Genomic DNA, 57,114 nt, shown 5'->3' on the forward strand with positions numbered 1-57,114 from the left:
GCGCAGGAACACGGCATGAAGAAGGTTGACGTCTTCGTCAAGGGACCCGGCTCCGGCCGCGAGACCGCGATCCGTTCACTTCAGGCCGCTGGCCTCGAGGTCGGCTCGATCAACGACGTCACCCCGCAGGCGCACAACGGTTGCCGCCCGCCCAAGCGTCGCCGCGTCTAAATCTCTACTCATGGTCGATTGAGCAGTGCCTGGCAGGCACTGCTCAATCGACCGTTGACGACACAACTTCATACCTCGCCATTGCAAGTGTCATATAGCGGACACTTAGCCGAAAGGAACACATAGTGCTTATTGCACAGCGCCCAACGCTCACCGAAGAGAACATCTCAGAGTTCCGCAGCCGGTTCGTGATTGAGCCACTGGAGCCCGGCTTCGGTTACACCCTCGGTAACTCACTTCGCCGCACCCTGCTTTCTTCCATCCCGGGCGCTGCTGTCACCAGCATCCGCATCGATGGCGTACTGCACGAGTTCAGCACCATCCCCGGTGTGAAGGAAGACGCAACCGAGATCATCCTGAACATCAAGGGGCTCGTTGTCTCGAGCGAGCACGACGAGCCGATCACCGCTTACCTCCGTAAGACCGGTGCCGGTCAGGTCACCGCCGCTGACATCTCGGCTCCTGCCGGTGTCGAGGTGCACAACCCGGACCTCGTGATCGCCACCCTGAACGACAAGGCGAAGTTCGAACTGGAACTGACCATCGAGCGTGGCCGTGGCTACGTTTCCGCCACGCAGAACCGCAACGAGTTCTCCGAGGCCGGCCAGATCCCGATCGACTCGATCTACTCACCCGTTCTCAAGGTCACCTACCGCGTCGAGGCAACTCGTGCCGGTGAGCGCACCGACTTCGACCGCCTGGTCGTCGATGTCGAGACGAAGGCGGCCATCACGCCTCGCGACGCCATCGCATCCGCCGGTAAGACGCTCGTCGAGCTGTTCGGCCTCGCCCGTGAGCTCAACAACGCCGCTGAAGGCATCGAGATCGGCCCAGCGCCGGTCGACGCCGTGCTCTCCAGTGAACTGTCGATCCCGATCGAAGACCTGGACCTGTCGGTCCGTTCATACAACTGCCTCAAGCGTGAGGGCATCAACACGGTGTCCGAGCTCGTCGCCCTGAGCGAGACGCAGCTGATGAACATCCGCAACTTCGGACAGAAGTCGGTCGATGAGGTTCGCGACAAGCTCGTGGAAATGGGCCTCTCGCTCAAGGATTCGGTCCCCGGATTCGACGGCGCCCACTTCTACTCGGGTTACGAAGACGAGACAAGCAACTAAGGCTCGTCCTCGACGCCTTTTCATTATTGACACTGGAGATTAACGACAATGCCTACTCCCACTAAAGGCCCCCGCCTCGGAGGCGGCCCAGCACACGAGCGTCTCATGCTCGCCAACCTGGCCGCAGCCCTGTTCACCCACAAGAGCATCAAGACGACCGAGACGAAGGCCAAGCGCCTCCGTCCGATCGCCGAGCGCCTCATCACCTTCGCGAAGCGTGGAGACCTCCACGCCCGTCGTCGCGTCATGCGTGTGATCGGAGACACCTCGGTCGTGCACGAGCTCTTCACCGAGATCGCCCCCCTTGTCGCCGAGCGTGAGGGTGGATACACCCGCATCACGAAGCTCGGTTTCCGTAAGGGTGACAACGCGTCGATGGTTCAGATCGAACTGGTTCTCGAGCCCGTCACCCCCAAGGTGAAGAAGTCGAAGACCACCACGGAGAAGGCCGCACCGGTCGTCGCCGAGGAGACCGCTGCTGACGAAGCAGCCGTCGAAGAAGCCCCTGAGGCTGAGGTCGTTGACGCAGACACCGAAGCCGCTGACGCCGAGAAGGCCGAAGACAAGTAGGCATTTCGCGATCAGCGAAGCCCCCGACATCCGCGAGGATGCCGGGGGCTTCGTCGTTGCACTCCCCATAGGCTGGAGGGATGACCTCGGTAACGCTTCCCCTCAGTAGCCGCGTCGACGCCCCACAGGAACTCCCGATTCCGAGCCACGCGGATGTCGCCAGGTGGCGTCCCGCATCCCCGGAGGACATCGACGCGATTCTCGCAACACAGGCCCTCTCGGATCGGCTCGATCACCCCGAGTGGACGACGACGAGGGAGGACCTCGAGGAGGACTTCCGGGCCGCCCACATCGACATGTCCCGCGATTCGCTCGTCGGCTTCGACGCCGACGGCGCTGTTGCCGCGTACGGATTCGTGATCCTCGGGCCGGGTCAGGACAGCCGCGTGCAGTCCTACCTGCCGGGAACGGTGCGACCCGACCTCCGCGGGCGAGGTGTCGGCCGGTGCCTGCTCGACTGGCAGCGCGGCAGATCCCGCCAGCAATTCGCCTCGTCGGAGAAGACGATCCCTGGGTGGTCGATGATCGACGTGGCGAACGGGAACGACGCGGCTCTCGCTCTCGCCCAGGACATGGGCTTCGTGATCTCGCGCTACTTCACCACCATGAACCGTGTGGCGGCGGAGCCTGTGCCCGAGATCGCCGCGCCAGACGGCATCCGAATCTTGCGTTGCACTCCCGACCTGTTCGAAGCGGCCCGACTGGCGCGCAATGATGCTTTCCGAGATCACTGGGGGAGCCAGCCACGGGTGCCGGAGGAGTGGGCGAAGTTCACGGGCAGCTCGAAGTTCCGGCCGGAGTTGTCGTGGGTGGCGCTCGAAGGCTCAGGGGCGGATGCCCGTGTCGTCGCGTTCGCCCTCACCTCGCTGAACGAACACGACTGGGAGGCGCAGGGCTTCAGCTCGGGATACATCGAGCTGATCGGCGTCGTCCGAGACTGGCGTGGACGGCGCCTCGCTCCAGCACTCATCTCCCGATTGCTGACGTCGTTCGGGGAGGCCGGGCTGGAACGCGCCGTCCTCGACGTCGATACCGCAAGCCCGACGGGAGCCAACAGCCTCTATGAACGGCTCGGATTCCGTGCGACCACGCAGGAGATCGCCCTCGTCATCGAATACTGACGGCGACCGTAAACTGTGGGGGTGACCCAGACCCAGCGATTCCGACTCGACATCGCGTACGACGGGACCGGGTTCGCAGGGTGGGCGAAGCAACCGGGGCTCCGCACTGTCCAGGGTGTTCTCGAGGATGCGATCGCAACCATCCTCGGCCAGCAGGGCGAGAAGATCCTCGTCGCGGTGGCCGGCCGGACAGACACGGGAGTTCACGCCACCGGTCAGGTGGCTCACCTCGATCTCGACGCCGACCGCGTCGAGCGTGTCCGTCGTGGCAGGGCGACGCGAGACGGGTTGCACCCGACGGGCAGTGCCCTCCGCCGCAAGGTGAACGGTGTTCTCGGCCAGTATCCCGATGTCGTGATCACGAACGCTGCTCCTGCCGCACCGGGCTTCGATGCCCGTTTCTCCGCCGTGTGGCGCCGGTACGAGTACCGGATCGCTGACAGCCTGTCGTTCAGGAGCCCCCTCGAACGAGCGCAGACCACGTGGCATCCTGCCCCGCTCGACGTGGCGCGCATGGACGCCGCCGCCACGAGTCTCACCGGGCTGCGGGATTTCGCGACCTATTGCCGTCCCAGGGAAGGGCGAACGACCATCCGTACCCTCCAGCGCTTCAGCTGGCGAAGGGATGCGCACGGCGTTCTCGTCGCGGACGTGCGAGCCGATGCGTTCTGTCACAGCATGGTGCGGGCGCTCGTCGGAGTCTGCGTCGCCGTGGGGGAGGGGAAGCTCGACGTCCAGGACGCCGAACGGTTGCGAGCGGAACTCGAGCGCTCCAACGAGTTCGCCGTCATGCCCGCGCGGGGCCTGACCCTCGCCGAGGTCGGTTATCCCTCCGATGCCCTCCTCGGGCAGCGCGCCGAGCTGACCAGGCAGCGCCGGTCGCTCGCAGACGGCCCGGACCCGTTCGCCGAGTTTGACCCTGATGATGAGGCCGGGTAGGCTTACCCCTTGGTGTCTGCGCTCCCTGCAGTGCGGCATCCGAAGTTGAGCCCTCCACCTGCGGCGTTCCAGTTCTGGAACTCCCAACGGAGCGGGATTCACGACCAACCAACTTACGACAAGAAAGCAGCACTACTGTGACGCGCACTTATACCCCCAAGGCATCTGAGATCCAGCGGGACTGGTTCATCATCGACGCCACCAACATCGTGCTCGGCCGCCTGGCCAGCCATGTCGCCATCCTCCTCCGTGGAAAGCACAAGGCGACTTTTGCGAACCACATGGACACCGGTGACTTCGTCATCATCATCAACGCCGACAAGGTTGCCCTCACCGGCCAGAAGCTCCTCCAGAAGAAGGCATACCGCCACTCGGGTTACCCGGGCGGCATCAAGGCTGTGACCTACGCCGAACTGCTCGAGAAGAACCCTTCCCGCGCGGTGGAGAAGGCTGTTCGCGGCATGCTCCCCAAGAACTCCCTCGGCGCTGCGCAGCTGCGCAAGCTGAAGGTCTACACCGGTTCCGAGCACCCGCACGCCGCTCAGCAGCCCAAGACGTACACCCTCGACCAGGTCGCCCAGTAAGCGCCGAAGAGACATAAGGATTCCTACAGTGGCGAATATTTCAGATTCCATCGCATCGGCCCCGGAGAGCTTCTCCACCGAGACGCCCAACGAAGCAGCCCCCAAGGCAGCTCGCCCGGCGCTGAGCGTTCCCGGCGCAGCCGTCGGCCGTCGCAAGCAGGCCATCGCCCGCGTGCGCCTCGTTCCCGGCTCGGGCACCATCACGGTCAACGGCCGTGAGCTCGCAGACTACTTCCCGAACAAGCTGCACCAGCAGCTCATCAACGACCCGTTCACGGTTCTCGACCTCGCAGGTGGATACGACGTCATCGCACGTATCTCCGGCGGAGGCCCCTCGGGCCAGGCGGGAGCCCTTCGTCTCGGTATCGCGCGTGCGCTCAACCAGATCGACGAAGAGAACAACCGCGCAACGCTCAAGGCAGCCGGCTTCCTCTCCCGCGACGCTCGCGTCAAGGAGCGTAAGAAGGCTGGACTCAAGAAGGCACGTAAGGCACCTCAGTTCTCGAAGCGCTAATCGCGCCTCGGTTCTGGACTGCTTGTCATGTCTCGCCTGTTTGGTACTGACGGCGTTCGCGGACTCGCGAACGTCGACCTGACGGCAGACCTCGCTCTCGGCCTTGCCCAAGCCACCGCAGTGGTGCTTGGGCAAGGCCGTAGTGCTGAGGCCCGCCGCGCCGCCGGGAAACGCCCCGTCGCCGTGCTCGCCCGCGACCCCCGTGTCTCCGGCGACTTCCTCGCAGCCGCCGTCGCCGCAGGCCTGGCGTCGAGCGGTGTCGACGTCCTCGACGCTGGAGTCATCCCGACCCCCGCCGCGGCCTTCCTCATCGCCGACATCGACGCGGACTTCGGCGTCATGATCTCGGCGAGCCACAACCCTGCGCCGGACAACGGGATCAAGATCTTCGCCCGCGGCGGTCGCAAGCTGCCCGACGACGTCGAAGCCAGGATCGAGCACTACCTCACCGAGCCGAACCTCGCGCCCACCGGGCCAGGAGTCGGCAGGATCCGCCGGTTCGCGGATGCCGAGGACCGCTACGTCGTGCATCTTCTCGGCAGCCTCCCTCATCGCCTCGACGGGCTCCACGTCGTCCTCGACTGTGCCCACGGTGCCGCTGCGGGAGTGTCGCCCGAAGTGTTCCGGGACGCGGGAGCGACGCTCACCATCATCGGGAACGACCCCGACGGGATGAACATCAACGATGGCGTCGGATCGACCCATCTCGACCTGCTGGCGAAAGCCGTTCTCGAGCACGGTGCAGACATCGGCATCGCTCACGATGGCGACGCCGACCGCTGCCTCGCTGTCGACGCCAACGGCACCGTCATCAACGGTGACCAGATCATGGCCATCCTCGCCGTCTCGATGAAGGAGCGGGGTCACCTCACCGACAACACCCTCGTGGCCACGGTGATGAGCAACCTCGGTCTGACCATCGCCATGGAAGAGCACGGCATCTCCGTCGTGAAGACCAAGGTCGGGGACCGATACGTTCTCGAAGAGATGAACGAAAACGGTTACGCCCTCGGGGGCGAGCAGTCCGGCCACGTGATCATGAGCGAATTCGCGACGACGGGTGACGGCATCCTGACCGGACTCCACCTCGTCAGCGAGATGGCGCGCACCGGTAAGACCGCCGCTGAACTCGCCGCTGTGATGGATGTGTACCCGCAGATCCTGGTCAACGTCAAGGACGTCGACCGCAACGGCATCCACACCGACGAGGTCCTCGCGGCAGCGGTGCTGTCTGCCCAGGAGGAACTCGGTGAGAGCGGCCGGGTTCTTCTGCGGCCGAGTGGCACCGAGCAACTGGTTCGGGTGATGGTCGAAGCGGCCGATCAGCCGACAGCCGACCGTCTCGCGCATGCCCTGGCGGATGTCGTGCGGGAGCGCCTCGCCGTCTGACAGCCCTGATCATGAAACAGCCCCGGCCGCTCCTTCGAGCGACCGGGGCTGTTTTGCTGTCTCACACCTTGCGGAGAAGTACCTGGCTGACCGTATGGTCTGACGCCTTGCGCAGCACGAGTTTCGCTCGTGCGCGGGTGGGACGGATGTTTTCGAGCAGGTTCGGCTCGTTGACCTCACGCCAGTAGAACCGCGCCTTCTCCCGGGCCTCATCCTCGGTGAACGACGCATACACGTTGAAGAACGAATTGGGGTTCGTGAACGCTCCGCGCTGCAGAGCCATGAACCGCTCCTCGTACCAGGTCGCGATGTCGGAGGACCTGGCGTCGACGTAGACGCTGAAATCGAAGAGGTCGCTCACCGTGAGGCGGTTCCCGTTTCCGGCCGGCTGAAGGACGTTGAGCCCTTCGACGATGAGGACGTCCGGCCGGCGAACGACCACCTGCGCGTCGGGCACGATGTCGTACTTGAGGTGCGAGTAGAACGGCGCCCGTACCTCGTGCGCACCGCTCTTGACAGCGCTCACGAAACGGAGCAGGGCGCGACGGTCGTACGACTCAGGGAATCCCTTGCGGTCCATGATCCCGCGGCGCTTGAGTTCGGCGTTGGGGTAGAGGAACCCGTCCGTGGTGATGAGTTCGACCCGCGGCGTGTCCGGCCAGCGTGACATGAGCTCACGGAGGAGGCGTGCCACCGTCGACTTACCGACGGCGACGGAGCCGGCGACGCCGATGACGAACGGCGTGCGCTCCGTCTTCTCACCGAGGAACGCGCTCGTCGATTCATGCAGCTTCTTGGCGTTGGCGACGTAGAGGCTCAGCAGCCGGCTGAGGGGCAGGTAGACCTCTTCGACCTCCCGCAGGTCCAGCCGGTCGCCCAGACCACGCAGCTGGAACACCTCGGCGTCCGTGAGGGGGGATTCGGCGGTGGGCGCGAGTCTCGACCAGTCAGAACGGTCGATTTCCACGAACGGAGTGGGCTGCGCGGTCGCGGTTGAGCCGTGGGAGGGGTCCGACATAAGGTTCCCAGTCTATTGCCGCTATCGTTGAGCCCATGTGTGGAATCGTCGGTTACGTTGGCAACAACGACAGTATTAATGTTCTTCTCAGTGGTCTCGGCCGTCTGGAGTATCGCGGATATGACTCCGCCGGCGTCGCCGTCATCGACGAGACGGGTGCGATCCGCACCCGTAAGCGGGCCGGAAAGCTCGCCGTGCTCGCCGGAGACGTCAAGGCGAGTGCCATGGAAACCAGCCACACCGGAATCGGGCACACCCGCTGGGCGACCCACGGCGCTCCGACCGACCAGAACGCTCACCCCCACCTCGGTGACGACGGCAAGCTCGCCCTGATCCACAACGGCATCATCGAGAACTTCGCGCCACTCAAGAAGGAACTCGTCGCCGACGGTTACACGTTCATCAGCGAGACCGACTCCGAAGTCGCCGCGGTGCTCCTCGGTCGCGAATACCGCAAGACCAAGAACCTCCGTGAGGCCTTCCAGCACGTCGTCGCGCAGCTCGAGGGCGCGTTCACCCTCCTCGCCGTGCACGAAGAAGAGCCGGGCCTCGTCGTCGGAGCTCGCCGCAACTCACCCCTCGTGATCGGCCTCGGCGATGGCGAGAACTTCCTCGCATCCGACGTCGCCGCATTCGTCGAGTACACCCAGAGCGCCCTCGCCATCGGCCAGGACCAGATCGTCTCCATCACCCCTGACGCCGTCTCGGTGACGGACTTCTTCGGCGAGGCCGTCGAGGTCGAGCCGTTCGAGATCCAGTGGGATGCCTCCGCTGCCGAGAAGGGCGGCTGGTCCAGCTTCATGGCCAAGGAGATCGATGAAGAGCCGGATGCCGTCGCCAACACCCTGCGCGGCCGCATCGACGAAGAGGGCCGGGTTGTCATCCCCGAACTGAACGGTCTTGACGAGCTGTTCGCCGACATCAACCGCATCGTGGTCATCGCGTGCGGTACAGCCGCATACGCCGGCCAGGTCGGCAAGTACGCGCTCGAGAAATGGGCCGGAATCCCGGTCGATGTCGAGCTCAGCCACGAGTTCCGTTACCGCGAGCCCGTCATCACGCCGCAGACCCTCGTCGTCTCCATCAGCCAGTCCGGTGAGACCATGGACACGCTCATGGCCGTGAAGTACGCGAGCGAAGCAGGCGCCAGGACGTTGTCCATCTGCAACACGCAGGGCGCGACCATCCCGCGTGAATCCGACGCCGTGGTCTACACCCACGCCGGCCCGGAGGTCGCCGTCGCGTCGACGAAGGCATTCGTCGCTCAAATCACCGCTCTGTACCTGTTCGCGCTTCATCTCGCGCGCGTCCGCGGTAGCCAGTCGAGCGAGATGCTCGCCGAGCAGTCGGCCGAACTCCTCGCGATCCCGGAGAAGATCCGCACCATCCTCGGTGAGCAGGATGTCGTCGTCCAGCTCGCCCGATGGATGAGCGACTCCCGCGCCGTTCTGTTCCTCGGCCGCCACGTCGGCTTCCCGATCGCGCTCGAAGGCGCGCTCAAGCTCAAGGAGCTCGCGTACATCCACGCCGAAGGCTTCGCCGCCGGCGAGCTCAAGCACGGCCCGATCGCGCTGATCGAGCCAGGCCAGCCGGTCTTCGTCGTCGTTCCAAGCCCGCGCGCGTCAGCGACCATCCACTCGAAGGTCGTCTCCAACATCCAGGAGATCCGTGCCCGCGGCGCGAAGGTCATCGCCATCGCCGAAGAGGGCGACGCGTCGGTTCTGCCGTTCACAGACGTGGTGCTTCGCATCCCGCTGGCCGGGCCGCTGTTCGAGCCGCTCCTCGCCGTCATCCCGCTGCAGATCTTCGCAATGGAACTGGCGAGCGCGAAGGGTCTCGATGTCGACCAGCCCCGCAACCTGGCCAAGTCCGTCACCGTCGAGTAACCGGACTCCCGGCGGGGGAGAGAGGAACAGCGTGATCGTCGGCATCGGAGTCGACCTGGTCGACCTGGCACGTTTCGAGCGTGCGGTGGACCGGACTCCCGGGTTGCGCGATCGCCTGTTCGCTCCCAGCGAACAGGACAAGCCGCTTCGCTCCCTCGCCGGCCGGTTCGCCGCCAAGGAAGCGCTGATCAAGGCCCTCGGAAGCTCTGACGGCGTGCACTGGCTCGAGATCATCGTGACCAACGACCCGCAGGGCGACCCGCGGTTCGAGTTGTCCGGCGAGACGGCAGCCGTCGTCGCCGCGCGCGGGATCACCTCACTGCATCTGTCGATGAGCCACGACGCTGGGGCGGCGATCGCCTTCGTGCTCGCCGAGCGCGCTGAAGCTCCTCTCGGCGACGCCGGGACGGATGCCGCATGACGGCCTTTCGGGAGGCGCTCGTCGATCTGGGAGCCGTGACGGCGAACATCCGCACCCTGCGCGCTCGAATCGGTACCCATCACCTCCTCGCGGTGGTCAAGGCCGACGCCTACGGGCACGGTGCTGTGCCCGTAGCGCGTGCCGCTCTCGAGGGCGGAGCGGACTGGCTCGGAACCGCCGACATCACCGAGGCGCTCGCCCTGCGGTCCGCAGGGATCGACGCGCCCCTGCTCTGCTGGCTGCACGAGGAGGGGGCGGACTTCTCCGCGGCCGTGAGGGAGGGAATCGACCTCGGCGCGTCCTCGGCCGCCCAGCTGGATGCCGTCGCTCGCGCGGCAGGCACGTCGCGCGCTGCCGTGCACCTCAAGCTCGACACGGGACTCAGCAGGAACGGTGTCGCGGAGGCCGACTGGGCTGCCGTCTTCGACCATGCCCGGCGCCTCGAAGAGGCAGGCTCGCTCTCGATCCGCGGAATCTTCTCGCACCTGTCGAACGCGTCGGCCGAGGACGACCGGGCGGCAGTCGCCGTCTTCCGCCGGGGGCTTGCCCTCGCCGAGAACGCCGGACTCCGGCCGGACCTCGTCCATCTCGCCGCGACAGCGGCGGCGATCGACCTCCCAGACGCCCGGTTCAACACGGTCCGGATCGGCATCGGCATGTACGGTCTCTCGCCGTTCGACGACCGGAGCTCCGCGGATCTCGGCCTCGTGCCCGCGATGACCCTGATGGGACGGATCGCGGCGGTCCGCCGACTGCCTGCCGGCAGTGGCGTCTCGTACAGTTACACCTACCGGACCCAGCGGGAATCCACCCTCGCGCTCGTTCCGCTCGGATACGCGGACGGGGTCCCACGCCAGGCCTCCGGCGCCGGGCACGTCGTCATCGCCGGTTCCCGGTTTCCTGTCGCCGGTCGCATCGCCATGGACCAGTTCGTCGTCGACGTCGGGGACCTCGACGTCGCCGTGGGAGACGATGTGATCCTCTTCGGCGACCCGGTCTCCGGTGTCCCGAGTGCCACCGAGTGGGCCGAAGCCGCAGGCACGATCAATTACGAGATCGTCACCCGGATCGGCGCACGCGTCGAGAGGCGGTACGTCCGGTGATCGAGCTGCCGTTCGAGGCGATGGTCGACACGTCGGACGACATGCACGAACTCGGGATCCGGCTCGGCGCCTCCCTCCAGGCGGGAGACCTGCTCGTCCTCACCGGGCCGCTCGGGGCGGGCAAGACCACTCTGACGCGCGGTATCGGTGAGGGGCTCGGTGTTCGCGGGCCGGTGACGAGTCCCACCTTCGTCCTCGCCCGCACCCATCCCAACCTCGTCGGAGGTCCGCCACTCGTGCACGTCGACGCGTACCGGCTGAGCGAGGCCATCGAACTCGACGACCTCGACATCGATTACGCCAGGAGCGTCGTCATCGTCGAGTGGGGCAGGGGGCTCGTCGACGCGATCGCCCCGGGATGGGTCGATGTCGAAATCGAGCGGCCGACCGGCGCGTCCCAAAGCGAGGTGGATGGGGACGTGGCGGATGCCGGGGACGAGCCCCGTCGCATCCGCATCACCCGGGCAACGGCCCGGTGATGCCGCACTTCCTGAGCGCGTAGGCTTGACCGCGTGCTTCTCGCCATAGATTCCTCCACCGGCACCTCCGTCGCCGTGGTCGACCTGGCTGGCGGCATCCTCGCCGAACAGGCGATCGATGACACCATGAGTCACGCCGAGGTCGTCGGCGCGCTCCTGGGCGACACCCTCCGCGAGGCCGGGGTCGTCCCCGCCGATCTCTCCGCGGTCGCCTGCGGCATGGGACCCGGTCCGTTCACCGGGTTGAGGATCGGCATCGCCGCCGCGCGCGCATTCGCGTTCGGCGCGGGGAAACCGGTCGTGCCACTCGTCAGCCATGATGCCGTCGCCTTCGCGTGGTACTCGGCAGGCAACGAAGGGGACCTTCTCGTCGAGACCGACGCGCGGCGCAAGGAACTGTACTGGTCGGCGTACGCGGGTCTGTCTGCTGCCGGCCTGCCGGTTCGCGTCGGGGGCCCAGGGCTCGCGAGGCCAGAGGATGTTCCCGAGTCCACCGGTACGCGGCTCGAGGCCGCAGCGGTGTCAGCGGGAGCCCTCGGCATGCTCGCCGAGCTGACCTGGGCTGCCGGCAACGATTTCGCAGCAGACGAACCGCTGTATCTCCGGTCACCGGATGTCAGCATCTCGTCGCGGAAACGCGTGACCTCATGACGTGGCAGTTACGCCGCGCAGTGGTGGCCGACCTGTCCCGGATCCTCGAGATCGAGCGCTCCGTCTTCGCGACGGACGCCTGGTCCGAGTCGATGCTGCGCGACGAACTCGAGTCGACGAACACCTCGTACGTTGTGGCGACGCCGATCGGTGCGCCGGAGATCGTGCAGGGCTACGCCGGGCTCATGCTCCTTCCCGGTGCAACGGAAGCCGACGTCCAGACCATCGCCGTCGCCCCAGAGGCCCGCCGGATGGGGCTTGGCCGTGTGCTGATGCATACGCTGATCCGGAAGGCTCGGGAGGCGGGTGTGCGCGACGTGTTCCTCGAAGTTCGCGCCGACAACGCCGCCGCGCAGGCGCTCTACGATTCCCTCGGCTTCGTCGGCATCGGCGTGCGCCCCGGCTACTACCAACCAGACGACGTGGATGCCATCGTGATGAAACTCGTTCTCGCCCGACCCTCGACACCGATCGGAGCACCGTGAACGGGGTCGACCGAGCTGCCCCGCTCGTTCTCGGGATCGAGACGTCATGCGACGAGACCGGGATCGGCATCGTCAGGGGGCGGTCGCTGCTCAGCAACACCATCGCGTCGTCGATGGACGAACACGCCAGGTACGGCGGCGTCGTCCCCGAGGTCGCTGCTCGAGCCCACCTCGAAGCCCTCGTGCCCGCACTCACCGCCGCTGTAGCCGAGGCGGGAATCACGCTCGACGAGCTCGACGCCATCGCCGTGACATCCGGTCCCGGCCTGTCCGGTGCGCTCATGGTCGGTGTCGGGGCGGCGAAGGCGCTCAGCGTGGCTCTCGACAAACCGATCTATGCCGTGAACCACCTCGTGGGCCACGTCGGTGCAGACATCCTCGACGAGTCAGGGACACCGTTCGAGTACCCGACCATCGCCCTTCTCGTGTCGGGAGGGCACACCTCGCTGCTCCTCGTCCGCGACCTCGTCAGCGATGTCGAACTGCTCGGCGAGACCATCGACGACGCGGCGGGGGAGGCTTTCGACAAGGTCGCACGCCTCCTCGGGCTGCCGTACCCAGGCGGCCCGGAGATCGACCGGCTCGCCGCCGTCGGCAATCAGACGGCGATCCGGTTCCCCCGTGGGCTGACGCACCCCAAGGACATGGCGAAGCACCGCTACGATTTCTCCTTCTCCGGGCTCAAGACATCGGTCGCGCGGTGGGTCGAGAAGCAGCAGGACCTCGGCAACGAGGTGCCGGTGGCGGATGTCGCGGCGAGCTTCCGCGAAGCGGTCGCGGACGTGCTCCTCACCAAAGCGATAGCGGCCTGTGCCGACCACGGCGTGCCACGCCTCCTCCTCGGCGGTGGCGTCGTGGCGAACGCCCGGGTGCGTGAACTGGCCGCCGAGCGGGCCGCGGCAGCCGGAGTCGCGCTGCGCATCCCGCCGCTGTCGCTGTGCACGGACAACGGAGCGATGATCGCCGAACTCGGCGCGCAGCTGATCATGGCGGGCCATGCGCCGTCGACGCTCGACTTTCCTGCCGACTCCACGCTCCCTGTCACCGAGATCCAGGTGCACTGAACGTCCGACGGATCGGGCGTTGCTCGGTCGACACCGGTTGATGCCGCCGCCGGAAATCCGCCAATACCGACGGAGCAATATACCGGATGCGGCGCGCATCCGGATTCACCCGAATCCTCGCGATAGGGTGTCACTCTGGATGCCCGCTGACGCCGTCGGGGGTGCCACCGGCTCAGTGCTTCGGCGACAGGAGAACCTCAGTGACAGACCCCCAGCGCCCCGAGGATCTGCCGGAGCGCCCGCCGCTTCCGCCCCGGACCGCTCCTGGCGCGGGCGAGCAGCAGTCGCCGCCCGCACCGGCACCGTATCCCGCCCAGACACCTCCGCCGAACCCGTACGGCCAGGCTCCGACCGGACGGCACGCCCCCCAGGCGCCACCCGCCCACACCGAGTTCGCACCGCCCAGCTCGCCCGGTTTCGGGCCACAGGGCTCCCCGGTCGCGCCGACGCCACCAGCCCAGCAGGGACCGTACGGACAGCCGCCACAGCACCAGCAATACCCCCAGCCACAGCCACAGCCTGAGTACGGGCAGCAGGCCAACGGCCAGCCCGCGTACCCGGCTGCCGGTGCCGCGCACCAGCAGCCCTACCCCGCTGCCGCCCCCGTCCCCGCGTCCACGCCGGCCCAGCCGGCATCCCGGCTGGGTACCACCGGGGTCGTCCTCGGCAGCATCGGAGTGCTCGGCGGGATCATCTTCGGCTGGACCCTGCCGCTGTCGATCGTCGCCATCGTCCTCGGGTTCATCGCGCGGTCACGGGAACCACATGCCCGTGGTGTCGCCCTCGCCGCCATCGTCACCGGAATCATCGGACTCCTGCTGTCCGCGGGCTGGCTGGCGTACAGCATCATCACCTGGCTCGCCCTGACGAGCTCCTAGGAAAGGAAGCGCACGTGAGCGTGAACCCTGCCATCCTCTTCACCGCCGCAACGACGAGCTACGTCGCCAACTGCGCCCTCGGCGCTGCGGTCGCCACCGGCACACTGAGGACCGGTCGCGCCCATTGGATCCACCACGCGCTCTACATCTCGACGGCAAGCCTCGCGGGGATCGCAGCGAGCTCCCTCTTCTGGAGCCGCAACCGCGCTGGTCTCCTGCTCCTGCCTGCCGCCGTCCCGCTCGTCCTCATTCCCGCCATCAGTTCACGCTCACGCAGGCACATCGTCACCGCGCTGTCCGCAGCTCCGTTTTTCGTGGCGAGCCTCATCAAAGCCTGGAGATAACCCATGGATTTTCTCGACGTCGTCCGCCGCCGCAAGACCACCAACGGGCCGTTCCTGCCCGATCCGGTGAGTGAGGAGCACCAGCGGCTCCTGATGGAACTGGCCGGGCGGGCACCGTCCCAGCTCAACAGCCAGCCGTGGCGATTCGTGATCGTCGAGGAGAAGGACACGATCGAGAAGATCGCCGCGATCAGCGGCGAGAGCATGACGGAGGCGATGTCGAACGGCACGTTCTTCGAGCGCTACAAACCATATTTCCGGTTCAGCGCAGAAGAGATGGCCACCAGGCGTGACGGGATGCTGTTCGACCGGCTCCCGGCCGCCCTGCGACCGTTCACGAGCCAGGTGTTCACCGCGCGCGGGCAGAAACTCATGAACACGATGCGTGTGCCGCAGAAGCTCGGTGAGGAGAACCGCAAGCTCGTCGCCGGGTCACCGCTGCTCCTCGGCGTCATGCTCGACCGGTCGGAATACCGGCCAGGGGAGCTCTCGTCGTTCTACTCGGTGTTCAGCATGGGTGCCGCGATGGAGAACGTCTGGCTGGCGACGGTCGAACTGGGCATGGGCATCCAGTTCGTGTCGTTCCCGATGGAGGTCCCCGGGAACTGGGCGAAGATCGAAGGCCTCCTGCAGGTGCCTGACAGCCTCGAACTCATGGCCGTATACCGTCTCGGTTACCTGCCGCCGGAACAACGCCGGCCCGCGATCGACTGGTCGAGCCACGAGCGCAAGCTGCCATCGCAATACGTCTTCCGCGGCACATGCGAAACGCCCCAGACCGGGTGGGACACCCCCGTCGAAACGGGGAACCCGGCCTGAGGCGTTGCGTCGGTTCTAGCGTCCGGTCGCGTCCGGCGAGCGGTCGACGGACCCACGCCATGCGCCGGTCTCGAACCCGTTGGACTCGATCAGTTCCTTGAACTTCTTGAGGTCCTTCTTGATCTGCATGTCGTCGACCTGGAGCAGCGCGCCGGCGGATTCGACGACACCCTGAGGGGTCCAGTCCATCCGCAGGGAGATCCGCGTCTCGGAGTCGCTCAACCGGTGGAACGTGACAACACCGGCGTGCTCTTCGCCGCTCGTGCTGTTCCAGGCAACCCGCTCATCCGGGATCTGCTCGGTGATTTCAGCGTCGAACTCGCGGGTGACCCCTGCGATCGAAACCTTCCAGTGCGTCTGGGTGTCTGACTTCTGGACGACCTCATCCACGCCGCCGAGGAACTGCGGGAAGGATTCGAACTGGGTCCACTGGTTGTAGACGCTGGAGATGGGAGCTGAAACGTCGATATCGGAGTTGACAGTTGCCATGGGGCATCCTTCTCTCTGTTCGTGTGGTGAGTCTTCAGGACACCACGCGGCCGAGAGGGATGTCGAGGGGTTGCGACGCCGTGCCCCGACGTGCCACGCACCATCCGATGAGCTCAGACCCGTTCACAGAGAAGCGCAGCGTGCCTTCCTGCCACCCGGGTGAGGAAGAGCGTTGCACTGTTGGGGCCCTTGAGGCTCATCCGCGTGCGGAACGCCGCCGGGTCGATGTCAGCCCCGCGTTTCTTCACCTCGAGGGTGCCGATGCCACGACCGCGCAGCTCTTTTTTGAGGGTGCGTTCGTCGAGCGGGAAGCGCTCGATCACCCGGAACCCGGCCGCGAACGGACTGGAGCCGGCATCGTTCCCGGTGAGATAGGCGATTCCGTCGCTGAGCATTCCGGCTCCGAGCGAACGGGCGACGTCGCCGATGAGACGGGCACGGATGATCGCACCGTCCGGCTCCCAGAGGTACTCGCCGAGCTCGACCGTGTCGACATCGTCGCTGTCTGCCACCGCGTGCAGCTCGTGGCTCCCGTCGGCGTCGAGAACCAGGGCAGAGCGACGGATGCCGTCGCGAGCGACAGCGCCGAACCACAGGCCAAGCTCCACCACCTGGCCGTCGGCACTCACCCACTGCGCTTCCGCGTCGTCCGGGATCTGGGACCGATCAAACCCCGGCCCGAGCTTGACTCCGGTGGGGCGGGAGGCCGCCGACTCGAAGACGAAGTCGAGCGACGGGGTGTAATCCGACGGGTCCGTCAGTCGTGACGTGTTCCTGTGGCCGGCCGTTCGCCGCGCCGGGTCGAAGTAGAGGCCGTCGAACCCGTCCAGGTCGACGTCGGTCGCCGATGCATGCTCCACCCGCGCCGACTCGAACGGTGCCAGGTTGTAGCTCGCGACAGTGGCTGTCACCTCGTCGACGTCGACCGCGGTCACGTCGAGTCCGAGGGCGGCGAATGCCATGGCGTCCCCGCCGATTCCGCAACCGAGGTCCGCGACCCTGCCGATCCCTGCTGAGTGGAACCGTCCGGCGTGGAGGGCTGCGACCCGGAGGCGGGTGGCCTGCTCGAGTCCTGCCTCGGTGAAGAGCATCCGTGAGGCGAAGTCCCCGAATTTCGCTCGGGCTTTGATCCGCAGTCGCCCCTGGGTCAGGGCCGTCGCGACGAGGGTGGGGGAGTGGCCGGCCGCCCGTAGTCGCGACACCGTCGCGACGACGTCGCTCCCAGCATCCGTTTCGGCGACCTCGTCGACGAGCCTCAGCCCCTCCGGCGTGAGCAATTCGACAAGTTCGGCTCTCTCCATCCCGCAAACCTACCAAGCGAAAGCACCGGAATCCGGCGCCATTGGCACTCACGTTGCGAGAGTGCCAACGGATCCCTAGACTGGCGTTAGCACTCTCGATGTGAGGGTGCTAACTCAAGTCTTAGTTTCAGAAAGAGGTCAACCGTGTCGGTCTCCATCAAGCCGCTCGAAGATCGCATCGTCATCAAGCAGGTCGATGCGGAGCAGACAACTGCTTCCGGTCTTGTCATCCCTGACACCGCTAAGGAGAAGCCCCAGGAGGGCGTCGTCGAAGCAGTAGGCCCCGGCCGCATCGACGACAACGGCAACCGCGTTCCGCTCGACGTCGCCGTCGGCGACAAGGTCATCTACTCCAAGTACGGCGGAACCGAAGTGAAGTTCGACGGGCAGGACTACCTGGTTCTCTCGGCTCGCGACGTGCTCGCCGTGGTGGTTCGCTAACACCGCAACGCACTCGAACGATATCCCGGATGGTGAAAACCGTCCGGGATATCGTCCGTTAACGGCATCGTCGGTGGGCAGGACTAGCATCAAGGGGTGCCAACAGCCTCGGACCCTCAAGACACCGGCGTCGTAACAGGCGGCATACTCTCACCGGGGGCTACCGACCCCTCGGATCGACTCAGCAGGCCGGGCCTCGCCTCCGCCGTCACCGCTTATGTGCTGTGGGGCACCCTGCCCCTGTATTTTCTGCTTGTCGCGCCGACGGGACCGTTCGAACTCGTCGCCGCCCGGGTGATCTTCTCCCTCGTCTTCTGCGCCCTCCTCCTCACGGTCACGCGGGCGTGGAAGCCATTCATCACCCTGCTCCTGACCCCCAGGATCAGTTTCACGATGGCGCTCGCCGGCGCGCTGATCTTCGTCAACTGGCAGACCTATGTCTACGGCGTCCTCACCGGACACGTCGTCGAGGCGTCGCTCGGATACTTCATCAACCCCATCGTCACCGTATTTCTTGGCGTCTTCTTCCTCCGGGAGAAGCTGCGACCCATCCAGTGGATCTCGGTCGGCATCAGTATCGTCGCGGTCCTCGTGCTCACGTTCGCGGGCAGCGGGGTGCCCTGGATCGCGCTCGTGCTCGCCTTCTCGTTCGGTTTCTATGGCTACATCAAGAAGCGTGTCGGGCCACGCGTGGACGCCGTCGCCGGGCTCACGCTCGAGACCGCGTGGCTGATGCCGGTTGCGATCGTCCAGCTGGTCGTCGTCGGACTGACGACCGGGCTGACGATCGGGACGGTGAGCCTGATGCACACCGCCCTCCTCGCCGGGACCGGTGTGATCACCGCCGTGCCGCTCCTCTTCTTCGCCGCTGCGTCGAGGCGCCTTCCTCTCGTCTGGATGGGCTTCATCCAGTTCTTCGCGCCGGTCATCCAGTTCCTCGTCGGCGTGCTCATCCTGCACGAGGAAATGCCCCCCGAACGGTGGGTGGGGTTCAGTCTGGTCTGGCTCGCTCTCGTCATTCTCACGGCCGATATGGCAATCACGGCGCGGCGATCGGTCGCGCGACGCAAGAAAATGGCTTCGACGGCTCCCTGACCGCAGCGAATCATCACGAACTGTAACGATTGCATCCCTCGTTACACGGATGTAACGCCGATGTATTGTTCCCTGACGAATGCTCGAATAGGTTGGCACAACGACAGTACAGAGCCTGTCGATCGGATACGACACACAGCAAGGAGCAACATGGGCGTTTTCACCCGGGCTACGGCCTCCCGCTCACGCACCCGCACAGCCACCCTCAGCGGGCTGGCATTCCTCGGAGCCAGCGCGCTGGTTCTCACGGGATGCTCGAGCCCTGGCGGAGGCGACGGCGGGGACAATGAAAGGCCGGAAGGCGACCTGACGATGAAGATCGGGACGCTCCTGCCACAGACGGGCCAGCTGGCCTTCCTGGGCCCGCCAGAAGAGGCAGGTGTCGGCCTCGCCGTCAAGGAAGTCAACGACGCTGACCTTGGCATCGAAATCGACGTCACCTACGGCGACTCAGGAGACCCAGACAACAAGGCGTTCGCCACCACCGTTCCCAAGCTGCTCGGTGAAGGCGTTTCCGCCATCGTCGGCGCAGCGTCGAGTGGTGTGACAAAACTCGTCATCGATGAGGTCACGGGCGCTGGAGTCATCCAGTTCTCGCCCGCGAACACCTCGGCTGACTTCACCACCTGGGACGACAACAACCTGTTCTGGCGAACAGCCCCCAGCGACGTCCTCCAGGGTGAAGTCCTCGGCAACCTGATCGCCGAAGACGGCAATGAGACCCTCGGAATCATGTACCTCAACGACTCCTACGGAACCGGCCTCACCAACTTCACCAAGGAGGCGTTCGAGAACGCCGGCGGTGAAGTCGTCGAAGAAGTGTCGTACAACGCTGGTGACACCACGTTCGACGCGCAGATCAGCTCGCTGAAGGCAGCCAACCCCGACGCGATCGCCCTGATCGCATTCGAGGAGACCAAGACGATCGTTCCTGGTCTGTCCGGCTACCCCGCAGAGAAGATGTACTTCGTCGACGGCAACCTCGCCGACTACTCGAAGGACTTCCCGGCAGGTACCCTCACCGGTGCCAAGGGAACACTGCCCGGTCTTGACACCGATGAACTCGGTGACTTCACCGACCGTCTGCAGTCGTTCTGGCAGGACGAAGGCAACGACGAGCTGACCGACTACAGCTACGCCGCTGAGTCGTACGACGCCGTCGTGCTTCTGGCGCTCGCTGCGCTTCAGGCCGGTTCGGTCGAAGGCGCCGACATCGCCGCAGAGCTTCAGAGCGTTTCGGGTGGTGGAGACGAGAAGGGCGAGAAGTGCGAGACCTTCGAAGACTGCGCCAAGCTGATCAACGATGGCACAGCCATCGACTTCGACGGCTACTCGGGACCGGTCACGTTCGATGAGAACGGCGACCCGACCGAAGCCACCATCGGCATCCACCAGTACAAGGAAGACAACACCTACGAGCGGATCAACTAGTCCAATCGCAGGATAAGAGTCCAATCGCAGGATAAGAAAGGTGGCCACGGGATTCGTCCCGTGGCCACCTTTTCTGTAACGGGGGCCCAGGAACCCCACCGGGCACGCGAAAGCCCCGCAGACGCCGTCTGCGGGGCTTTCGTGTGAGCGGTGGGGTCGTCTAGTCCTCGTCCTGCCCCAGTGTTCCGAGGTACAGGCCGATGACCTTCTCATCGTTGAGCAGCTCGCGCCCGGTGCCGGTGTAGGCATCCGTCCCCTGGTCGAGGACGTACCCGCGGTCGCAGATCTGCAGACACCTGCGGGCGTTCTGCTCGACCATGATGGTCGTCACGCCCGCCTTGTTGATGTCGGAGACGCGGATGAAAGCGTCGTCCTGGCGGACGGGGGAGAGGCCGGCGCTGGGCTCGTCGAGCAGGAGCACGTGCGGGTCCATCATGAGGGCGCGCGACATCGCCACCATCTGGCGTTCACCGCCGGACAGGGACCCGGCGCGCTGCTTGAGCCGCTTACCGAGCTCCGCGAAGATCCCGGTGACGAACTCCAGCCGCTCCGAATAGATCTTCGGGTTCTGGAAGAGACCCATCTGCAAGTTTTCTTCGATCGTCAGGCTCGGGAAGACGTTGTTCGTCTGCGGAACGAAACCGACGCCGCGGGAGACGAGTTTGTCCGCCTTGAGGCCGGTGATGTCCTCACCGTTCAGCCGGATCTCGCCGCCGCGGACCTTGACCTGACCGAAGATCGCCTTGAGCAGCGTCGACTTGCCCGCACCGTTCGGACCGATGATGCCGATGAGTTCGCCCTTGGCGGCGACGAGGTTCGCCTCGTTGAGGATGTTGACGCCGGGAAGGTAGCCCGCCGTCAGGTTCTTCACTTCGACGACAGTCTCTGGGGCGAGTGTTGCGGTCACTTGGTGTCCTCGTTCTTCTCGGGGTCGGCACTGTACGCCGCTGAGTCCGTCAAGCCGACTTCGGCGTCGATCTCCGCGAGGAGTTCTTCGGCTTCAGCGGTCTTCTCGCCGGAGATCCGGCCGGTCACCACCCCGAGGTCCACGTCCTGGTGGCTGCCGAGGTAAGCGTCGATGACGGCGGGGTCCTCCATCACGGTGTGAGGATCACCCTCGGCGACGACTCGGCCCTCGGCCATGACGATGACCCAGTCGGCGATGTGGCGCACCATGTGCATGTCGTGCTCGACGAAGAGTACGCTCATGCCCTCCTGTTTGAGGTTGAGGATGTGATCGAGGAGTGACTGCGTGAGGGCCGGGTTCACACCCGCCATCGGCTCGTCGAGCATGACGAGCTTGGGGGAGCTCATCAGGGCGCGCGCCATTTCGAGAAGCTTGCGCTGGCCACCGGACAGGCTCGCCGCAAAGTCATCCTTCTTGGTGTCGAGCTTGAACCGGGCGAGGATCTCCATCGCCCGTTCCTCGATTTCGCTCTCCTGCTTGGTCCAGAGCGGCTTGATGAGGCTCGAGAACATGTTTTCGCCGGTCTGTTTCTGCGCGCCGAGCTTCATGTTCTCGAGCACGGTGAGCAGACCGAGTGCCTTCGTCAGCTGGAAGGTCCGAACCTGACCCATCCGTGCCACCCGGAAGGCCGGAACGCCGTTGAGGCGCTTGCCGTCGAAGGTCCAGGTCCCGGTGTCTGGCTTGTCGAAGCCGGTGAGCAGGTTGAAGAGGGTCGTCTTGCCTGCACCGTTCGGTCCGATGAGCGCGGTGATGGCTCCGCGCGGAACCTCGAGGTGGTCGACGTCGACGGCTTTGAGACCGCCGAAGGTCCGAGTGACGTTGTCGGCGATGATGATCGGGTCGACCTTCGCGACGCCTGGCGCGGCATCCCCGATGTGCAGCCCGGTGCTCTTGACCGGGGATTGCGCTGAGCTATTGCTTGACAAAGGTCAGCTCCTTCTTGTTTCCGAGGATGCCCTGGGGCCTGAATATGACGATGAGCATCAGCGCCGCTCCGACGAGGATGAACCGCAGCGTCGCCGCCTGGGTCGTCGACATGAACGGAAGCAGCCCGCTGGAGGCCATCGCCGGAAGCACGTTGGACAGGAAGCCCATGATCACCCAGAAGATCACCGCGCCGAGGATCGGCCCGAACACGGTGGCCGCGCCTCCGAGTAACAGGATCGTCCAGATGAAGAAGGTGAGACTCGTCACGTAGACGCTCGGCACCACCGCCGACGGCAAGGCGAACACCACCCCGCCGAGGGCGCCGAAGAGGCCACCGACGATGAGAGCCTGCATCTTATAGGCGAAGACGTTCTTGCCGAGCGCGCGCACGGCATCCTCATCCTCACGGATTCCCTTGAGCACGCGGCCCCACGGGCTGCGCATGAGGAGGAAGACGAGAAGCGCCGCGATGATCAGCAGGCCGATTCCGAAGACGCGGACCCACCATCCGTTGGCGTTGTACGTCCACGGGCCGAACCCGTACGTGCCCTCCGGGAACGGGTTGGCCGCACGGAAACCGGCGTGATAGTTGCCGAGGCCGTCGGCCGAGTTCGTGACAGAGTCGAAGACCTGCGTTGTGAAGAGCAGACGCACGATCTCCGCCGCCGCGATCGTCACGATTGCCAGATAGTCGGCTCGAAGTCTCAGCGTCGGTATACCGAGAATGAACGCGAAGACGACGGATGCCAGCATCCCGACGAGAATTCCGGCCCACCACGGCAGGCCGAACGTCAGGATCGAGATCGCGTACCCGTAGGCGCCGAGCGCCATGAATCCTGCCATACCGAAGTTGAGCAGGCCTCCGTATCCGAAGTGCACGGCGAGGCCGAGCGCCGCGAGGGCGTAGGCGATGGTCTCCGGGCTGATCAGCCAGGAGGCGGTGTTCGAGAGAATTGATTCCCAGTCCATGGCGTCCTCCTAACCGATTCGTTCTTTACGGCCGAGAAGGCCCTGGGGTTTGACGAGCAGGACGGCGATGAGCACGACGAGTGCCCCCACGTATTTGATGTCCGACGGGATCCACAGAGTCGAGACCTCGACGAGGAGCCCGACGATGATGGCACCGAGGAGAGCGCCGAACGCCGTCCCCAGTCCGCCGAGGACGATCGCGCCGAAGACGAGCAGCAGGATCTGCGTTCCCATGTCCCATTTGATTCCCGGGCGGAAGTAGGCCCAGAGGATGCCGGCGAGACCCGCGAGTGCCGCGGCGAGGATCCACACGATGCGGATGACCTTGTCGACGTCGATGCCGCTGGCTGCTGCGAGCGACGGGTTGTCGGAGATCGCTCGGGTCGCCTTGCCGGTCCGGGTGTTGACGAGCCACCACGCGACTCCGAGGAGGACGATGATCGACGTCGCCATGCTCACGATGTCGGTGACGGAGAGCGTGACCGAACCGAACAGCGCGATCTGTGCTCCGCCGGCGCCCGGCAGCTGGAAAGTGCCTCCGCCGATGAAGTAGAGGAAGACGTAGCGGACGAGGAGGGACAGGCCGATCGAGACGATCATCACCTGGACGATGCCGACGCCCTTCTTCCTCAGCGGGCGCCAGAGCCCGGTATCGAGGACGTACCCGAACACTCCGCTCATCACCACCGCTGCCGGGAGTGCGACCCAGATGGGCAACTGGAGGTTGGTGAATACGAGCGCCATCACGGCGCCGAACGTCACCATCTCACCGTGGGCGAAGTTCGACAGGCCGGTCGTTCCGAAGACGAGGGAGGCACCGATCGCCGCGAGGGCGAGGAGCAGCCCGAAGTTGAGGCCGTTCACGGTCCGCTCGACCAGCTGGTCGAAGAAACTCGTCGTGACACGCACTCCCTCACCGAGGAAGTAGTTCACGATCTTCGAGTTGGTGAGGGCGATTTCGGACTCGACCGATGCCGATCCCTCCGCGACGATGACCCCCTCGGGGAGTGTCTCCTCGTCGAGGGTGACGGTGTACGTGCCCTTCTCGGGGACGCCGATCTTCCACTTGCCCTCGGCGTCCGTCTCGACCTCGGCGTTGTAACCGTTGCCGTCGACGGTGATCGTGACGTCTTCGAGAGCTTTGCTCTCGTACTTCACGTTGCCGGCGAAGTAGAAGTCGTATTCCTCACCGACCTCATCAGCCTGAGCGGGTGCCGCTGTCGCTGTCTGCAGTATCAGCGCGCCGAACAGCAGTGCGATGAACAGCAGGATCGAGCGCGCGCGGCGCGGGGCTTGGACTGAATGAGGGGAACTCACTGCACCTCCAGTGCGGGACCGCCAGGTCCCTCGGGCAGGAAACCGGAAGGTCCCCTGAGCATCTTTCGCCAAACGGCTCTGTTAGACGATACGACCCGATTATGACCTACATGTTTCGAACATGGGTATTCCTCACCTCAAAGTGCCCAGCTTGGGGGCATAATCGTTACCTTTCTGCGGTTAGCATTAACTACCGGTCCGATGTCCTGTTTTTCGGGCATCCGTCGCACTGCTGACGCCGGTAATTTCACCGCGAAGGGAAGCAATGGAAACCTCAGACCCGTTCGGCTTTATCGGACTGACGTACGACGACGTTCTGCTGCTGCCCGGGCACACGGATGTCATCCCCAGCGAAGCCGAGACGTTCTCGCGACTCACCCGTCGCATCACGGTGGCAACCCCGCTCCTCTCGAGCGCGATGGACACCGTCACCGAATCGCGTATGGCGATCGCCATGGCGCGCCAGGGCGGCATCGGCATCCTGCACCGCAACCTTTCCATCGGGGACCAGGCCGAGCACGTCGACCTCGTCAAGCGCAGTGAATCGGGAATGATCACCAACCCGGTCACCACGACCCCGGATGCCACGGTGGCCGAGGTCGACGCGATCTGCGGCCAGTTCCGCGTGTCTGGACTCCCCGTGATCGACAACGACGGCGTTCTCGTCGGCATCATCACCAACCGCGACATGCGCTTCGTCGCCCCGTTCGAGAAGGCGACCACGCCCGTTCGCGACGTCATGAGCCGGATGCCGCTCATCACGGCTCCCGTCGGAATCGACCCGGACGACGCAATCGCGATCCTCGCCGAGCATCGGATCGAGAAGCTTCCCCTCGTCGACGCGGCGGGCAAGCTCAAGGGCCTCATCACGGTCAAGGACTTCGACAAGAGCGAGAAGTACCCGAACGCGACGAAGGATGATGAGGGCCGACTCCGTGTCGGTGCGGCCATCGGATTCTTCGGTGACGCCTGGCAGCGCGCAGGCGCCCTCGTTGACGCCGGCGTCGATGTGCTCGTCGTCGACACCGCCAACGGTGACTCGGCGGGAGTCCTCGACATCATCAAAAAGCTCAAGGCGGACAAGGCATTCGCCGGGGTCGACGTCATCGGTGGGAACGTCGCGACCCGTTCGGGCGCGAAGGCCATCGCCGAAGCAGGCGCTGACGCTGTGAAGGTCGGCGTCGGGCCAGGTTCCATCTGCACCACGCGCGTCGTCGCCGGCGTCGGCGTTCCCCAGGTGACCGCCGTATACGAGGCATCCCTCGCCGCCCGCGAGTACGACGTGCCCGTGATCGCCGACGGCGGACTGCAGTACTCGGGCGACATCGCCAAAGCGCTCGTCGCCGGTGCGGACACCGTCATGCTCGGCTCGCTGCTCGCCGGGTGTGACGAGAGCCCGGGAGAGCTCGTGTTCGTCAACGGCAAGCAATTCAAGACCTACCGAGGCATGGGATCGCTCGGCGCACTCCAGACGCGCGGCGAGAAGACCTCGTACTCCAAGGACCGCTACTTCCAGAACGACGTTCCGAGCGACGACAAGCTCATCCCAGAGGGCATCGAAGGCCAGGTTCCTTACCGCGGTCCGCTCTCCGCCGTCGCGTACCAGCTCATCGGCGGCCTCCGCCAGTCGATGTTCTACGTGGGTGCCCGCACGATCGACGAGCTCAAGTCGAAGGGAAAGTTCGTGCGGATCACCTCCGCCGGGCTCAAGGAATCGCACCCGCACGACGTGCAGATCGTCGTCGAGGCGCCGAACTACCGCCGCTGAGTCGCTTCGTCCTCACGAACTCACCCGTTCCGGACCGCTTCACCCGTTACACCGGGTGAGTTCGTCCGGGACGGGTGTTTTCGCGGAGCTTCGCTCCGCGCGGGTAGGCTGGGGGAGTGAGTATGGAAACTGAAATCGGTGCATCCAAGCGTGCACGTCGCGCGTACGCCTTCGACGACATCGCTGTGGTGCCCTCCCGCCGGACCCGTGACCCCGAGGATGTCTCGGTCACCTGGGGGATCGACGCGTACCAGTTCGACATCCCCTTCCTCGCCGCTCCCATGGACTCGGTGGTCTCCCCGACGACCGCGATCATGATGGGCAAACTCGGCGGCGTCGGCGTGCTCGACCTCGAGGGACTCTGGACCAGGTACGACGACCCGGAACCGCTGCTCGCCGAAATCCGCTCCCTGCCCGACGCTCAGTCCACGGCCCGGATGCAGGAAATCTACTCCGAGCCGATCAAACCCGAGCTTGTGACCCAGCGCCTCGCCGAGATCCGAGCCGCTGGAGTCACCGTCGCCGGTGCTCTGTCACCGCAGCGCACGCAGGAGCTTCACGAGACGGTGCTCGCCGCCGGGGTCGACCTCTTCGTCATCCGCGGAACCACCGTCTCCGCCGAGCACGTCTCCAAGAACCAGGAACCGCTCAACCTCAAGGAGTTCATCTACGAACTCGACGTCCCCGTGATCGTTGGCGGTGCAGCCACCTACACGGCGGCACTGCACCTCATGCGCACGGGCGCTGCCGGCGTTCTCGTCGGATTCGGCGGGGGAGCAGCGTCGACCACGCGCGCGACCCTCGGCATCCACGCTCCGATGGCCACCGCCGTCGCAGACATCGCCGGCGCTCGCCGCGACTACATGGACGAGTCAGGCGGACGGTACGTCCACGTCATCGCCGACGGTGGTCTCGGCACGGCGGGTGACATCGTCAAGGCTGTCGCCTGTGGAGCAGACGCCGTCATGCTCGGAACCACACTCGCACGGGCGACGGATGCTCCAGGAGGCGGTTTCCACTGGGGCACGGAGGCCTACCACTCCCAGCTGCCGCGCGGCCGCCGGGTCGAGGTCGGCCAGGTCGGCTCGCTCGAGGAGATCCTTTACGGCCCCGCAAGCGTCGCGGACGGCAAAGCGAACCTCGTCGGCGCCCTCCGCCGATCGATGGCGACCACCGGGTACTCGGACCTCAAGGAATTCCAGCGGGTCGAGGTCGTCCTCGCTCCGTACCACTCCCGCTGATCGCGGGCGTCCTCAGTCGAAGATCCGGCGGAGGACGTTCGTGTTCGCGAGGTCGATGAGTTCCTCGCCGCGTCCGGACAGGACGGTGCGGATGGCGTAGAGGGTGAAGCCCTTTGCCTGCTCTGCCGTGATCGCCGGCGGGATCGACAGTTCCTGTCGCGCGGTGACCACGTCGATGAGCGCGGGTCCGTCATGGGCGAACGCGTCGGCGAGTGCTGAGGGAAGGTCGTCCGGGCGTTCCACCCTGACGCCGTGGAGTCCCATCGCCCTCGCCATGTCGGCGAAGTTCGGGTTGACCAGTTCCGTGCCGGAGTTCACGAGGCCGGCCGCCTTCATCTCGAGCTCCACGAAATTGAGCGATGAGTTGTTGAAGACGACGACCTTCACCGGCAGCTGATTCTGCACGAGGGTGAGCAGTTCGCCGAGCATCATCGTGAGCCCGCCGTCTCCGGCGAGCGCGATCACCTGACGGGACGGGTGGGATGCCTGCGCTCCGATTCCTTGCGAGACCGCGTTCGCCATCGTGCCGTGGCTGAAGGACCCGATCAGCCGTCTGCGGCCGTTCATGGTCAGGTACCTGCTCGCCCAGACAACGGGCGAACCCACGTCCGGGAGGAAGACCGCGTCGTCGTCGGCCAGTTCGTCGATCAGGCGGGTCAGGTACTGCGGGTGGATGGGTGCCCGGTTGCGGTCGTTGGTGGCGAGGTCGTCGAGTCCTTTCCTGCTCTTTTTGTAGTGCTTGACCGACCGCTCCAGGTGCCCGCGGTCCTGCTTGCGCTCGACGAGGGGGAGCAGCACCTGTGCCGTGTCGCGCACGGTGCCGACGAGACCCAGGTCGAGCGGCGTTCGTCGGCCGAGCTGTTCGCCTCGCACGTCGACCTGGATGACTTTCGCATTCTCCGGGAAGAACTGCGGGTACGGAAAATCGGTGCCGAGCATGAGCAGCGTGTCGCACGACAGCATGGCGGAATAGCCCGACGCGAAACCCAGCAACCCGGTCATGCCGACGTCGAACGGGTTGTCGTATTCGATGTGTTCCTTGCCGCGCATGGCGTGGACGATCGGGGCGCCGAGCGCGTCCGCGAGTGCGAGGACCTCGGAATGAGCCCCGGCCACACCGGCGCCGGCCAGGATCGTCACCTTGTCAGCGTCGTTCAGGAGCCGGGCCGCCTCCGCGAGTCCTTCGGCCGAGGGGAGGACGGAGCTCGACGTCGGACGAATGGCGACCGTGCGCGCGCTCTCCGCCGACTTCTGCAGAATGTCTCCGGGAATCACGACGACGGCGACACCCCTGCGCTCGATCGCGGTGCGCATGGCGATCTCGAGGATGCGCGGCATCTGCTCGGGCGAACCGACCATCTCGCAATACACGCTGCACTCGCGGAACAACTCCTGCGGGTGCGTCTCCTGGAAGTAGTTGGAACCGATCTCCGAGCTCGGGATGTGGCTCGCGATCGCGAGCACGGGCACGCGCGATCGGTTGGCGTCGAAGAGACCGTTGATGAGGTGCAGGTTCCCAGGTCCGCAACTGGCCGCACACACCGCGAGCTCACCGGTGAGGGCTGCTTCTGCGGATGCAGCGAGGGCTGCCGCTTCCTCGTGCCGGACGTGCACCCAGTCAAGCTCTCCCCGAAGCGCATCGGTGAGCCCGTTGAGGGAGTCACCGGCGAGCCCGTAGATGCGTGACACCCCGCTCGCTTTCAGTGTGTCGACCATGTTTTCGGCGATCGTGCCCATAGTTGCTCCTCACGAGGCGGGGTGGATGTGCATCTCGAGTCCAGCACAGTGCGCGCGGATATGTAAGAGCGCCGTGCGTCGGCGCAAGGCCGTTGTCCTGCCAGACCCGGTGCGTTAGCGTCGAAAAGACATGTGGTGGCGTAGCCTGTCGGTGCCATCTCAGCGGCAGTCCGGGAATCGTGACAGGTTCGATCCCGGTGGAGGCAAGAATGGCCAATAAAAACACCGTTTCCCGCTCAACCAAGCTCGGTATGGAGGAACGCTCGGCGGCGATCGAGGCCCTCAAGACCAAGGAACTCGACATCCTCGTCGTCGGAGGCGGCATCGTCGGCGCCGGCAGTGCACTGGATGCCGTCACTCGCGGACTCTCCACAGGCATCCTCGAGGCGCGCGACTGGTCGAGCGGCACGTCGAGCCGCTCGTCGAAACTGGTGCACGGTGGCATCCGTTACCTGGAGCAACTGGACTTCCGGCTCGTGCGCGAAGCGCTCATCGAACGTGGACTGCTGCTCCAGCGGATCGCCCCTCACCTCGTCAAGCCGGTGAAGTTCCTCTACCCGCTCAACCGCCCGGTGTTCGAGCGCTTCTACATCGGCGCAGGCATGCTGCTGTACGACCTCTTCAGCTACACCGGCGGCCGGCCCCCCGGTGTGCCCCACCACCGTCACCTGTCGAAGCGACAGGTTCAGAAGTCGATCCCGTCTCTGCGCAACAACGCCTTCGTCGGCGGGCTCACCTACTACGACGCACAGGTCGACGACGCCCGCTATGTGGCATCCCTCGTGCGTACCGCCTCGTCCTACGGCGCACACGCCGCGAGCAGGGTGCGCGTCGAAGGATTCCTCAAGGTCGGCCAGCGCGTTGTCGGCGTGAAAGCGCACGACCTGCAGACCGGGGAGCGATTCGACGTCCGCGCACGACAGGTGGTCAACGCCACCGGTGTCTGGACCGACGACACCCAGGCGATGGTCGGCGAACGCGGCCAGTTCAAGGTGCGGGCATCCAAGGGCATCCATCTCCTCGTTCCCCGCGACCGATTCCAGTCGACGATGGGCCTCCTGCTCCGCACGGAGAAGAGCGTGCTCTTCGTCATCCCGTGGGGGCGCCACTGGATCATCGGGACGACGGACACCGACTGGGATCTCGACAAGGCGCACCCGGCGGCGACCGCGGCCGACATCGACTACCTGCTCGAGCAGGTGAACAAGGTGCTCGCCATACCGCTCACGCGGGACGACGTCGAAGGGGTGTACGCGGGACTGCGGCCGCTGCTCGCCGGCGAGTCGGACCAGACCTCGAAGCTCTCACGCGAACACCTCGTCGCTCACTCGGTGCCGGGGCTCGTCGTCATCGCCGGTGGCAAGTGGACCACGTATCGGGTCATGGCGAAGGATGCCATCGACGCGGCCGCCGATGCCCTCGACGGTAAGGTCCCTCAGTCCACAACAGACAACATCGCCCTTCTCGGGGCGGAGGGCTACCAGGCGGCGTGGAACAAGCGAGGCAAGATCGCCCGCGCCTTCGGTGTGCACAAGGCACGGATCGAGCACCTGCTCAACCGCTACGGTGTGCTGACCGACGAACTGCTCGACCTGTTGAGGGAACGCCCGGAACTCGGCGAACCGCTCCCCGGTGCCGACGATTACATCGGTGCGGAGGTCGTGTACGCGGCGACGCACGAGGGGGCACTCCACCTCGAAGACGTGCTCGCCCGCCGAACCCGCATCTCGATCGAGTCGTGGGACCGCGGAGTCTCTGCGGCGCCCGTTGCCGCCCGCCTCATGGCCGACGTGCTCGGCTGGGACGAGGAACGCGTCGATCACGAGGTCGCGACCTACCTCAAGCGCGTCGCGGCTGAACGCGCATCGCAAGAGCAGCCGGACGACGAATCAGCCGACCGGGTCCGCCTCGAAGCACCCGAGGTCGTTCCCGCGAAGTGACGTCTGCCCGCCTCCCGCCATCACGGCGGGAGGCGGGATGCCCTCCGGTAGACTCGGGGATACCTGCCGTACGTCCGTGACACGCCCCGGTATTGGTTCGCGCCCGGAACGCCCGCGTCGAACGCCGGAGCGCGGGCGCCGGTGATGCGGCGAACACAGCGAAGCGAGACCACCATTTCCAGCAGTCCCCAGGCATCCGACCCGGCACAGCTCTCGCACCCCACCCTCGGGCAGACGATGGCCCAGCCCCGCTGGATCGCGATGCTCCTGCTCGCTCTGATCGTCTCAGGTGCATTCGCCTGGCTCGGGCAGTGGCAGCTCGAACGGGCCGTGGTGTCGACGGAAAACGCCGAGCGGCCGACGGAGTCCGTCGTTCCCCTCGACAGCGTCGCGACAGCCGGAAAGCCGCTTCGCGACGACGTCATCGGCCAGCTCGTCGAGGTGGAAGGCTCCTGGGTTCCCGGCGACTTCCTCGTCATCACGGAACGCGTGAACCTCGACGTGGTCGGGTATTGGGTGGCTGGGCACCTGTCGACCGGGGCAGATGCCGACTCGGCCTCGATTGCGATCGCCCTCGGCTGGACCGAAGAACGCTCCGTCGCCGAGGACGTGGCGGAGGAACTCAACACGGATGCCCCGGCATCCGTCGTCGAGATCACCGGTCGTCTCAACGCGTCCCAGGGGGCAGAGCTGCCCGCCGACGGGGAGGACCCGTTCGACCTGAACCGGATGTCGGTCGCCGCTCTGGTGAACATCTGGCCGGGCATGGCCGAGTGGCCGGTATACAACGCATACGTCGTCGCGGACGAGGCGCCCGAAGCGCTCGTCACGATCGACGCGCCCGCGGTGGAAGGCGAGACCACGGTCAACTGGCTCAACATCTTCTACGCGATCGAGTGGGTCGTCTTCGCCGGGTTCGCGATCTTCCTCTGGTTCCGCCTGGTGAAGGACTCCTGGGAGCGCGACCAGGAGGAGCGCGAGCTGCTCGCCGCCGGGATCGACCCCGAAACCGGACGCGTAGAATAGAGCCATGCCCCTTCCCCCTCGTGAAAGAGACCTGCCGCGAATCCCCGGCGCTCTGAGGTTCTACAAAATCTCGTCGATCGTCACCGGTGTCCTGCTTCTCCTGTTGTGCGCCGAGATGATCATGAAGTACTTCTTCGGTCTCGAACTCGAGCTCGGCGGGGCCTACGGGTTCCTCGCCTTCGTGCCGAGCGACAGCCTGCAGGCGATCAACCTCTCGCTCGGGATCCTCATGGTCCACGGTTGGGGCTACGTGGTCTACCTTTTCGCCGACTTCCGGATCTGGAGCCTCATGCGCTGGTCCTTCCCGAAGTTCCTGCTCATCGCCCTCGGTGGCGTGATTCCTTTCCTCTCGTTCTTCCTCGAAGTCCGCATCGTCCGCGAAGTGAAGGCGTATCTCGCGTCTCGCACGGCATCCGCAAGCATCACCCCAGAATCAGTGGAGGCATCCCATTAGCGAGCAGGCAACCAGCGCCCGCCCCGTTCTCGTCGTCGACTTCGGCGCCCAGTACGCCCAGCTCATCGCGCGACGCGTGCGTGAGGCCGGCGTGTACTCCGAGATCGTCCCATCCACGATCACCGCTGCTGAGGTGGCCGACAAGAACCCGGTCGGCATCGTCCTGTCCGGTGGGCCATCGAGCGTGTACGAAGATGGCGCGCCGTCGCTCGACGCGCGGATCTTCGACCTCGAGGTCCCCACGCTCGGCATCTGCTACGGCTTCCAGGTCATGGCCCGCGCCCTCGGCGGCGAAGTCGCGAACACCGGCCTCCGTGAATACGGGTCGACGGATGCCGCGCTCTCCACCGACGGCGGGGTGCTCCTCTCCGGCCAGCCCGCCGACCAGACCGTGTGGATGAGCCACGGAGACTCTGTCTCGCAGGCGCCGGAGGGATTTACCGTGCTCGCGTCGACGGCATCAACTCCCGTCGCAGCCTTCGGTAACGACGAGCGCAAGCTCTACGGAGTGCAGTGGCACCCAGAGGTGAAGCACTCCGCTTATGGACAGGACGTCCTCGAGAACTTCCTCCACCGAGCCGCCGGGATCCCCGCCGACTGGAATCCGGGGAATGTCATCGCTGAGCAGGTCGGTCGCATCCGTTCCCAGATCGGCACGGGCAAGGTCATCTGCGGTCTCTCAGGTGGAGTGGACTCGGCAGTTGCGGCTGCCCTCGTCCACGAAGCGGTCGGGGACCAGCTCGTCTGCGTCTTCGTCGACCACGGGCTCCTGCGCCAGGACGAACGCCGTCAGGTCGAAGAGGACTACGTCGCCGCAACCGGCGTGCGCCTCATCACCGTCGACGCCCGTGAGCAGTTCCTCAACGCGCTCGCCGGGGTCAGCGATCCTGAGACCAAGCGCAAGATCATCGGCCGCGAGTTCATCCGTACGTTCGAGAAGGCCCAGGCCGACCTCATCGCCGAGTCCCTCGAAGACGACGGCGACCCGATCGCGTTCCTCGTGCAGGGAACCCTGTACCCCGACGTCGTCGAATCCGGTGGCGGTTCAGGTACCGCCAACATCAAGAGCCACCACAACGTCGGCGGACTCCCGGACGACCTCACCTTCGAACTCGTCGAACCGCTCCGTACCCTGTTCAAGGACGAGGTCCGCGCGATCGGCCGCGAGCTCGGTCTTCCCGAGGTCATCGTCGGCCGCCAGCCGTTCCCGGGCCCCGGTCTCGGCATCCGCATCGTCGGAGAAGTGACCGCTGAACGGCTCGACCTGCTTCGCAAGGCGGATGCCATCGCCCGCCACGAACTGACGGCCGCCGGTCTCGACAACGAGATCTGGCAGTGCCCTGTCGTGCTGCTTGCCGATGTTCGCTCCGTTGGAGTCCAGGGCGACGGCCGCACCTACGGGCACCCGATCGTGCTGCGTCCGGTCAGCTCCGAAGACGCGATGACAGCGGACTGGACGCGCCTCCCGTACGACGTGCTCGCGAAGATCTCGAACCGGATCACCAACGAAGTGGATGGCGTCAACCGCGTCGTCCTCGACGTGACGTCGAAGCCACCGGGAACTATTGAGTGGGAGTGAGAGTTGAGGTGAGGGTCGAGGGTTTTGCTCCTCAGCTCAGACAATGAGTAGGTCGCCGGCCCTCCGGCCGTGGGCGGCCTCCGGACCATCGACCCACTCATAACTCGACACCCCGCAAAACCCTCGACCCTCACCGCCGGGGGTGGTCGCTGGCCCTCCGGCCGTGGGCGGCCTCCGGACCATCGACCCACTCATAACTCGACACCCCGCAAAGCACCTCCCCCTCGCCCGCCGCTGTCTCGTTGCTCGATTTACAGGAGATTGCACGATTTGCAGGAGGGTTTCGCGGATTCTGTCCTGTTATGCGTGCGATTACCTGATTACCGTTCGAGCGTTCGCGGTTGGGGGAGCGCGGCGGCGAGGACGGTTTCGGCCATCTCACGCGCAAGGGCGAACGGGTCCGGGAAGGTGCCCATCCCGAGGGTGACGATCGCTCCCTCATAGAGGAGCATGAGCATCCGAGCGGTGCCTTCAGGGTCGTTCGTACCCGCCCCGCGGCTCAGGTCAGCGAAGAGTCCCAGGAGCCATGCTTTCTGGCGCGAGACCTCCGGCAACAGGGAACCGCCGTTGTCGACTCCGATCTCGGCGCGGGCGTTGATCGCACTGCACCCCTTCGGGCTATTGTCGGACGACCAGGCGATCGCGGCGTCAAAAATCGCCAGGATGCGCGCTGCGCCGGGATCGGGAACCCGCGCGAGGTGCGTGTCGAGGTGCGCCCGCCAGTTGTCGTCCCTCGACTTCAGATAGGCGACGACCAGCGCCTCCTTTGAACCGAAACGGTCGTAGAGCGTCTTCTTCGTGACACCGGCTGCCTCGGCGATGGTATCCACGCCGACCGCGTGAATGCCCCGTTCGTAGAACAGGCGAGATGCAGCCTCGAGCACCCGCAGGGCGGCCGGGGTCAGGGGAGGGTCCACGACGGTCATGACTCTGAGTATACCAACCTGTATAGTCGATGCCATTAGTAAACAGATCGGTATACTTCACGCGGTCGTCACGGTGCTGGCGGCAGCAGCCTTCGTGGCGTCGTGGAGCTCGGGGTTTCTCATCGCCGCGGTCGTGACGGTCGATACTCCCGCCACCACGCTGCTCGTGTGGCGCTTCGTGCCCGTCGCCATCGTGCTCGTCGTGATCGTGCTCGCGACGGGTGCTATCGGGGACGTCCGGCGGTCGGACCTTCGGCATCAGGCGATCGTCGGGCTCTTCGCCCAGTTCGGCTACTGCGTGTTCGTCTACGCGGCGATCGCGAGCGGCATCGCATCCGGCACGACGGCGCTCGTCGATGCCGTGCAGCCACTCGTCGTCGCGACGCTCGTCGGGCCGTTGCTCGGGCTGCGGGTGCGCGCTGCCCAGTGGGCCGGCCTCGTCCTCGGCGCCATGGGGGTCGTCCTCGTGGTTCGTTCGCAGCTCGGTGATGAGGGTGCGCATCCGTTCGCATACGCCCTCCCGGCCCTCGCCATGGTCTCTCTCATCATCGCCACGTTCCTCGACCGTCGTTCGACGACCCGGCTGCCGGTTCTCGTGACCCTGATGATCCACGTGGTCGTCACATCCATCGCCCTTCTCGTTCTTGCCGGGGCGCTGGGCACGCTCATTCCCCCCGCGTCGCCGATGTTCTGGCTGCAGGCGGCACTCGCGGCGGTCTTCCCGACCGTCGCCGCGTACGGTCTCTACTGGTGGCTGCTGCGCCGGGTCGGGATCACCGCACTCAACGCCCTGCTCTTCCTCGTCGCACCGGTGACCGCAGCGGAGGGGGCGCTGCTCCTGGGTGAGCCGCTGACCGGCCTGACCCTCGTCGGGTTCGCGCTCGCGGGTGGCGGAGTCGCTCTCGTGCTGGTCAGCGAAGCGCGAGCGAGCCGGGATCAGGCGATGCCTGCGGTATCCGCGACGCGAGAAACGGATGCCGCCGCCTCTTCATGACGGCGTCGGCGGCATCCGATCGGGCGTTGAGGTCGAACGGTTGACAGGGAATCCTAGGGTTCACAGGCGGGTTTCGCCCGAAATCTCCTGCGAATCGTGCGATCTCCGGTAATGGTTCGACGTTCGGGTCAGGAACCGGGCGCGTAGCGATCGGCGCGCACGAGGATGACGCCGGCGAGGATGCCGACTCCTCCGACGAGCTGGAGCGGCCCGGGAAGTTCGGCGAGCAGGAGCCACGACGCGAGCACCGCGAAGACGACCTCCGAGAGTCCGACGAACGACGCGATGCGAGTGCCGAGGCGAGCGGTCGCGACGATGCCGGTGACGTACGCGGCGACCGTCGAGATGAGCGCGAGGGCGAGGATGGGAACGAGCCAGGACGTCCGGATGCCGATCATCGTGACATCCGCCGTCGAGAACTGCATCGGGAGCAGGCCGATCACTCCGCAGATCGCGACGACGATCGTGCCGATCACGAGGCCGCCGCCGGCGAGGACAAGCGGGGGGAGGTCGTCGCTGATCCGGGTGCCGAGCACGAAGTAGGTCGCGAGCGACAGCGCGGCGAGAAGCGCCCACGCCACTCCGAGCGGGTGCACGGTCTGTGCGCCGGTGAGATCCAGCACGAACACCATGCCGACCACCGCGAGAATCGTGCCGAGAATCGTACGGATGCCGGGGCGGCGTCTCGTTTGCGCCCAGACCAGGAGGACGAGAAGAACCGGTGCCAGGTATTCGATGAGGAGGGCGACGCCGACGGACATGTACGACACCGCGTTGAAGAAGCCGACCTGCGCACCGGCGATGGCGACGGCGCCGTACAGGGCGATCGTGGATCCGCTCGTGCGGAGGGTACGCCAGCGCCCGCGCATCATCCACAGGGTCGGGATGAGCAGGACGAGCGCTGCTCCGCCGACCCGGGCCAGAACAGCGGCGCCGGGGGACCAGCCAGCATCCATGAGCGCTTTCGCGAACGGGCCACTGAGGGCGAAGGTGAACGCCGAGACGAGGGCGACGACGATTCCCGCCGCTTGCGTGCGTGAGGCGGGCCGGACGGCATCCGTGTCGGTCAGTGCTGTGGTCATGCTGGGATCCGCCCGGAACGCTGACAGTGCATGTCAGGAGTGAAAAAGGTTATGCTCATGACAGTAAACCCGAATCGCGTCAGGAGTCAACATGCTCTTTGCACATGACACCGAAGTGTCGCTCGCCACGGCGGCCGCGCTCATCAATACCGAGCCACACGCCTCGCACAGCGGAGAAGACGAACTATCAACGCCCGAGCAGGTGGTGGCCTTCCTCGACAGGTTCGGCTTCACCGGTTCCCGGGCCGGCGATGAGCAGGAACTCGGCGAGATGCGTGCACTGCGACCACGCCTGCGTCAATTGTGGAGCCGTGACAGGGACGGTGTCGTCGAGCTGATCAACGAGCTCCTGCGGGAAGCGGATGCGCTGCCGCAACTCGTGCGCCACGGCGACTGGGATTGGCACCTGCATGCGACGCCTCCCAGCGCCCCGGTCGCTCAGCGAACCCAGGTGGAGACGGCGATGGCGGTCATCGACCTTGTGCGAGCCGATGAGCTCTCACGATTGCGGCTGTGTGCCGCTGATGATTGCGACGCCGTCGTCGTCGACCTGTCGCGCAACCGGTCACGCCGGTATTGCGACGTCGGCAATTGCGGCAACCGGATGAACGTCGCGGCGTATCGGCAGCGGTTGCGCGGCGCGTGAGTCCGCTCAGCCCTCGACGATGATGCCGAGCTGGGCGGCGAAGAGCTGTGCCAACTCCGTGACCTGCACGTCGTTGACCGTCGCGCCCGCGAGACCCTCGAGCCCGTGAACGGCCCGGAAGTCGAGACCGCGCAGGTCGACATGCTTGAGCGAGGCCCTGGTGACATCCAGAGTCTTGACGGTGGTGGCTGGGAAAGCCACGCGGGTCAGGGTCGCACCACCGAGATCGAGCTCGTCGATCGTGCAGTCCTCGAAGATCACGTCGGCGAGCGACGAACCGCGCAGGTTCACGTAGCCGAGCTTGCACCCGCGGACCCGGACGGAGTTCCAGGTCGTATCGAAGAGTTCGGCTGAGCCGAGGCGTGACCGTTCGAGCACGACATCGCGCAGGCTCGAGCGGGACATCCGGAGCACGGGGGCGTTCACGCCCGTCAGCGTCGTCTCGATGAACCGGGCGCCGCGCAGGTTTGCGTCGTCGAAGTCGACGCCGTCGAGCGCACACTCCCTGAGGGTCAGGCCGGTGAGGTCACGGCCGCTGAAGTCGACGCCGGTGAACGATTCCAGTTCCAGGTCTCCGTCTGCGTCGACGGATGCCGCGTCGCCTTCCTCGCGCACAACGCTGCGCAGCGCATCGATCCGTGGTGGCTGGGTGCGGGATTTCATTCGTGCGTCCTGACGTGCGTGGCTGGCGAAGAAAAACCCCCGCCGTGCCGGCTGGGCCGGTCGGCGGGGGTTGGATATTCAGGGGAACTACTCGCGCGTGATGGCGAGCATCCGGAGGATCTCGAGGTACAGCCAGATGACCGTGACCATGATGCCGAACGCTCCGGTCCAGCCGAACTTGCGCGGTGCCCGGTTCTGCACGCCCTTCTGGATGAAGTCGAAGTCGAGCACGAGGGAATAAGCACCGAGGATGACGCACAGCACACCGAGGATGAGGCCGATCGGGATGCCCGCGATGTCTTCGCCACGGAGACCGAACGGGTTGTCGGTCAGGCCGAACATCTGCATGCCCACGTTGATGAGCGAGAAGATGAGGTACCCGACCATCGCGATCATGAAGACCTTGGTGGCCTTCTTCGACGCGCGGATCTTGCCGCTCGCAAACAGCGCCAGGGTCACACCGACGACGGTGAGGGTGGCGAGAACAGCCTGGATGACGATGCCGGGAGCGATGCTCTCGAAGATGTACGAGATGCCACCGACGAACACGCCCTGGGCCGCAGCGTAGGCGAGGATCAGCGGAGCGGACGGCTCCTTCTTGAAGATGTTGACCATCGCGAGGATGAAACCGATGATCGCCGCACCGAAGACGAGGGCGGGCATGACCGCTCCGAGCGCCCAGCCGGCAACAGCGCCGACGACGAGAACGCCGAAGGCGATCCCGCTCTTCATGACGGTGTCTTCGACGGTCATCCGGTCGGCCTGAACGGGTCCGGCTGCCGGGCGGTTGTACATGTCCTGCAGCTCGGTCGCGCTCGCGGTCTGAACGGCGAGTGCGTTTGGCTGCGTGAATGCCGGGTTTCTGAACGCCGGGTTGTTCGATGCCATGTGTACGTTGTTTCCTTCTCAGTCGTAACGGCTGGAATGTGGTCGGACCGCGAAGCGGTACCTTCGTCCAATCTAGCGGTCTTTACTGGAAAACGCTGTGGACATCAGGGGTATTCCAAGCGCATCGTTATGATCCGGATCCCCGCGAACTAGGCTCGGGTCATGACAGCTCCCGGCCAGGCTTCGCCGCTCATCATCGGCCACAGGGGCGCCCCCGGATACCGTCCGGAGCACTCACGGTCGTCCTACGATCTCGCCCTCGCGCTCGGGGCGGATGCCGTCGAGCCGGATATCGTCGCGACGAAAGACGGGGTTCTCGTTCTCCGCCACGAAAACGAGATCTCCGGCACCACCGATGTCGCCGACCGGCCGGAGTTCAGCTCGCTCCGCGCAACCAAAATCGTCGACGGCGCCGAGATGACCGGTTGGTTCACCGAGGACTTCACCTGGGACGAACTCGCAACGCTGCGGGTAAAAGAGCGGATCCCTGCGGTTCGCCCGTCGAGCGCGAGTTTCGACGGGTCGTCCGGCATCCTGCGGCTGCGGGACCTGGTCGACATTCTCGACAGGGCATCGGCGGAGTCGGGCCGCGACATCGGGATGGTGGCCGAGATCAAACACGCGACCTATTTCGAGAACGCCGGCCTTCCGCTCGACGAGTTGCTGGCATCCGACCTGGCCGGAACCCGGTACGCCGACGGAAGCGGTCTGATCGTCGAAGCGTTCGAACGGACGGTGCTGCACCAGCTCGCCGCCCGGGGAATGCGAGCGACATACATCTACCTTCTCGAGAAGAAGGGGCGGCCGTTCGACGCCGTCGCCGCGCTCGGCAAGGACGCTCCGAAATACGCTGAATCGCTGACCGATCCCGGCCTCGACGGGCTCGCCGCCGACCAGGTCATCGACGGGATCAGTGTGGACAAGTCGCTGTTGTTCTCCTCCGACGGCTCGACCAACGACCTCGTGGAGCGCGCACATGCTCGCGGCCTCACCGTCTTCACCTGGACCCTCCGGCCGGAAAACAGGTTTCTCCGCAAGCCGTTTCGGTCCGATGGACCACCGGAGTCGTTCGGGAACTGGGAGGAGGAGTTCGACGCGATCCTCCGAACCGGTGTCGATGGTGTGTTCTGCGACCACCCGGATCTCGGCGTGGCGGCGAGGGACGCGCTCGATCGGTGAGGGATGTCGGATGCCCGGCCTAAACTGGAAGCGATATGGCGAGCACTCCTACCCCAGACACGCACTCAGCGACCCCGGTCATCATGGACGGGTGGAAGACCGCCGCCATCCCTGGGGCTGGTGACCAGAAGCAGCACGCTGGGAGCCGGCTTCTCGACGGACTCAATCCGCAACAGCGAGAGGCCGTCGAGTACCGCGGGCAGGCGCTCCTCATCGTTGCCGGTGCCGGCTCAGGCAAGACGAGTGTCCTGACCCGCCGCATCGCGGGACTGCTCGAGAACCGCGAGGCCTGGCCGAGCCAGATCCTCGCCATCACCTTCACCAACAAGGCCGCTGCAGAGATGCGGGAGCGTGTTCGTGCCCTCGTCGGCGGAGCAGCGGAGGGCATGTGGATCTCGACGTTCCACTCCGCGTGTGTGCGGATCCTGCGTCGCGAAGCCGAGAACTTCGGCTTCACGCGGAACTTCACCATCTACGACTCGTCCGATTCGCGCGTGCTCATCAAACGGATCATCAAGGAACAGGGTGCAGACGTTCTCGGGTTCACCCCGGCGAACGTGTCGGCGAAGATCTCGAAACTCAAGAACGAACTCGCCGATGTCGACAGTTACGCCCGAAACGCCAACATGGACGACCCCAACGAGGTGGCGTTCCTCCAGATCTTCCGGGCATACACGCGGGCGCTGACGGCAGCGAACGCGTTCGACTTCGACGACCTCATCGGCCAGACCGTCTACCTGTTCCGGGCATTCCCGCAGGTTGCGGCTGCGTACCGCAAGCGGTTCACTCACGTGCTCGTCGACGAGTACCAGGACACCAACCACGCGCAGTACGCGCTCATCCGCGAACTCACCCGGCCGCCCACCGTCGAAGACGACGCCCTCGTCGCGTCCGGCAACGGAGCATCCCTCACCGTCGTCGGTGACTCGGACCAGTCGATCTACGCCTTCCGTGGTGCTGACATCCGCAACATCGTCGAATTCGAGCGGGACTTCCCCGGCGCGAAGGTCATCCTGCTCGAGCAGAACTACCGTTCCACCCAGAACATCCTCACCGCCGCGAACTCGGTGATCGCCAACAACTTCGACCGCAAAGACAAAAAACTGTGGACCGCCGTCGGTGACGGGGAGAAGATCGTCGGGTACACCGGGTACTCCGGGCACGACGAAGCCCAGTTCGTCGCGGACGAGATCGAGAAACTCCACCTCGCGGGAACCGCGTACAGCGACATCGCGGTGTTCTACCGCACCAACTCCCAGACCCGTGCCCTGGAAGAAATCTTCATCCGGTCCGCTCTGCCGTACCGGATCATGGGTGGCACCAAGTTCTACGAACGCGCCGAGGTGAAGGATGCCATGGCGTACCTCATCTCGGTCGCGAACCCCGCAGACATGCTCGCGCTCCGCCGCGTCCTCAACACCCCGAAGCGCGGCATCGGTCCGGCCACCGAGACCGCACTGTTCAGCTTCGCCGAGGACAACGGCCTGAGCTTCCGTGAAGCGATGCGGGAGGCAACGGGACTCGGACTCGGGCCCAAAGTGACGAACGCCATCCTGTCTCTCTCGGCACTGCTCGACGAAGGCGAGAAGCTCGTCGCGGAAGGCAAGGTCTCTGACGTCCTCACCCTGCTCGTGACCAAGAGCGGCCTGATCGAGGCTCTCCGCGCATCCCGCGATCCTCAGGACGAGGCTCGCGCAGAGAACATCGAAGAGCTCATCGCCGTGGCGAAGGACTTCGAGCGGAACAACCCCGATGGCGAACTCGTCGACTTCCTCACCGAGGTGTCACTCGTCGCCGCTGCCGATGACCTCGACGACTCCAGCGGAACCGTGTCGCTCATGACTCTGCACACGGCGAAGGGCCTCGAATACGACGCAGTCTTCCTGACCGGAATCGAAGAAGACCTCCTGCCGCACCGGATGTCTGCGTCCGAACCGGGCGGACCCGCTGAAGAACGACGACTGTTCTATGTCGGCATCACCCGCGCGCGCAAGCGACTCTTCCTCTCGCTCGCGATGACGCGAGCCCAGTACGGCGAGACCGCCGTCGCAATGCCCAGCAGGTACCTGCAGGAGATCCCCGCCGAACTCATCGAATGGCGACAGTCACCGGGGATGGCGAACTCTCGCGGCGGCAGCCAGCCGCGCGCGCTCAACGCCAACCGGTCCAAGTGGACCGGCGGTACCGGTGACGCACTGTCGAACCGCCCGCTCACCGAGAAGCGCGACTGGCCCAACCGGATCACGAACCAGGTCCGCAACAACGGAGACCTCGAGCTCGCGTCCGGCGACCGCATCCGCCACACCGACTTCGGTGAAGGGCGGGTCCAGTCGGTCACCGGTGAAGGGGCGAAGCGCATCGCCCATGTCGCCTTCGACGCCGCCGGGTTCAAGAAACTCCTCATCAAAATCGCACCGATCGAGAAAATCTGATGCTCCGCACCATGTTCACGGCCAAGATCCACCGGGCCACCGTCACCCACGCCGACCTGCACTACGTCGGCTCGATCACTGTCGACCTCGACCTGCTCGACGAGGCAGACATCCTGCCGGGTGAACTGGTGTCGATCGTCGACGTGACGAACGGAAGCCGACTCGAGACGTACACGATCGCGGGGGAGCGCGGCAGCGGCGTCATCGGCATCAACGGGGCAGCCGCGCGACTCGTCGCCGTCGGAGACACCGTCATCCTCATCGCCTACGGGCAGATGAGCACTGACGAAGCCCGCGACCTCGTTCCCCGGGTCGTCCACGTCGACGGGAACAACCGCATCATCGCCGTCGGCAGCGACCCGGCCGAAGCCGTCGTCGGCGGGCTTGAGTCTCCGCCGCACGCTCTCCGGGCATAGAGCAGGATTCGACACGATGAGCGGTTCGACGAAATCACGCGGCGGACTGCTCCGGCCAGAGAAAGGCGACGCCGCCCATCGGGTCACCTTCGTCGAGTTGTTCTTCGACCTCGTCTTCGTCTTCGCGGTCACCCAGATCTCACACTCCCTGATCGAACACCAGGACGCACTCACCCTCGCGCAGACACTCATCCTGATCGGCGCCGTCTGGCGGGTCTGGGTCGACACCACCTGGGTGACCAACTGGCTCGACCCCGAGCACAGCCGGGTCCGGGGAATGCTGTTCGTCCTCATGCTCCTCGGAGTGCTGATGTCGAGCGCGATCCCCGAAGCCTTCGGGGATCGCGCACTTCTCTTCGCCGGCACCATGGTGACCCTCCAACTCGGCCGGAGTGTCTTCACCGCCCTCGCTTTCCGGCGTGCCCGGCCGGACAATTACCGCAACTACCTGCGGATCATCGTCTGGAATCTGGGCACGAGTGTGCTGTGGATCAGCGGCGCGTTCGTGCCGGACGAGACGCGACTCTGGGTCTGGCTGGCGGCCGTGATCATCGACATGGCGGGGCCCCGGCTCCGTTTCGCGGTTCCGGGACTCGGGCGATCGGATGTCGACTCGTGGAACGTCTCCGGTGAACACATGGCTGAACGCGTCAGCCTCTTCCTCATCATCGTCCTCGGCGAGTCCATCCTCATCACCGGCGGCTCCTTCGCCGACGGCAACCTCGGGCCGCTCGATGCGCTCGCCTTTCTCGCTGCGTTCACGAGCACCGTCCTCATGTGGCTGCTCTACTTCAACCACGGCCAGGAACACGGAAGCGACTACATCAGCGAATCGTCGCGGCCCGGTGTCGTCGCCCGCGCCGCGTACACCTACATCCCGATCCTCCTGGTCGTCGGCATCCTCCTGACGGCCGTCGCGGACGAGATCGTGCTCGTCCATCCGCTCGGCGGTGACGAGGGCCCTGGCCTCGAACGCTGGACCGCCGGACTCATCTGCGGGTCGAGCATCGTCTACCTTCTCGGCAACCTGTTGTTCAAGCACGCCGTCGGCCTCCGGTGGCTGAAGTCCCACCTCGCGGGTGCCGCCGCGCTTCTCGTACTCGCGCTCACGTTCTCGTCGATCGCTCCTCTGCTCCTGAGCTGGCTCGCCAACCTGATCCTCGTGGCCGTCGTCGTCTCCGACCACGTCAGCCACCGCAGACGTACGCGTGAGAGCGTCAGCCCCGGAGCCGCCTGAGGTAATAACGCACGGGCAGAAAGCGGATGCCGCGGGGAACCGCCGGCCAGATCACGCGCACGACACGGAGCATCCGGGCGAAGCGGCGCTGCTGCCGGGGGGTCCAGCGGAAACCGAACGGCTCCCGGAGGCGCGGAGGAAGCAGCCCCGCCGTCACCAGCCGCACCACGGGCAGCGACGCCCGGAGCCACAGCGGAGCCTGGCCGAGGGTGAGCAGCTGTGCGGCCACGCGGGCGGCGTCCGGTGTGACATCGAGCCGGTCGACCTCTGCGTCGAACCAGGCCCGGAAGTCCGAGCGGGTCTCCGGCCAGAGCTCGGCGGGCATCTGCAGGCCGGTGCCGAGCGCCGCGTATTCGCGGTAGAGCTCATCTGCTGCCGGGGCGGGAAGCGGGCCGAAGACGAGATCGTGGATCTGCACCGCTGTGTCATAGAGCGTCGCCGCGACCCAGAGCTGGAGTGCGGGGTCGAAAGCGGAATAAGCGGGGGAGGCAGCGCCTGCGGCATCCGACACGGGGCCGTGTGCTGTGTTGACACGCCTGGCGACGGCCGCGCGGTCCGCGTCTGTGCCGTAGGCCTGCGCGTAGCAGTACATCAGGGTGCCGTGCAGCCGGTCCAGGGGCCGCGCCGAGAAGTCGCTGTGGGCGGCGACGCCGGCGCCGACGGCGGGGTTGGCTATCTGAAGCAGGATGGCGCGAGCGCCGCCGGCGACAAGGATGGCGTCGCCTCCGGTCTCGCGCAGGGTACTCACGCGGGCCACTGTAGTCGAGCTCGACAGAGGCGTGCCTGCGCTTCGCCGCAACGAAGTAGAGTGGAAGCGGCCCATATTTCTCTCGGCGTCGAGATACCTCACGCCGGGATCGCCAACGCGAACACCAGCATCACACCCAGCGGAACGGAAACCCACGTGGATCTTTACGAGTACCAGGCACGAGACCTGTTCGAAAAATACGAGGTCCCGGTGCTCCCGGGCATCGTCGCGGAAACGGCGGAGGAGGTGCGCGCTGCCGCTGAGAAGCTCGGCGGCGTCGTCGTCGTCAAAGCCCAGGTGAAGGTCGGAGGCCGCGGCAAGGCCGGCGGAGTCAAGGTCGCCAAGACCCCAGACGAGGCATTCGAAGCAGCCCAGGCCATCCTTGGCCTCGACATCAAGGGTCACGTCGTCAAGCGCGTCATGGTCGCCGGCGGCGCCCGGATCGCCCAGGAGTTCTACTTCTCGGTCCTGCTCGACCGGGCCAACCGGTCCTACCTGTCGCTCACGAGCGTCGAGGGTGGAGTCGAGATCGAGGTCCTCGCCGTCGAGCGGCCCGAAGCGCTCGCTCGCATCGAGATCGACCCGCTCGAGGGCATCGACGCCGCGAAGGCGCGCGAGATCGCCGTTGCAGCGAACTTCCCGGCCGAACTCGTCGACAAGGTCGCCGACGTCTTCGTCAAGCTCTACAACGTCTACAAGGGTGAGGACGCGACGCTCGTCGAGGTCAACCCGCTCGTCCTCACCGAGGAGGGCGACATCATCGCCCTCGACGGCAAGGTCACGCTCGATGAGAACGCCGACTTCCGTCACGCCTCGCACGCGAAGCTCGAGGACAAGGACGCTGCGGACCCGCTCGAGGCGAAGGCAAAGGCCGCTGACCTCAACTACGTCAAGCTCGACGGCGAAGTGGGCGTCATCGGCAACGGCGCCGGCCTCGTCATGTCGACCCTCGACGTCGTCGCATACGCCGGAGAGAACCACGGCGGCGTGAAGCCGGCGAACTTCCTCGACATCGGCGGCGGAGCATCCGCAGAGGTCATGGCGGCCGGACTCGACGTCATCCTCGGTGACCCCCAGGTCAAGAGTGTCTTCGTCAACGTGTTCGGCGGAATCACCGCGTGCGACGCGGTCGCGAAGGGCATCGTCGGCGCGCTCGCCGAACTCGGCTCAGCGGCCAACAAGCCCCTCGTCGTTCGCCTCGACGGCAACAACGTCGAAGAAGGCCGACGCATCCTCAACGAGGCAAACCACCCGCTGGTGACCCTCGCCGCAACCATGGACGAAGGCGCCGACAAGGCCGCCGAGCTGGCTTCGAAGTAAAAGGACGAACGAAACATGTCAATTTTCCTCAATAAGGACTCCAAGGTCATCGTCCAGGGCATCACCGGCGGCGAAGGAACCAAGCACACCGCCCTCATGCTCAAGGCGGGCACCAACGTCGTCGGCGGCGTGAACGCACGCAAGGCAGGCACCACCGTTCTCCACGGTGACGTCGAACTGCCCGTCTTCGGCACAGTGGCTGAGGCGATCGAGAAGACCGGCGCCGACGTGTCGATCGCTTTCGTGCCGCCCGCCTTCACCAAGGACGCCGTCATCGAAGCGATCGATTCCGAGATCCCGCTGCTCGTCATCATCACCGAGGGCGTACCCGTCGGAGACTCGGCCGAATTCTGGGCTTACGCGCAGAAGAAGGGCAACAAGACCCGGATCATCGGCCCCAACTGCCCCGGCATCATCACACCGGGCGAAGCCCTCGTCGGGATCACCCCGGCGAACATCACCGGCAAGGGCCCGATCGGCCTCGTCTCGAAGTCGGGAACACTGACCTACCAGATGATATACGAGCTGCGCGAGATCGGCTTCTCGACCGCCATCGGCATCGGCGGAGACCCGATCATCGGGACCACCCACATCGACGCGCTCGCCGCGTTCGAGGCGGACCCTGAGACCAAGGCCATCGTCATGATCGGTGAGATCGGCGGTGACGCTGAAGAGCGCGCGGCCGACTACATCAAGGCACACGTGACCAAGCCCGTCGTCGGCTACGTCGCAGGCTTCACCGCTCCTGAGGGCAAGACCATGGGCCACGCAGGCGCCATCGTCTCGGGCTCCGCCGGGACAGCAGCCGCCAAGCAGGAGGCTCTCGAAGCAGCAGGCGTCAAGGTCGGCAAGACGCCGTCCGAAACCGCACGACTGATGCGCGAGATCATCGCCGGACTGTAACCGGCTCGAACGAAAATCACCGAAGGGCGGCAGGAAACTGCCGCCCTTCGTCGTGTTCAACCCGGCTGCGACAGGGACGCCAGCTAAACTTCGAGTCGAATGAACCGCACAACAGTCGCCATGCTCGCCGCGCTCGAGGCGCTCATCACCGTCGCCATCGGCATCGGTATCTCCCTCGTGCCCCTCACCATCCTCTGGGCTGTCGAAGCGGGGTTCTCGCTCGACTGGACGCTGTTCTGGCAAGGCGCCGTCGACATCTGGCTCCTCAGCAACGGCGTCGACCTCTCGGTGACTCTGCCTGCCGAGGTCGTCGCGGCCACCGGTCTCGCTGCGGCGAGTGATCCGTTTCCCGTGACGATCGCGCCGCTCGTCCTCACCGGGTTCACCGTGATCATGGGAGCCCGCGCCGGCATCCGCGCGGCCGCGACGCGCTACTGGCAGACCGCCGTTCTCTCCGGACTCGTCACCGTGCTCGTCCTCAACGCGCTCGCGGCATTCAGTGCACAGGGCGAACTTCTCCGGCCATCGCTCCCGCAGGCGCTTCTCCTGCCGCTGCTCGTCTACGGATTCGGCCTCGCCATCGGTGTCGTCCGAGGAATGCACCGGATCCCGGTTGGCCGCGAAGGAGCGGCCGGGCGGTTCCTGGCCGGGATACAGGATCGCCTCGACGAACGCTTCGACCGCACCGACCGGGCCGTGGCCGCCGCCGCACTCCGGGGTGGCGTCGCCGCTGTCACGGGAATCGTCGGCGTCTCTGCGGTGCTCTTCGCCGTTCTGATCCTCGCGAATTTCGGTGTGGTGACGAGCCTGTACCAGGGGTCTCAGCTCGGAGGGATCGGTGGAGCGGCGACGACGCTCGCGCAACTGGCGTTCATCCCCAACCTCGTACTCTGGGCCGCCTCCTGGCTCGTCGGCCCCGGATTCGCGCTCGGAGCAGGCAGCGCGATCTCACCGGTGAACACGGTCGTCGGGCCTGTGCCGGGGCTGCCGATCCTCGGTGCGATCCCCAGCGGGGACTTCGCATTCGGATTCGTGGGTCTGCTGGTCCCGGTCCTGATCGGTTTCTTCGCGGCATCTCTCGTTCGCCCCCGCCTTGTCGCGGCTCTCGCGGGGCGGCCGCTCGTCGCCCGGCTTCTCATCGCTGCAGCGGGGATCGGCCTGGTCGCCGGGGTGATTCTCGGACTCCTGGCCTGGTTCTCCGGTGGTGCGATCGGCCCCGGACGGCTCGCCGTCGTCGGCCCGAACCCGGTCCTGGTCGGCGCCTTCTGCGCCATCGAGGTAGCGATCGCGGCCGCGATCGGCATGGCATCCGGAAACACCCGGCGCGAAGCGGCCCCCGCGGCCTCCCCGTTGAGGACCGCGGAACGAGTGCGGTAGCGCTCCGACATCTGGCCGGTGCCTGGCCCGCGCCACCGGTAGAATCGGCACGTGCTCTCAATCGTCGTGCTGATCTCGGGCACGGGGTCCAACCTCCGTGCGCTCCTCGAAGCCTCTGCAGACGCTGAGTACCCGGCGCGCGTGATCGCCGTTGGCGCTGACCGTGAAGCGCCGGGACTGTCACACGCCGAAGGGTTCGGGGTTCCGACCTTCCTCGTGCCGTACAGCTCTTACGAATCGCGGGAAGCGTGGGGCGAGGCGCTTCTCGAGCAGGTCCGGGTCTGGAATCCCGACCTCGTCGTCCTCAGCGGGCTCATGCGGCTCCTGCCACCGGGGGTCGTCGACGCGCTTTCTCCGCACCTGATCAACACCCACCCGGCGTACCTCCCAGAGTTCCCGGGAGCACACGGCGTCCGGGATGCGATTCGCGCAGGGGTCGATCAATCCGGGGCATCCATCATCGTCGTCGACAACGGAGTCGACCAGGGCCCGATCATCGTCCAGGAACGGGTCGCCGTCCTCCCGGGCGACACCGAACACGACCTCCACGAACGCATCAAACCCGTCGAACGTCGGCTGCTCGTGCAGACGGTCCTCGACATCGCCAACGGACTCGACCTCGGCGCACTGTCGACGAGACCTCTTCCCGCATCAATCAAGGAGTAGACCATGGCAGGCCCCAGCCACGACAGAAGCCTCTACCGCGAACGTGACATCGTTCCCATTGAGCGAGCACTCATCTCGGTCAGCGACAAGACCGGACTCATCGATCTGGCACGCGCGCTCGCGGGCGCTGGCGTCGAGATCGTGTCGACGGGGTCGACAGCACAGACCATCCGGGATGCCGGTTTCGACGTCACCGACGTCGCATCCGTCACCGGGTTCCCCGAGTCGCTCGACGGCCGGGTGAAGACGCTTCACCCCTCCGTGCACGCTGGTCTTCTGGCCGACCTGCGCCTCGAGTCACACGAACAGCAGCTCGACGACCTCGGGGTCGAGCCGTTCCAGCTGGTTGTCGTCAACCTGTACCCCTTCGTCGAAACGGTGGCGAGCGGGGCAGAGAACGACGATGTCGTCGAACAGATCGACATCGGCGGCCCGGCGATGGTGCGCGCTGCCGCGAAGAATCACCCCAACGTGGCGATCGTCGTCTCCCCTGAGAGCTACGGAGAAGTCATCGAAGCGGTCAAGGCGGGCGGCACCAGCCTCGCCCAGCGCAGGGAGCTCGCCGCCAGGGCGTTCTCGCACACGGCCGCGTACGACACCGCGGTCGCCGGATGGTTCACGGACACGGCCGAGGGATTCGGCGCATCGCTCACCATCCAGGCCGAGATCGCCCACGTGCTCCGTTACGGCGAGAACTCGCACCAGGAAGCGGCGCTGTACCTGCGTGCGGGCGGGCAGGGCATCGCCCAGGCGACGCAACTCGGTGGCAAGGAGATGAGCTACAACAACTTCGTCGACGCAGACGCTGCCGTGCGAGCGGCATACGACTTCAGTGAGCCGGCCGTCGCGATCATCAAGCACGCGAACCCCTGCGGCATCGCCGTTGCGGCACCCAAGGCACCGGATGCGATCGCCTCGGCGCACAGCCGCGCCCACGCCTGCGACCCGGTCTCGGCCTTCGGTGGAGTGATCGCGGCGAACCGCATGGTCACCCTCAAGATGGCCGAAACCATCCGTGAGATCTTCACCGAGGTCCTTGTCGCCCCCGGGTTCGACGAAGACGCGCTCGACGTGCTTCGCACCAAGAAGAACCTGCGTCTTCTCCAGCTGCCTGACGGTTTCGCTCCCGAACCGCTCGAGGCCAAGCAGGTCTCCGGCGGCATCCTCGTGCAGCAGGCTGACCGCTTCCCCCGCGAATCGGTCAGCTCGACCTGGACGCTCGCATCCGGTGAACCGGCCGACGCCGAGACACTCGCCGACCTCGCTTTCGCCTGGAAGGCGTGCCGGTCCGTGAAGTCGAACGCGATCCTGCTCGCTCACGCCGGGGCATCCGTCGGTGTGGGAATGGGACAGGTCAACCGGGTCGACTCCTGCCACCTCGCGGTCACCCGGGCCGGTGACCGGGCTGCCGGTTCGGTCGCGGCCTCCGACGCGTTCTTCCCCTTCGCCGACGGATTGCAGGTGCTTCTCGACGCCGGAGTGCGCGCCGTCGTGCAGCCGGGTGGATCCGTGCGCGACCCCGAGGTCATCGCTGCGGCGCAGGCCGCAGGGGTGACGATGTATTTCACCGGGGAGCGCCACTTCTTCCACTGAGGCTGGTGAAGGGCTTCAGTCACTGGCCGCTAGGCTGAAGCCCATGACACTTTCGTGGGGCCGCCGGCTCGTTTCCTCGTTCCTGGCCGCCCTGAGCGTTGCCGTCCTCACCCACGCCGCGAGCGTCTTTCTGTTCTTCGTCTCGCAGCAGTATCAGCCGACGACGCTGCCCCAGGTCAGCGACTTCTACTTCCTCGCCACGCTGTTCTCGATCGTCCTGCTCGTCGTCTTCGCTCTGATCGGCGGCTTCACTCGCTGGTACACGGCGCTCGCCTCCGGGTTCTTCACAGGCATCGTCGCGTGCCTCGTCGGCACCGGGATCTCCACCGTTGCCCAGGGGTTCGCGATCGACGCTGACACCATCTCCTACCTGTGGGGCACGTTCCTGACCCTCAATGGCGTCTACGTCGTCGTCGCATCGATCCTCGCGGCGACCGTCGGCCGCGCCGTCTACAACCGGGTGATCGGCTTCCGGCGCGGAACCGAGAAGAGCGCCGAGCGTCGCATCGCTCTCGTCCGGATGCCGGCCGGGAACCTCGCCGAAGGACAGCTCACCCACCTCGAACGCACCGCCGTCGACACCGAGCTCGCTGACAAGCAGTGGGACGGCTATGTCGCCGCCCTCGAGAACAACGGCTGGACGACACGCGAAGTACCGTTCGCTGACACTCTGCCGGACTCCGTTTTCGTCGAAGACACCCTCGTGCTGCTCGGGAACACCGCCGTCGTGACGCGCCCGGGAGCCAAGAGCCGCCGGGAAGAAAACGACGCCGCAGAGCAGACCGCCCAGGACCTCGGGCTCTCGATCGAACGCATCATGAGCCCAGGCACCCTCGAGGGCGGCGATGTGCTCAAGGTCGGTTCGACCCTGTACGTCGGCCGGTCAAGCAGGACAAACGCAGACGGCATCCGTCAACTGCGCGCCATCGCCACCGGGCTGGGATACACGGTCGTCGTCGTTCCGGTCACCCGTGCCCTGCATCTCAAGACAACGGTCACCGCTCTGCCGGACGGCACCATCCTCGGGCACCGGGATCTGGTCGACGACCCAGCATTCTTCCCGCACTTCGTCGAGGTCCCTGAGCGGGAAGGCGTCGCCGTCGTCGTGCTCAGCGAGGACACGCTCCTCGTCTCAGCTTCAGCGCCGGGAACGGTCGCCCTTCTCGAGGATCGCGGCTACACCGTTGTTCCCGTCGACATCAGCGAGTTCGAAAAGCTCGAGGGATGCGTGACCTGCCTCTCCGTACGGGTGCGATAGCTCCCGAAAAGTTCTTGCCTCCCACACGCCCTCGGTAATAGGCTTGAGGGCTGTCGCGGTCCGGTTCCTGCCGAGTCGCGGACGCAGTTGAGGACACGCTCAACGGGCTCGAGGAGGATTGTCATGACGTATTCCAGCACGCCGACACCAGTAGCGGCGAGAACCGGCGTCACAATCCAGAGCGCCTTTTCCGGGCGCCGACCGGCCGGATCCTAGGCCGGTAAACCCCCGCGCTGTGGCACGCCCCGTGTTCGATTCCTGAAAGTCGGAATCCTCTCTCTTCGTTTCGCGTTCCCCCGGGGAAACGCATCCCATTCCGGGTATCTGCAGCGCTGTCAACTGTGACCGCGCAGGAAGACCAGTTTTCTCATGTCTCGTCACCCTGACGACAAGAAGTCCCACCAGTCCGAGCTGTCGACCGCTCGAGCGCTCTGGCGGATCCTGCCGTACGCCCGCAAGGCACTGCCGCGCATCTCGCTCGGCATGGCCGCTGCCCTTGCGGCCGGTCTCGTGGCTCTCGGTATCCCGCTGATCCTCGAGAGCCTCGTCGACGGGCCGCTCTCGACGGGAGACACCTCCCAGATCTGGTGGGCGGTCCTCGCTGTGCTCGGTCTCGGTGTGCTCGAGGCGGCGATGATCGCGTTACGCCGGTGGTTCGTGCTCAAGCCGGGCACCTACGTCGAAGCCGGAATGCGCAACGCTCTCTACGCCAGGCTGCAGGACCTGCCGGTGTCGTTCCACGACCGGTGGCAGTCCGGCCAGCTGCTGTCGCGTGCCGTCAGCGACCTCAACCTGATCCGGCGCTGGCTGTCTTTCGGTCTCGTGCTCCTCGTCGTGAATGCGGTGACCGTCGTCATCGGAGCCGTCGTGCTGTTCTACTGGCACTGGCTGCTCGGACTGATCTTCCTCGTCCTCGCCGTGCCGATCTGGATCTACGGCTTCGTGTTCGAGAAGAAGTACTCGATCATCGCCCGTCGCAGTCAGGACCAGGCGGGCGACCTCGCGACCGCCGTCGAGGAATCGGTTCACGGCATCCGGGTGCTCAAGGCATTCGGACGCGGCACGTACGCCCTGCGCAATTTCGAATCCCAGGCGGAGAGCCTGCGCGGAACGGAGATCGAGAAAGCCAAGGCGATCGCCGGGATCTGGCTCTGGCTGCTGTTGCTGCCCGACGTTGCCTTCGCGCTGTGTCTGCTGACCGGCGTCTGGCTCGCCTCGACCGGTGAGATCACCGTCGGGCAATTGTTCGCGTTCTTCGCGACGGCGACGGTGCTGCGCTTCCCGATCGAGTCGATCGGTTTCCTCCTTTCGATGACATTCGACACGCGCTCAGCCACCGACCGTTTCTTCGAGGTCCTCGACACCCCGAACACGATCACCGATCCCGAGAACCCCACGACGATCGCCGACGTCCGCGGGCGTCTCAGTTTCGAGAACACCCACTTCCGGTACCAGGACTCTCCCGCGGATGTCCCCGACCTCCTGAACGGCGTGACACTGACGCTCGAGCCGGGGGAGACCATGGCGCTTGTCGGGCTCACCGGATCGGGCAAGTCCACGCTGACCGCGCTCACCACCCGCTTGTACGACGTCACCGGTGGCGCTGTGACGCTCGACGGTGTCGACGTCCGCGATCTCACACGGGATGAACTCCGCAGGCACATCGCGATGGCGTTCGAGGACGCGACGCTGTTCTCGGCATCCGTTCGCGAGAACATCCTTCTCGGTCGAGGCGACCTCGACCCGAACAGTGCAGAAGCGAACGCCGTGCTCGACGAAGCACTCGACATCGCGCAGGCGAACTTCGTGCGCGATCTACCCGACGGCGTCGAGACGACGGTCGGTGAAGAAGGGCTGAGCCTCTCCGGCGGCCAGCGCCAGCGACTCGCCCTCGCCCGTGCTGTCGCGGCGAAACCTGCCGTGCTCGTGCTCGACGACCCGCTCTCAGCCCTCGACGTCGACACCGAAGCGCTCGTCGAGGCCGCGCTGCGGCGTGTTCTCGCCTCGACGACAGCGCTCATCGTCGCACACAGGCCATCGACGGTGATGCTCGCCGACCGGGTGGCGCTCCTCGAGAACGGCAGGGTGACGGCTGTCGGACGGCACAGTGAGCTTCTCCTGAGCAGCGAGCACTACAAATTCGTGATCTCGAGTCTCGAAGACGAAGAACGGCGCGAGGCCGCGGAGAAGATCGACAAGACTCTCGACGAGGCCGCGAACACAGACACCGTGGAGGCGGGAGCATGAGCACCAGCACAGTTTCTGGAGTCGAGGGCGAGGAACGCGACGACTTCACCAAGCAGGAAAGCGCACAGATCCGTTCCCGGTCGCTCCGGCTTCTCGGGTCCCTTCTGCTCCCGCTGCGGCTGCGTGTCGTTCTGACGATGCTCGTCGTCGTGGTGTCCACGGCATCGCAAGTGGCAGGCCCCGCGCTCATCGCGTTCGGCATCGACCGCGGCCTGCCCGCGGTGCTCGAGCGGAATGACTGGATGCCAGCGTCCCTGATCGTCGGCCTCTACCTGATCACGGGTGTCATCGGTGCCGGGCTCATGGCCTGGTACACGGTCCTCAGCGCGAGGATCAGCCAGGCCATCCTCATCGATCTCCGCAAGCGAGTGTTCCTGCACACCCAGCGCCTGAGCCTCGAGTTCCACGAGAGCTACACCTCCGGCCGGATCATCTCGCGCCAGACGAGCGACCTCGACGCCATCAAGGAACTCCTCGATTCTGGCATCAACCAGCTCGTGTCCGGGTTCCTCTTCATGCTCTTCACGGGGATCGCGCTGTTCCTCATCGACGGCACAAGCGGGCTCGTCCTGCTCGGAGCGCTCGTCCCGCTGTACTTCCTCACCCGCTGGTTCCAGAAACGATCCCAGACGCTGTTCCGGCAGTCGCGCGTGGCATCCGCCAAGGTGATCGTGCAGTTCGTGGAGACGATGACCGGCATCCGTGCCGTGAAGGCGTTCCGCAAGGAGAAGCGCAACGAGAAGCAGTTCGGGCAGCTCGTCGAGAACTACCGCGACGTCAACGCCCGGGTGATCCAGCTCTTCGGCGTCTTCGACCCCGGACTCGTCCTCATCGGCAACGTCGCTGTCGCCACTGTTCTGCTCGTCGGCGCCTTCCGGATCGTCGACGGCTCGCTCGCGATCGGCGCGCTCCTCGCGGTCGTGCTGTACACCCGCCGGTTCTTCGACCCGATGGAGGAGATGGCGATGTTCTACAACTCCTACCAGTCGGCTGCCGCCGCGCTCGAGAAGATCTCGGGTGTGCTGGAGGAGAAGCCGACGGTGCCTGACCCGGCCGAACCCGTCGACCTGTGGAAGGCACGCGGTCACGTCAACTTCGACAACGTGACGTTCGCATACAAGGGAGACCAGGTCGTGCTCCCGAATTTCACCCTCGACATGCCGGCCGGGCAGACCATCGCCCTTGTCGGGTCGACAGGAGCGGGCAAGTCCACGCTCGCGAAGCTCATCTCGCGGTTCTACGATCCGACGGAAGGCTCCGTCACCCTCGACGGCGTCGACCTGCGCAAGCTGCACCCCAAGGATCTTCGGCGCGCGATCGTCATGGTGACACAGGAGGCCTACCTGTTCTCCGGTTCGGTGGCAGACAACATCGCGATCGGCAAACCGGATGCCACGGCGGACGAGATCACGGCGGCCGCGAAGGCGGTCGGTGCCGACGAGTTCATCCGTTCGCTTCCGAACGGGTACGACACCGACGTCAACAAGCGCGGAGGGAGGGTGTCGGCCGGCCAGCGCCAGCTCATCTCGTTCGCCCGTGCGTTCCTCGCTGACCCGGCTGTGCTCATCCTCGACGAGGCGACGGCGTCGCTCGACATCCCGAGCGAGCGGCTCGTGCAGGAAGCGTTGCAAACCCTCCTCGCCGATCGCACCGCCGTGATCATCGCGCACCGGCTGTCCACCGTTGCCATCGCCGATCGGGTGCTCGTGATGGAACACGGCCGGATCGTGGAGGACGGGACGCCGCGTGACCTCATCGCGGGAACGGGACGGTTCGCACAGTTGCACGCCGCCTGGCGGGATTCACTGGTCTAGCGTTCGCGCTCAAGCGCCCTCACGTGCGGTCACGGGGAGGCGACGATCCCTCTCGCGTGCGCGATGGCATCCGGGGTGTCTTCGAAGATCCTGCCTCGCTCACGCAGGTGAGGGGCGGTCCCGAGCCTACGCAGGATTTCGCCGTGACCCGGCCGGACCCCGGAGACGAGCACGACGATGCCGCGGCGCTCGAGCCGCGCGATCGCGTCATCAAGCATGAGGCCGCCCGTCGCGTCGAGGGTCGTCACGCGACTCATCCGGAGGATGACGACGGAGACGTCACTCACGTCCGCGAGTTCGAGCAGGAAGCGGTGCGCGGCACCGAAGAAGAGCGGGCCGTCGAACCGGTACGCCACGATGTTCTCGTCGGCTAGGGCTCGCTCTTCGTCGAAGTGGTCGGTGGTATCGAGGGGGACCTGTTCGAGCTGGGCCGATTGGGCGACGGCCCGCAGTGCGAGAATCGCAGCGGCGGCGAGGCCGACAACGACG

Annotated in this window: 55 protein-coding genes (2 of these 55 only partly in view); 41 read left to right on the forward strand and 14 right to left on the reverse strand. The window is 65.7% G+C overall.

All coding sequences use genetic code 11. The features are described from left to right. The 8 genes from rpsK to glmM all read left to right on the forward strand — a co-directional run. Positions 1 to 171 carry the end of a 30S ribosomal protein S11 gene (rpsK, locus tag D9V29_RS06120; protein ID WP_121672450.1) on the forward strand. 228 nt of this gene lie to the left of the window's left edge, so 171 of the gene's 399 nt are visible here — the last part of the coding sequence; its start codon lies beyond the left edge, outside the window; it ends in the stop codon at positions 169 to 171. 125 nt (positions 172 to 296) lie between these two features. Continuing rightward, positions 297 to 1,289 (forward strand): DNA-directed RNA polymerase subunit alpha, encoded by a 993-nt coding sequence (locus D9V29_RS06125; protein WP_121672451.1) that lies wholly within the window; start codon positions 297 to 299, stop codon positions 1,287 to 1,289. Positions 1,290 to 1,337: 48 nt separating this feature from the next. Next, complete coding sequence (rplQ, locus tag D9V29_RS06130) at positions 1,338 to 1,859, forward strand: 50S ribosomal protein L17 (RefSeq protein WP_121672452.1); 522 nt, start codon at positions 1,338 to 1,340, stop codon at positions 1,857 to 1,859. An 80-nt stretch (positions 1,860 to 1,939) separates the two neighbouring features. Next, on the forward strand, positions 1,940 to 2,980 hold the full coding sequence (locus D9V29_RS06135; protein WP_121672453.1) for a GNAT family N-acetyltransferase: 1,041 nt from the start codon (positions 1,940 to 1,942) through the stop codon (positions 2,978 to 2,980). A gap of 15 nt (positions 2,981 to 2,995) precedes the next feature. Beyond that, on the forward strand, positions 2,996 to 3,919 hold the full coding sequence (gene truA / locus D9V29_RS06140) for a tRNA pseudouridine(38-40) synthase TruA (protein ID WP_373294818.1): 924 nt from the start codon (positions 2,996 to 2,998) through the stop codon (positions 3,917 to 3,919). Positions 3,920 to 4,056: 137 nt separating this feature from the next. Then, the gene (gene rplM / locus D9V29_RS06145; protein ID WP_121672455.1) at positions 4,057 to 4,503 is read left to right on the forward strand and encodes a 50S ribosomal protein L13; all 447 of its coding nucleotides are present in this window, start codon (positions 4,057 to 4,059) and stop codon (positions 4,501 to 4,503) included. Between the two features lie 28 nt (positions 4,504 to 4,531). Continuing rightward, positions 4,532 to 5,017, forward strand: coding sequence for a 30S ribosomal protein S9 (rpsI, locus tag D9V29_RS06150; RefSeq protein ID WP_121672456.1), 486 nt, complete (start codon positions 4,532 to 4,534; stop codon positions 5,015 to 5,017). Positions 5,018 to 5,044: 27 nt separating this feature from the next. Beyond that, entirely contained in the window at positions 5,045 to 6,406 is a 1,362-nt protein-coding gene (glmM, locus tag D9V29_RS06155) for a phosphoglucosamine mutase (RefSeq protein WP_121672457.1), read from the forward strand. 61 nt (positions 6,407 to 6,467) lie between these two features. Here the strand turns inward: glmM and coaA are convergent, their stop codons facing one another. Next, on the reverse strand, positions 6,468 to 7,424 hold the full coding sequence (coaA, locus tag D9V29_RS06160) for a type I pantothenate kinase (protein ID WP_121672458.1): 957 nt from the start codon (positions 7,422 to 7,424) through the stop codon (positions 6,468 to 6,470). A 35-nt stretch (positions 7,425 to 7,459) separates the two neighbouring features. On the opposite strand from coaA, the gene glmS reads away from it, so the two are divergent. From glmS to D9V29_RS06210, 10 genes are all read left to right on the forward strand, one after another. Continuing rightward, on the forward strand, positions 7,460 to 9,310 hold the full coding sequence (gene glmS / locus D9V29_RS06165; RefSeq protein WP_121672459.1) for a glutamine--fructose-6-phosphate transaminase (isomerizing): 1,851 nt from the start codon (positions 7,460 to 7,462) through the stop codon (positions 9,308 to 9,310). 31 nt (positions 9,311 to 9,341) lie between these two features. Then, on the forward strand, positions 9,342 to 9,731 hold the full coding sequence (locus tag D9V29_RS06170; RefSeq protein ID WP_121672460.1) for a holo-ACP synthase: 390 nt from the start codon (positions 9,342 to 9,344) through the stop codon (positions 9,729 to 9,731). Next, positions 9,728 to 10,834, forward strand: coding sequence for an alanine racemase (alr, locus tag D9V29_RS06175; protein WP_121672461.1), 1,107 nt, complete (start codon positions 9,728 to 9,730; stop codon positions 10,832 to 10,834). Before D9V29_RS06170 ends, alr begins: the two co-directional genes overlap by 4 nt. A gap of 20 nt (positions 10,835 to 10,854) precedes the next feature. Continuing rightward, positions 10,855 to 11,313, forward strand: a complete 459-nt coding sequence (tsaE, locus tag D9V29_RS06180; RefSeq protein ID WP_121672598.1) for a tRNA (adenosine(37)-N6)-threonylcarbamoyltransferase complex ATPase subunit type 1 TsaE — start codon at positions 10,855 to 10,857, stop codon at positions 11,311 to 11,313. A gap of 33 nt (positions 11,314 to 11,346) precedes the next feature. Next, positions 11,347 to 11,964 carry a tRNA (adenosine(37)-N6)-threonylcarbamoyltransferase complex dimerization subunit type 1 TsaB gene (gene tsaB / locus D9V29_RS06185; RefSeq protein WP_121672462.1) on the forward strand — a complete coding sequence of 206 codons (618 nt, stop codon included), beginning with the start codon at positions 11,347 to 11,349 and terminating at the stop codon, positions 11,962 to 11,964. Further along, positions 11,961 to 12,449: a ribosomal protein S18-alanine N-acetyltransferase gene (gene rimI / locus D9V29_RS06190; protein ID WP_121672463.1), complete on the forward strand. Its 489-nt coding sequence runs from the start codon at positions 11,961 to 11,963 to the stop codon at positions 12,447 to 12,449. The genes tsaB and rimI overlap by 4 nt, the downstream gene beginning before the upstream one ends. Then, positions 12,446 to 13,513 (forward strand): tRNA (adenosine(37)-N6)-threonylcarbamoyltransferase complex transferase subunit TsaD, encoded by a 1,068-nt coding sequence (gene tsaD / locus D9V29_RS06195; RefSeq protein WP_121672464.1) that lies wholly within the window; start codon positions 12,446 to 12,448, stop codon positions 13,511 to 13,513. Before rimI ends, tsaD begins: the two co-directional genes overlap by 4 nt. A 200-nt stretch (positions 13,514 to 13,713) precedes the next feature. Then, a complete protein-coding gene (locus tag D9V29_RS06200; RefSeq protein ID WP_121672465.1) occupies positions 13,714 to 14,391 on the forward strand; it encodes a DUF4190 domain-containing protein in 678 nt (225 codons plus the stop codon). Between the two features lie 14 nt (positions 14,392 to 14,405). Further along, positions 14,406 to 14,735: a hypothetical protein gene (locus D9V29_RS06205; protein ID WP_121672466.1), complete on the forward strand. Its 330-nt coding sequence runs from the start codon at positions 14,406 to 14,408 to the stop codon at positions 14,733 to 14,735. A gap of 3 nt (positions 14,736 to 14,738) precedes the next feature. Continuing rightward, positions 14,739 to 15,554 (forward strand): nitroreductase family protein, encoded by an 816-nt coding sequence (locus D9V29_RS06210; RefSeq protein ID WP_121672467.1) that lies wholly within the window; start codon positions 14,739 to 14,741, stop codon positions 15,552 to 15,554. Positions 15,555 to 15,569: 15 nt separating this feature from the next. Here D9V29_RS06210 and D9V29_RS06215 read toward each other — a convergent pair whose 3' ends face one another. Together D9V29_RS06215 and D9V29_RS06220 are read right to left on the reverse strand one after the other, a co-directional pair. Next, entirely contained in the window at positions 15,570 to 16,043 is a 474-nt protein-coding gene (locus tag D9V29_RS06215) for an SRPBCC family protein (protein WP_121672468.1), read from the reverse strand. A gap of 113 nt (positions 16,044 to 16,156) precedes the next feature. After that, a complete protein-coding gene (locus tag D9V29_RS06220) occupies positions 16,157 to 17,344 on the reverse strand; it encodes a class I SAM-dependent methyltransferase (protein ID WP_121672469.1) in 1,188 nt (395 codons plus the stop codon). A 144-nt stretch (positions 17,345 to 17,488) separates the two neighbouring features. On the opposite strand from D9V29_RS06220, the gene groES reads away from it, so the two are divergent. The 3 genes from groES to D9V29_RS06235 all read left to right on the forward strand — a co-directional run bounded on the left by groES (position 17,489) and on the right by D9V29_RS06235 (position 20,311). Beyond that, the gene (groES, locus tag D9V29_RS06225) at positions 17,489 to 17,785 is read left to right on the forward strand and encodes a co-chaperone GroES (protein ID WP_121672470.1); all 297 of its coding nucleotides are present in this window, start codon (positions 17,489 to 17,491) and stop codon (positions 17,783 to 17,785) included. A gap of 144 nt (positions 17,786 to 17,929) precedes the next feature. Beyond that, positions 17,930 to 18,880, forward strand: coding sequence for an EamA family transporter RarD (gene rarD / locus D9V29_RS06230; protein ID WP_121672599.1), 951 nt, complete (start codon positions 17,930 to 17,932; stop codon positions 18,878 to 18,880). Between the two features lie 150 nt (positions 18,881 to 19,030). Continuing rightward, positions 19,031 to 20,311 carry an ABC transporter substrate-binding protein gene (locus D9V29_RS06235; protein ID WP_121672471.1) on the forward strand — a complete coding sequence of 427 codons (1,281 nt, stop codon included), beginning with the start codon at positions 19,031 to 19,033 and terminating at the stop codon, positions 20,309 to 20,311. Between the two features lie 160 nt (positions 20,312 to 20,471). Here D9V29_RS06235 and D9V29_RS06240 read toward each other — a convergent pair whose 3' ends face one another. From D9V29_RS06240 to D9V29_RS06255, 4 genes are read right to left on the reverse strand one after another with little or no spacing between them, the layout of a single operon-like run. After that, positions 20,472 to 21,218, reverse strand: coding sequence for an ABC transporter ATP-binding protein (locus D9V29_RS06240; protein WP_121672472.1), 747 nt, complete (start codon positions 21,216 to 21,218; stop codon positions 20,472 to 20,474). Beyond that, entirely contained in the window at positions 21,215 to 22,204 is a 990-nt protein-coding gene (locus D9V29_RS06245) for an ABC transporter ATP-binding protein (protein WP_121672473.1), read from the reverse strand. Before D9V29_RS06245 ends, D9V29_RS06240 begins: the two co-directional genes overlap by 4 nt. Beyond that, positions 22,191 to 23,174: a branched-chain amino acid ABC transporter permease gene (locus D9V29_RS06250; protein ID WP_121672474.1), complete on the reverse strand. Its 984-nt coding sequence runs from the start codon at positions 23,172 to 23,174 to the stop codon at positions 22,191 to 22,193. The genes D9V29_RS06245 and D9V29_RS06250 overlap by 14 nt, the downstream gene beginning before the upstream one ends. A 9-nt stretch (positions 23,175 to 23,183) precedes the next feature. Then, on the reverse strand, positions 23,184 to 24,491 hold the full coding sequence (locus tag D9V29_RS06255) for a branched-chain amino acid ABC transporter permease (protein WP_121672475.1): 1,308 nt from the start codon (positions 24,489 to 24,491) through the stop codon (positions 23,184 to 23,186). A gap of 265 nt (positions 24,492 to 24,756) precedes the next feature. On the opposite strand from D9V29_RS06255, the gene guaB reads away from it, so the two are divergent. Both guaB and D9V29_RS06265 read left to right on the forward strand, forming a co-directional pair. Continuing rightward, the gene (guaB, locus tag D9V29_RS06260; protein ID WP_121672476.1) at positions 24,757 to 26,259 is read left to right on the forward strand and encodes an IMP dehydrogenase; all 1,503 of its coding nucleotides are present in this window, start codon (positions 24,757 to 24,759) and stop codon (positions 26,257 to 26,259) included. 122 nt (positions 26,260 to 26,381) lie between these two features. After that, positions 26,382 to 27,500 (forward strand): GuaB3 family IMP dehydrogenase-related protein, encoded by a 1,119-nt coding sequence (locus tag D9V29_RS06265; RefSeq protein ID WP_121672477.1) that lies wholly within the window; start codon positions 26,382 to 26,384, stop codon positions 27,498 to 27,500. A gap of 12 nt (positions 27,501 to 27,512) precedes the next feature. Here D9V29_RS06265 and poxB read toward each other — a convergent pair whose 3' ends face one another. Next, positions 27,513 to 29,237 carry a ubiquinone-dependent pyruvate dehydrogenase gene (gene poxB, locus D9V29_RS06270; protein ID WP_121672478.1) on the reverse strand — a complete coding sequence of 575 codons (1,725 nt, stop codon included), beginning with the start codon at positions 29,235 to 29,237 and terminating at the stop codon, positions 27,513 to 27,515. 209 nt (positions 29,238 to 29,446) lie between these two features. Between poxB and D9V29_RS06275 the strand changes: the two genes are divergently transcribed. The 4 genes from D9V29_RS06275 (at position 29,447) to guaA (ending at position 34,236) form a co-directional block, all read left to right on the forward strand. Beyond that, positions 29,447 to 31,177 (forward strand): glycerol-3-phosphate dehydrogenase/oxidase, encoded by a 1,731-nt coding sequence (locus D9V29_RS06275; protein WP_121672479.1) that lies wholly within the window; start codon positions 29,447 to 29,449, stop codon positions 31,175 to 31,177. Between the two features lie 144 nt (positions 31,178 to 31,321). Further along, positions 31,322 to 32,203: an SURF1 family protein gene (locus D9V29_RS06280; RefSeq protein ID WP_121672480.1), complete on the forward strand. Its 882-nt coding sequence runs from the start codon at positions 31,322 to 31,324 to the stop codon at positions 32,201 to 32,203. Between the two features lie 4 nt (positions 32,204 to 32,207). After that, complete coding sequence (locus D9V29_RS06285) at positions 32,208 to 32,657, forward strand: DUF3817 domain-containing protein (RefSeq protein ID WP_121672481.1); 450 nt, start codon at positions 32,208 to 32,210, stop codon at positions 32,655 to 32,657. Further along, positions 32,653 to 34,236 (forward strand): glutamine-hydrolyzing GMP synthase, encoded by a 1,584-nt coding sequence (guaA, locus tag D9V29_RS06290; RefSeq protein ID WP_121672482.1) that lies wholly within the window; start codon positions 32,653 to 32,655, stop codon positions 34,234 to 34,236. The genes D9V29_RS06285 and guaA overlap by 5 nt, the downstream gene beginning before the upstream one ends. 320 nt (positions 34,237 to 34,556) lie before the next feature. On the opposite strand, the gene D9V29_RS06295 is transcribed toward guaA, so the two are convergent. Then, entirely contained in the window at positions 34,557 to 35,162 is a 606-nt protein-coding gene (locus D9V29_RS06295) for a TetR/AcrR family transcriptional regulator (protein WP_121672483.1), read from the reverse strand. Here D9V29_RS06295 and D9V29_RS06300 point away from each other — a divergent pair. Beyond that, positions 35,161 to 36,156: a DMT family transporter gene (locus tag D9V29_RS06300; RefSeq protein ID WP_121672484.1), complete on the forward strand. Its 996-nt coding sequence runs from the start codon at positions 35,161 to 35,163 to the stop codon at positions 36,154 to 36,156. The two genes, D9V29_RS06295 and D9V29_RS06300, sit on opposite strands and share 2 nt — an antisense overlap. A 128-nt stretch (positions 36,157 to 36,284) precedes the next feature. Here D9V29_RS06300 and D9V29_RS06305 read toward each other — a convergent pair whose 3' ends face one another. Further along, the gene (locus D9V29_RS06305) at positions 36,285 to 37,238 is read right to left on the reverse strand and encodes an EamA family transporter (RefSeq protein WP_121672485.1); all 954 of its coding nucleotides are present in this window, start codon (positions 37,236 to 37,238) and stop codon (positions 36,285 to 36,287) included. A 91-nt stretch (positions 37,239 to 37,329) separates the two neighbouring features. On the opposite strand from D9V29_RS06305, the gene D9V29_RS06310 reads away from it, so the two are divergent. Next, a complete protein-coding gene (locus D9V29_RS06310) occupies positions 37,330 to 37,884 on the forward strand; it encodes a CGNR zinc finger domain-containing protein (protein ID WP_121672486.1) in 555 nt (184 codons plus the stop codon). Between the two features lie 6 nt (positions 37,885 to 37,890). On the opposite strand, the gene D9V29_RS06315 is transcribed toward D9V29_RS06310, so the two are convergent. Together D9V29_RS06315 and D9V29_RS06320 are read right to left on the reverse strand one after the other, a co-directional pair. Next, positions 37,891 to 38,547, reverse strand: a complete 657-nt coding sequence (locus tag D9V29_RS06315; protein ID WP_121672487.1) for a pentapeptide repeat-containing protein — start codon at positions 38,545 to 38,547, stop codon at positions 37,891 to 37,893. 87 nt (positions 38,548 to 38,634) lie between these two features. Next, positions 38,635 to 39,435: a Bax inhibitor-1/YccA family protein gene (locus D9V29_RS06320; protein ID WP_121672488.1), complete on the reverse strand. Its 801-nt coding sequence runs from the start codon at positions 39,433 to 39,435 to the stop codon at positions 38,635 to 38,637. A 162-nt stretch (positions 39,436 to 39,597) separates the two neighbouring features. Between D9V29_RS06320 and D9V29_RS06325 the strand changes: the two genes are divergently transcribed. From D9V29_RS06325 to D9V29_RS06340, 4 genes are read left to right on the forward strand one after another with little or no spacing between them, the layout of a single operon-like run. Continuing rightward, positions 39,598 to 40,614, forward strand: coding sequence for a glycerophosphodiester phosphodiesterase family protein (locus tag D9V29_RS06325; RefSeq protein ID WP_121672489.1), 1,017 nt, complete (start codon positions 39,598 to 39,600; stop codon positions 40,612 to 40,614). Positions 40,615 to 40,649: 35 nt separating this feature from the next. Then, complete coding sequence (locus tag D9V29_RS06330; protein WP_121672490.1) at positions 40,650 to 43,046, forward strand: ATP-dependent helicase; 2,397 nt, start codon at positions 40,650 to 40,652, stop codon at positions 43,044 to 43,046. After that, a complete protein-coding gene (gene panD, locus D9V29_RS06335) occupies positions 43,046 to 43,462 on the forward strand; it encodes an aspartate 1-decarboxylase (protein ID WP_121672491.1) in 417 nt (138 codons plus the stop codon). The genes D9V29_RS06330 and panD overlap by 1 nt, the downstream gene beginning before the upstream one ends. Before the next feature lie 16 nt (positions 43,463 to 43,478). Continuing rightward, the gene (locus tag D9V29_RS06340; protein WP_121672492.1) at positions 43,479 to 44,699 is read left to right on the forward strand and encodes a low temperature requirement protein A; all 1,221 of its coding nucleotides are present in this window, start codon (positions 43,479 to 43,481) and stop codon (positions 44,697 to 44,699) included. Here the strand turns inward: D9V29_RS06340 and D9V29_RS06345 are convergent. After that, complete coding sequence (locus D9V29_RS06345) at positions 44,680 to 45,447, reverse strand: oxygenase MpaB family protein (RefSeq protein ID WP_229790491.1); 768 nt, start codon at positions 45,445 to 45,447, stop codon at positions 44,680 to 44,682. The genes D9V29_RS06340 and D9V29_RS06345 overlap by 20 nt on opposite strands. 156 nt (positions 45,448 to 45,603) lie before the next feature. Between D9V29_RS06345 and sucC the strand changes: the two genes are divergently transcribed. From sucC to D9V29_RS06385, 8 genes are all read left to right on the forward strand, one after another. Then, positions 45,604 to 46,767 carry an ADP-forming succinate--CoA ligase subunit beta gene (sucC, locus tag D9V29_RS06350; protein WP_121672494.1) on the forward strand — a complete coding sequence of 388 codons (1,164 nt, stop codon included), beginning with the start codon at positions 45,604 to 45,606 and terminating at the stop codon, positions 46,765 to 46,767. 15 nt (positions 46,768 to 46,782) lie between these two features. Beyond that, the gene (gene sucD, locus D9V29_RS06355) at positions 46,783 to 47,670 is read left to right on the forward strand and encodes a succinate--CoA ligase subunit alpha (protein ID WP_121672495.1); all 888 of its coding nucleotides are present in this window, start codon (positions 46,783 to 46,785) and stop codon (positions 47,668 to 47,670) included. Positions 47,671 to 47,769: 99 nt separating this feature from the next. Further along, the gene (locus D9V29_RS06360; RefSeq protein WP_121672496.1) at positions 47,770 to 49,047 is read left to right on the forward strand and encodes a cell division protein PerM; all 1,278 of its coding nucleotides are present in this window, start codon (positions 47,770 to 47,772) and stop codon (positions 49,045 to 49,047) included. A 51-nt stretch (positions 49,048 to 49,098) separates the two neighbouring features. Then, the gene (gene purN / locus D9V29_RS06365; RefSeq protein WP_121672497.1) at positions 49,099 to 49,713 is read left to right on the forward strand and encodes a phosphoribosylglycinamide formyltransferase; all 615 of its coding nucleotides are present in this window, start codon (positions 49,099 to 49,101) and stop codon (positions 49,711 to 49,713) included. Between the two features lie 3 nt (positions 49,714 to 49,716). After that, positions 49,717 to 51,306, forward strand: coding sequence for a bifunctional phosphoribosylaminoimidazolecarboxamide formyltransferase/IMP cyclohydrolase (gene purH / locus D9V29_RS06370; protein ID WP_121672498.1), 1,590 nt, complete (start codon positions 49,717 to 49,719; stop codon positions 51,304 to 51,306). Between the two features lie 43 nt (positions 51,307 to 51,349). Then, entirely contained in the window at positions 51,350 to 52,564 is a 1,215-nt protein-coding gene (gene ddaH / locus D9V29_RS15200; RefSeq protein ID WP_121672499.1) for a dimethylargininase, read from the forward strand. A gap of 369 nt (positions 52,565 to 52,933) precedes the next feature. Next, the gene (locus D9V29_RS06380; RefSeq protein WP_121672500.1) at positions 52,934 to 54,811 is read left to right on the forward strand and encodes an ABC transporter ATP-binding protein; all 1,878 of its coding nucleotides are present in this window, start codon (positions 52,934 to 52,936) and stop codon (positions 54,809 to 54,811) included. After that, a complete protein-coding gene (locus tag D9V29_RS06385) occupies positions 54,808 to 56,625 on the forward strand; it encodes an ABC transporter ATP-binding protein (RefSeq protein ID WP_121672501.1) in 1,818 nt (605 codons plus the stop codon). Before D9V29_RS06380 ends, D9V29_RS06385 begins: the two co-directional genes overlap by 4 nt. Positions 56,626 to 56,654: 29 nt before the next feature. Here the strand turns inward: D9V29_RS06385 and D9V29_RS06390 are convergent, their stop codons facing one another. Further along, positions 56,655 to 57,114 carry the end of a SulP family inorganic anion transporter gene (locus D9V29_RS06390; protein WP_220699929.1) on the reverse strand. The gene runs 1,211 nt beyond the window's last position, so the window shows 460 of its 1,671 coding nt (coding positions 1,212–1,671); its start codon lies off the right edge, out of view; it ends in the stop codon at positions 56,655 to 56,657.

The sequence above is a fragment of the Mycetocola manganoxydans genome (assembly GCF_003667545.1).
Classification (GTDB): Bacteria; Actinomycetota; Actinomycetes; order Actinomycetales; family Microbacteriaceae; genus Mycetocola_A; species Mycetocola_A manganoxydans.

Excerpts from the sequence above, each read along its gene's own strand:
- rplQ (WP_121672452.1), top strand. The coding sequence starts at position 1,338 with ATGCCTACTCCCACTAAAGGCCCCCGCCTCGGAGGCGGCCCAGCACAC.
- D9V29_RS06135 (WP_121672453.1), top strand. The coding sequence starts at position 1,940 with ATGACCTCGGTAACGCTTCCCCTCAGTAGCCGCGTCGACGCCCCACAG.
- glmM (WP_121672457.1), top strand. The coding sequence starts at position 5,045 with ATGTCTCGCCTGTTTGGTACTGACGGCGTTCGCGGACTCGCGAACGTC.
- coaA (WP_121672458.1), bottom strand. The coding sequence starts at position 7,424 with ATGTCGGACCCCTCCCACGGCTCAACCGCGACCGCGCAGCCCACTCCG.
- glmS (WP_121672459.1), top strand. The coding sequence starts at position 7,460 with ATGTGTGGAATCGTCGGTTACGTTGGCAACAACGACAGTATTAATGTT.
- alr (WP_121672461.1), top strand. The coding sequence starts at position 9,728 with ATGACGGCCTTTCGGGAGGCGCTCGTCGATCTGGGAGCCGTGACGGCG.
- tsaE (WP_121672598.1), top strand. The coding sequence starts at position 10,855 with ATGGTCGACACGTCGGACGACATGCACGAACTCGGGATCCGGCTCGGC.
- rimI (WP_121672463.1), top strand. The coding sequence starts at position 11,961 with ATGACGTGGCAGTTACGCCGCGCAGTGGTGGCCGACCTGTCCCGGATC.
- D9V29_RS06210 (WP_121672467.1), top strand. The coding sequence starts at position 14,739 with ATGGATTTTCTCGACGTCGTCCGCCGCCGCAAGACCACCAACGGGCCG.
- D9V29_RS06215 (WP_121672468.1), bottom strand. The coding sequence starts at position 16,043 with ATGGCAACTGTCAACTCCGATATCGACGTTTCAGCTCCCATCTCCAGC.
- D9V29_RS06220 (WP_121672469.1), bottom strand. The coding sequence starts at position 17,344 with ATGGAGAGAGCCGAACTTGTCGAATTGCTCACGCCGGAGGGGCTGAGG.
- D9V29_RS06235 (WP_121672471.1), top strand. The coding sequence starts at position 19,031 with ATGGGCGTTTTCACCCGGGCTACGGCCTCCCGCTCACGCACCCGCACA.
- D9V29_RS06250 (WP_121672474.1), bottom strand. The coding sequence starts at position 23,174 with ATGGACTGGGAATCAATTCTCTCGAACACCGCCTCCTGGCTGATCAGC.
- guaB (WP_121672476.1), top strand. The coding sequence starts at position 24,757 with ATGGAAACCTCAGACCCGTTCGGCTTTATCGGACTGACGTACGACGAC.
- D9V29_RS06265 (WP_121672477.1), top strand. The coding sequence starts at position 26,382 with ATGGAAACTGAAATCGGTGCATCCAAGCGTGCACGTCGCGCGTACGCC.
- poxB (WP_121672478.1), bottom strand. The coding sequence starts at position 29,237 with ATGGGCACGATCGCCGAAAACATGGTCGACACACTGAAAGCGAGCGGG.
- D9V29_RS06275 (WP_121672479.1), top strand. The coding sequence starts at position 29,447 with ATGGCCAATAAAAACACCGTTTCCCGCTCAACCAAGCTCGGTATGGAG.
- D9V29_RS06280 (WP_121672480.1), top strand. The coding sequence starts at position 31,322 with ATGCGGCGAACACAGCGAAGCGAGACCACCATTTCCAGCAGTCCCCAG.
- D9V29_RS06285 (WP_121672481.1), top strand. The coding sequence starts at position 32,208 with ATGCCCCTTCCCCCTCGTGAAAGAGACCTGCCGCGAATCCCCGGCGCT.
- D9V29_RS06300 (WP_121672484.1), top strand. The coding sequence starts at position 35,161 with ATGACTCTGAGTATACCAACCTGTATAGTCGATGCCATTAGTAAACAG.
- D9V29_RS06295 (WP_121672483.1), bottom strand. The coding sequence starts at position 35,162 with ATGACCGTCGTGGACCCTCCCCTGACCCCGGCCGCCCTGCGGGTGCTC.
- D9V29_RS06305 (WP_121672485.1), bottom strand. The coding sequence starts at position 37,238 with ATGACCACAGCACTGACCGACACGGATGCCGTCCGGCCCGCCTCACGC.
- D9V29_RS06310 (WP_121672486.1), top strand. The coding sequence starts at position 37,330 with ATGCTCTTTGCACATGACACCGAAGTGTCGCTCGCCACGGCGGCCGCG.
- D9V29_RS06315 (WP_121672487.1), bottom strand. The coding sequence starts at position 38,547 with ATGAAATCCCGCACCCAGCCACCACGGATCGATGCGCTGCGCAGCGTT.
- D9V29_RS06320 (WP_121672488.1), bottom strand. The coding sequence starts at position 39,435 with ATGGCATCGAACAACCCGGCGTTCAGAAACCCGGCATTCACGCAGCCA.
- D9V29_RS06325 (WP_121672489.1), top strand. The coding sequence starts at position 39,598 with ATGACAGCTCCCGGCCAGGCTTCGCCGCTCATCATCGGCCACAGGGGC.
- D9V29_RS06330 (WP_121672490.1), top strand. The coding sequence starts at position 40,650 with ATGGCGAGCACTCCTACCCCAGACACGCACTCAGCGACCCCGGTCATC.
- panD (WP_121672491.1), top strand. The coding sequence starts at position 43,046 with ATGCTCCGCACCATGTTCACGGCCAAGATCCACCGGGCCACCGTCACC.
- D9V29_RS06340 (WP_121672492.1), top strand. The coding sequence starts at position 43,479 with ATGAGCGGTTCGACGAAATCACGCGGCGGACTGCTCCGGCCAGAGAAA.
- sucD (WP_121672495.1), top strand. The coding sequence starts at position 46,783 with ATGTCAATTTTCCTCAATAAGGACTCCAAGGTCATCGTCCAGGGCATC.
- D9V29_RS06360 (WP_121672496.1), top strand. The coding sequence starts at position 47,770 with ATGAACCGCACAACAGTCGCCATGCTCGCCGCGCTCGAGGCGCTCATC.
- purH (WP_121672498.1), top strand. The coding sequence starts at position 49,717 with ATGGCAGGCCCCAGCCACGACAGAAGCCTCTACCGCGAACGTGACATC.
- ddaH (WP_121672499.1), top strand. The coding sequence starts at position 51,350 with ATGACACTTTCGTGGGGCCGCCGGCTCGTTTCCTCGTTCCTGGCCGCC.
- D9V29_RS06380 (WP_121672500.1), top strand. The coding sequence starts at position 52,934 with ATGTCTCGTCACCCTGACGACAAGAAGTCCCACCAGTCCGAGCTGTCG.
- D9V29_RS06385 (WP_121672501.1), top strand. The coding sequence starts at position 54,808 with ATGAGCACCAGCACAGTTTCTGGAGTCGAGGGCGAGGAACGCGACGAC.